We start from the raw sequence: 57,671 nt of genomic DNA, 5'->3' as shown, positions 1-57,671 counted from the left end.
CTCGCATTCGCCGTGGACGTGGGCATTGCCGGAGACACGCCGGGTGTGACGGAGAAGGAAGCGCAGGGGAAAATGGGCAAAGGCCCGCAAATCGTTCTGTATGATGCGACGCACGTAGGACATAAAGGGCTGCGGGATTTTGTTGTGGGTGTGGCAGATGAGTTGCAGATCCCATACCAATACGATGCGATTCCGGGCGGCGGTACGGATGCGGGTGCCATCCATGTCACGATGCATGGGGTGCCGTCCATTTCCATCGGGATTGCCACGCGCTATATCCACTCCCATGCGGCAATGCTGCATCGCGATGATTATGAAAACGCGGTAAAGCTGATTGTGGAAGTCATCAAACGTCTGGATACGCAGACTGTTCATAATCTGACATTTGATTAAGAAAAACAGCTGAAGGATGTCTCCTTCAGCTGTTTTTCTTGTGTTTCCGCATATTTCCTTGCATCTTCCCCAAACAAAACAGTTGCACTTTTTGCCCAGCCGCAATATCATATTGTCTTGTAATTCATGTTATAAATATTTTATATACGTTAATCTTTGAGGGGGGATAACGAAATACGTTTTGTCAGATTTTGAAGCATACTAAAAAGAAAAGTAAAGAAAAGAAAGGACGAGTCAAATGAACTCAGTACGCAGACTATTTTTTGTCAACATCATCACGCTTCTCATCTTAGTGGGCGGCGGCTTTCTCGGCTATTACTACTACAATCAATCCGAGAACTATTTAAAAACGGATAATGCCAAAATTGACGGAAAAGCAATTCCGATTGCTTCGCCTGTATCCGGCAAGCTGGTGCAATGGACTGCCGCCAATGGCAAGAATTACAATACCGGCGATAAAGTCGGGGAAGTGCAAACACAAACAGCAACAGGCCAGCTGGTTACTGCTGATGTAACAGTGCCTGCCAACTCTACAGTGGTACAATCCAGCGCGACTGAAAATACATTTGTCGCTGCAGGCTCTCCGCTTGCCTATGCCTTTGACATGGGCAACCTGTACGTAACAGCCAATATTAAAGAGACAGATATCGACGAAGTACAGAAAAATCAGGAAGTAGACGTGTATGTTGATGCATATCCGGACACAACACTGACAGGCCATGTGGAGCAAATCGGCATGACAACTGCCAATACCTTCTCACTGCTGCCATCCGGCAATGCAACAGCCAACTATACAAAGGTAACACAAGTTGTTCCTGTGAGAATTTCTTTGGACCACAACAAGTCAGTCAACATCGTGCCGGGCATGAACGTAACAGTCCGCATTCATAAGTAAGGGGGGAGGGGCATGTCCTCAACAATCATTGCAGTCTATGCGCTCTTTTGCGTGCTTGTGTTTGCAGCTGTGAACCTGATGCTGCGCCGCCGCAAGCCGGACGCTTTGCTGCAGGAGAACGGGCAGACGGAACCGGCTGCTCCGGCTTTGCCGCAAGAGCGCATGGAGCAGGAGCCGGTGACCGCGGCAGCTATTGCAGCGGATCCGGAGCCGCCGGTGCAAGAGGAGCAGGTCGCCATTCCGACACCTGAGCGGGCAGCCAAGCAGCCCGCTGCCGCTCCTCCGGCTTTCAGTGTGCGTGCCGTACTGACAGTATTGATTCTTGGCATGTTTGTTTCCATCCTGAATCAGACCGTCATCAACGTCGCCCTGCCGACACTCATTAACGAATTTAACGTATCCACTGCCACTGCACAGTGGCTTTCCACCGGCTTTATGCTGGTGAACGGCATTCTGGTGCCAATCAGCGCCTATCTGATTCAAACCTTTACGTACCGCAAGCTGTTCCTGGCAGCCATGGCCTTTTTCACAGTCGGTTCTGTGATTTGCGCCATCGCGGCCAATTTCCCGATTATGATGACAGGTCGGGTGGTGCAGGCCGTCGGCGCCGGCATTCTGATGCCGGCCGGCATGAACATTTTCATGACCTTGTTCCCGCCGGAAAAACGCGGCTCTGCCATGGGGATGCTCGGGATTGCCATGATTTTGGCCCCGGCAATCGGACCGACCATTGCTGGCTGGCTCGTACAGAACTACACATGGAACATTATGTTTTACGCGATGTTTGCAATTGGAGCCATTATATTCGGACTTGCGCTGCGCTTCTTTACACTGGCCCAGCCGTTGTCCAAGCCAAAATTTGATCTGCCTGGCGCCATGTTGTCGTCCATCGGTCTTGGCAGCCTCTTGTATGCCTTCAGTGAAGCCGGCAACAAAGGCTGGGACAGCACCGAAGTGGATGTAACAATGGCCATCGGGATTATCGGCTTGATTGCTTTCATCTGGTGGGAGCTGACAGCGGAAACGAAGCTGCTGGATTTGACCATCTTTAAGATTCCGGCGTTTTCCTTTACCTTGTTCATCAACCTGATTATTACGATGGCTTTGTTCGGAGGGATGCTGCTGCTGCCGGTATATCTGCAGTCCATTCGCGGATTCACCCCAATTGACTCCGGACTGCTGCTTCTGCCGGGCTCGCTGATCATGGGCCTCATGGGGCCGATTGCCGGCAAGCTGTTTGACAAGTATGGCATCAGGCCGCTCGCTGTCTTTGGCCTGATTCTCATGACATATGGAACGTATGAATTTACGCAGCTGTCCATGGATACATCCTATACGACTATTCTCGGCATTTACGTTCTTCGTTCCTTCGGTATGGCGTTTATCATGATGCCGATTATGACAGCCGGCATGAATGCTTTGCCGATGAATAAAATTTCACACGGCACAGCTTCCCAGAACACGCTGCGTTCCGTGGCAGGGGCAATTGGAACGGCGATTCTTGTTACCATCATGACAAGACAGACGACGTTCCATACGGCAGACTATGCAAATGCCTTGACAACCACAGATCCAATTACCGCAGGCCAATTTGGCCATTTGGCACAGGTAACCACGGCCCTGGCAGGCGGCTCTGCCCAGACCGGCAACGCCCTTGGCGTCATGTCATTGTATGGCCAGGTTTCCAAGCTGTCCGCCATCAACGGCATCAATGATGCCTTCTGGGTTGCGACAGTGCTGTCAGGCATTGCATTGGTGCTGTCCTTCTTCCTGCATCCGGGCAACCGCGTGCAGCGTCCAAGCAAGAAAGCATAAAAAGGCAGGTGCGTTTGCACCCGCCTTTTTTATTGTGTATCCGCATGATGCCGAAAAATAAAAAAGCGCCGGACCTGGCGCTTTTTTGCTTACTTCAGTCCGCCCTCAAGCGTCTGCAGAATATGCTGCTGCTCGGTTGTGCCCGCATTTTGCCAGAGAACCTCAAATAAGACACCCAGCCCCGGCAGCATTTTTTCCTCACCGCTTTGGATGGCATCCATAATGGTTGCGCGCAGCTGATCCTGTGAATTGCCGCTTACATTTGCAATGACAGCGTTCCGTAAATTAAAATTCATATGTACACCTCCATGAAAATAAAAAACCGTACTGCCATTATTGTGCGTGAACGCTACGGAAATATACGAGAGCGAGGAAGATATATGAAGAGAATTGATTCGCCGCAAAACGCGCGCGCGAAGCAGTGGAAGAAGCTGCTGACGAAGAAGGAACGGGACAAGAGCGGTTTATTTCTGGTTGAGGGCTTTCATCTGGTGGAGGAAGCCCTGAAGGCGGATGTCGTGCGCGAGCTGATCATCAGCGAAAGCGTTGAAGTGCCGCACGGCTGGGACACAAGAAATGCTGAGCTGTATCTTGTGTCAGAAGCATTGGCAAAGGGGCTGAGCGATACAGAAGCGCCGCAGGGCATCTTCGCTGTTTGCGGGAAGCCGGAGGCGGATATACTGGTACAGGATGGACGGTTCCTGCTGCTCGACGGAGTGCAGGATCCCGGCAACCTTGGCACGATGATCCGCACAGCGGATGCCGCGGGGCTGACAGCCGTTATTCTGGGCGAGGGCACAGTGGACCTCTATAACAGCAAGGTGCTCCGTTCCACACAAGGCTCGCTGTTTCATCTGCCTGTAATCAAAGGCCGGCTTGAGGATTGGGTACATAAGCTGCGCGACAATGGGGTGGCGGTGTACGGGACAGCCCTGGAGGGGGCGGTTCCATTTACGGAAGCACCCGCAGGCGGAAGCTTTGCGCTAATCATGGGCAATGAAGGAAGCGGTGTGCGCCCGGAGCTGCTCGGAGAGTGTGACCGCAGCCTGTATATTCCCATCCACGGGGCGGCTGAATCCTTGAATGTGGCCGTCGCGGCAGGAATTTTGACATATTATTTGCGGGGTTAGGTTGCCAATTCGCAAGAAAGTTCCTATAATAAGTAAAAGTGAAAGATGAAAAGCGTTGATGGAGAAGAGTAGCTTATGAAGCAGCATACAGGGAGAGGGTGCCGTGACTGGAAGCACCTTTATGATGGCTGTAAGTGAATTCACCTCCGGAGCTGCCGCCGGGACCATTTGAAGGAATGTAAAGGCGCGCCGGCGAACAGCCGTTATTTGCACAAAGCGGGCAGGCATGCGTCTGCCAACTAGGGTGGTACCGCGAGACACAAAGCTCGTCCCTTTTTGGGATGGGCTTTTTATTATGGAGAAGTAAGGATGGTTTGGGGGAGAGTGTCCAGCTCCCGCGGTCCGCTTTTCCAACTACATAGGAGGGTTTTTCATGGAAGCACGTTTACAAGAGCTGCAGCAGGAAGCACTTGCGAAGATTGAAGCCGCAAGCGAACTGAAGGAGCTGAATGACGTCCGCGTGGCGTATTTGGGCAAAAAAGGACCGATTACAGAGGTATTGCGCGGCATGGGGCAATTGTCCGCGGAAGAGCGTCCGCGCATGGGCGCGCTTGTGAATGAAGTGCGCGAAGCGATTCAGAGCCGTCTGGAGGAAAAGGTGGCGCAGCTGGAGCAGGCAGTCATTGAACAAAAATTGGCCGCTGAGACAATTGATGTAACATTGCCTGGCCGTCCGGTGCAAACAGGCTCGCATCATCCGCTGACAGCCGTGATTGAAGAAATTGAAGACTTGTTCATCGGCATGGGCTATGAGATTGCCGAGGGTCCGGAAGTCGAGAAGGACTACTACAACTTTGAAGCGCTGAATCTGCCAAAGGGCCATCCGGCGCGCGATATGCAGGATTCCTTCTATATTACAGACGAAGTGCTGCTGCGTACGCACACCTCTCCGGTACAGGCACGAACAATGGAAAAGCAGGGCGGCAAAGGCCCAATCAAGATCATTTGCCCGGGCAAAGTGTACCGCCGCGATGATGACGATGCGACGCATTCCCATCAGTTCATGCAAATTGAGGGTCTTGTGATTGATAAAAACATCCGTATGAGCGACCTGAAAGGCACGCTGCAGACGTTTGCGAAGAAGATGTTCGGTGACGAGCGCGAAATCCGCCTGCGCCCAAGCTTCTTCCCATTCACAGAACCGTCTGTTGAGATGGACATCTCCTGCATGATGTGCCACGGCAAAGGCTGCGGCACGTGCAAGGGCACTGGCTGGATTGAGATTTTGGGTGCCGGCATGGTGCATCCGAATGTACTGCGCATGGCTGGCTACGACCCGGCAGAGTACCAGGGCTTCGCATTTGGTATGGGTCCGGAACGGATTGCCATGCTGAAATACGGTGTGGATGATATCCGCCATTTCTATACAAACGACGTACGCTTCTTACAGCAGTTCAAACGAGCGTAACAGGGAGGGAAAATCATGTTCGTATCTTATAAATGGTTACAGGAATATGTGGAGTTGGACGGCATCAGCCCGGAAAAGCTGGCTGATCTCATCACCAAAGCCGGGATTGAAGTGGAAAGCGTACAGCCGCTGAATCAGGGTGTTACCAACGTTGTGGTTGGCTATGTGATGGAGCGTGAAAAGCATCCGGAGGCTGACAAGCTGAGCAAGTGCCTGGTGGACGTGGGCGAAGACGAGCCGGTACAAATCATCTGCGGCGCGAAAAACGTGGCACAGGGGCAGAAGGTCGCGGTTGCCAAGGTTGGCGCGAAGCTTCCGGGCGGTTTGAAAATTAAGAAGGCAAAGCTGCGCGGCGAAGTATCCCAAGGGATGATTTGCTCCCTGCAGGAGCTTGGCATTGAAGGCAAGCTCGTGCCAAAGGAATACGCTGAAGGCATTTTCGTGTTCCCTGGCGATACAGAGGTAGGCGCGGACGCGCTGGAGCAGTTGAATCTGGATGACGCCATTCTGGAGCTTGGCCTGACGCCAAACCGCGCAGACTGCTTAAATATGCTGGGCGTTGCCTACGAGGTAGCTGCAATTCTCGGCCGTGACGTGAAGCTGCCGGCAGGCGACCTGCATGAAACGAATGAGAAAGCGGCTGACTACATCAAGGTGGCAGTGGAGGCGAAGGAGCAAAACCCGCTGTACATTGCCAAAGTCGTCAAGAACGTAAAAATCGGCACATCCCCGCTTTGGATGCAGACGCGCCTGATGGCAGCCGGCGTCCGTCCGATCAACAATGTGGTTGATATTACAAACTACATTCTGATGGAATACGGCCAGCCGCTGCACGCGTTCGATTACGACAAGCTCGGCTCCAAAGAGATTCTTGTCCGTCTGGCACAGGAAGGCGAAGAGATTGAAACATTGGACGGCAATAAGCGTACGCTGAAGGCAGATCACCTTGTCGTCACAAACGGATCACAGCCGGTGGCAGTTGCCGGTGTGATGGGCGGTGCGAACTCTGAGGTGGATGAGAACACAGTGAACGTCCTCATTGAGTCTGCTTACTTCACAGGCGCAGCCATCCGCAAGGCCTCCAAAGACCTTGGCCTGCGCAGCGAAGCAAGCACGCGTTATGAAAAGGGCATCGATCCGGCCCGCACCTTTGAAGCAGCTCAGCGTGCGGCAGCGCTGATGGCCAAGTATGCCGGTGGTGAAGTGCTGGAAGGCGTGGTGGAAGCTGACCACTTGAACCTGAAAGAGCAGCAGGTTTCTGTTTCCGTTGAAAAAATCAATGGTGTGCTGGGCACCGCCATTACAGCTCCTGAAGTGGCTGCTATTTTCACTAACCTGAAGTTCCCGTTTGGCGAAGCGGAAGGCACATTCCAGGTGAGTGTACCGACACGCCGCCCGGACATCACCATTCCGGAGGATCTGGTGGAGGAAGTGGGCCGCCTGTATGGCTATGACCATATCCCGGCTACGCTGCCGGTGGCGGAAACAACGCGCGGCAAGCTGTCCGCCCGTCAGATGAAGCGCCGCACTGTGCGCCGTTACCTGGAAGGTGCGGGCTTGTATGAAGCCATCACGTATTCCCTGACTAGCGCGGAGAAAGCAAAGCAATATGCCGTGAAGGAAACGGCACAGGAGCCCATCCGCCTGGCGCTGCCGATGAGCGAAGAGCGCAGCCAGCTGCGTCTGAGCCTCGTTCCGCACTTGCTTGAAGCTGTATCCTATAATAACGCCCGCAAAATCGACAACGTGGCGCTGTACGAGGTAGGCTCTGTGTTCCTGCCGACAGAAGCCAGCGAACTGCCGAAGGAAGAGCAGCATCTCGCAGGTGTCCTGACAGGCTTGTTCCTGAATCATCCATGGCAGGGCGAGAAGAAGGCCGTAGACTTCTACGTGGCGAAGGGCATCCTCGAGGGCCTGTTTGACACGCTTGGCGTGGCAGACCGCATTGCGTATAAGGCTGGCAAGCGCGATGGCATGCATCCGGGCCGCACGGCGAGCATCCTGCTCGAAGGCGAAGAAATCGGCTTTATCGGGCAGGTGCACCCGGAAGTACAAAAGCAAATGGACCTGAAGGAAACCTATGTATTCGAGCTGTCCCTGGCGGCTGTATTTGGCACAGACGTGCCGGAAGTGAAGTACACAAGCATTCCTCGCTTCCCGTCCATGACACGCGATATGGCGATTGTTGTGGCACAGGATGTGCTCGCAGGCGATGTGCGCAGCACAATCGTTGCGGCCGGCGGACCATTGCTGAAGGATGTGGCGCTGTTTGACCTGTATCAGGGCGACAAGATGGAGGCAGGCAAGAAGTCTCTGGCATTCTCCCTGCGCTATTTCGATCCGGAGCGCACGCTTACAGATGAAGAAGTGACTGAAGCGCACAACCGCGTGCTGCAGGCAGTGGCTGAGCAGTTTGGAGCGGAATTGCGTAAATAATAGAAGAAAGGCAGGAAGTGAGGCACTTCCTGCTTTTTCTATTTTCTGTATGACTGTACAAAATGAGACAAAACGGGACAGTTGTCCCATTTTGTCTCATTTTTTTATCTGGGCAAAGCTGTTTTGCCTGCTGCTTCAATCTTTTTTAAGTTGGCACGGTACTTGCAATAACTAGGGTGAGGACAAAAAAGATAGGGGGCTGAAAAGGATGGAGACGACGCAAAGCAAGGAAACGTTGCTGACACAGGAGAAGGCTCGTTGGATGTATCAAAAGATGCTGGAAATCCGCAAGTTTGAGGACAAGGTGCATGAGAAGTTTGCGCAGGGCATTCTGCCGGGCTTCGTGCATCTCTATGCCGGCGAGGAAGCGGTGGCTGTCGGGGTATGCGCGCATTTAACGGATGAGGACAGCATCACAAGCACACATCGCGGACATGGCCATTGTATCGCCAAGGGCTGTGATTTGAATGGCATGATGGCGGAGATCTACGGCAAGGCGACCGGTCTGTGCAAAGGAAAAGGCGGCTCCATGCATATTGCCGACCTCGATAAAGGAATGCTTGGCGCAAACGGCATTGTTGGCGGCGGTTTTCCGCTTGCATGCGGTGCAGCGCTGACAGCCAAGTACAAAAAGACAAACAATGTAAGCGTTTGCTTCTTTGGGGATGGGGCAAGCAACCACGGCACATTTCATGAGGGCATCAATCTGGCTGCCATTTGGAAGCTGCCGGTCGTATTCATTGCGGAAAACAATGGCTATGCGGAATCCACGCCGTTTGAATATGCATCCGGCTGTAAAACGATTGCGGACCGGGCCATCGGCTATGGCATACCGGGCATCCGTATAGACGGCAAGGACGTGCTGGCTGTGTACCAGGCGGCAGAGGAAGCCGTGCAAAGAGCGCGCCGCGGCGAAGGGCCGACGCTGATTGAGTGCATCACCTATCGCAACTACGGCCACTTTGAGGGAGATGCCCAGAAGTATAAAACAGAACAAGAGAAGAAAGAGCATACGAATGAAAGAGATGCAATCGCTCTGTTCAGAAGCCATTTGCTGTCTCAGCAGCTGCTGGCGGAGCAGGAGGTTATCGGACTCGAGAACGCTGTGGAGCAAGCGGTGGAGCAGGCAGTGAAGTTCAGTGAAGACAGCCCGTATCCGGATGCGGACGATCTGCTGTCAGACGTGTACGTATCGTATTAATGGCTACATGCCCTTCCTCGTCCAGAGGAAGGGAGCTGTTCCTATATTCTAAAAAAGGGGGAGAACGGGATGACAAGAAAGCTAAGCATGTCTGCTGCGATCAATGAGGCGATGAAGCTTGCGATGAGAAAGGATGAGAACGTCATTTTGCTCGGGGAGGACGTCGCGGGCGGCGCGCAGGTCGACCACCTGCAGGACGATGAGGCATGGGGCGGCGTACTCGGGGTGACAAAGGGGCTCGTACAGGAATTCGGACGCGAGCGGATTTTGGATACGCCGATTGCCGAAGCCGGCTATATGGGAGCTGCGATGGCGGCAGCCTCAACAGGGCTGCGTCCGATTGCCGAGCTCATGTTCAACGATTTCATTGGCAGCTGCTTGGATGAGGTGCTCAATCAAGGAGCGAAATTCCGCTACATGTTCGGCGGAAAGGCGCAGGTGCCGATTACCATCCGTACGATGCATGGTGCGGGCTTCCGGGCGGCGGCACAGCACTCACAAAGCTTATATGCGCTGTTCACAAGCATTCCGGGGCTGAAGGTTGTCGTGCCGTCTACACCGTACGATGCGAAGGGGCTGCTGCTGGCTGCCATTGAAGATAATGACCCGGTTGTGTTCTTCGAGGATAAGACGCTGTACAACATGGTGGGAGAAGTGCCGGAAGGATATTATACGATTCCTCTGGGCAAAGCAGAAGTGAAGCGGGCCGGCTCTGATTTAACAGTTGTAGCAATCGGCAAGCAGGTTCACACTGCCTTGGCAGCGGCCGCACAGCTTGCAGCCAAGGGCATTGAGCTGGAGGTCATTGACCCGCGCAGCCTGTCCCCGCTAGATGAAGATACCATTTTGGCATCCGTGGAGAAAACAGGCCGTCTCATTGTTGTGGACGAAGCCAATCCGCGCTGCAGCATCGCAACGGATATCGCGGCATTGGTTGCCGATAAGGGCTTTGACACACTGGATGCGCCAATCAAACGCATCACTGCGCCGCATACGCCGGTTCCATTCTCTCCTTCGCTTGAGGACCTGTATCTGCCTACACCGGAAAAGGTTGTGGAGGCGGTATCCGAGCTGCTGGGCGACACAACGCTGCTGAACGTATAAGTTGCAAAAAGGGGGAGAACGGGATGGCTGTAGAAATGGTAATGCCGAAGCTGGGGATGGCCATGAAGGAAGGCACAGTCTCCATCTGGCATAAGCAGGCTGGCGACACTGTCACAAAGGGTGAACCGGTTGCCAGCATTAATTCCGAAAAAATTGAAATGGAGCTGGAGGCGCCGGCAGACGGCGTCCTGTTGGATATTATCGTATCGGAGGGGCAGGGCGTCCCTCCTGGTACGGTCATTTGTTATATCGGCCAGGCGGGCGAGCAAGTGGCCGCTCCGAAGCAGAAGCAGCCGGCAGCGGCAGAGGCCGCTGCTGCGGTTGCGGAAGTGCAGCGGGAGCAGGAAGCGCCTGCACCGCTATCTGTAAGACAGAAGGCGAAAATCTCGCCGGTGGCCCGTAAAATGGCGGAGGAGGCCAACCTCGACATTAGTAAAATTACCGGCACAGGGCCGGGCGGGCGGATTACGAAAGAGGATGTGCAAAAGGCAATGGAGGAAGCGGCTGCACCGGCAGCGGCACAGCCTGCGGCGGAGGAGGTGCGGCGCACCCCTGTCACCGGCATGCGCCAGGTGATTGCCCGGCGGATGCAGGAAAGCCTGCAGACGAGCGCGCAGCTGACCCTTACGACAAAAGCCGATGTGACCGATTTACTGGCGCTGCAGCGGCAAATTGCCGAACCTGCACAAGCGCATCGTGATGCAAAGCTGACCGTAACCGATTTTATCGCCCGTGCCGTTGTTCTCTCGCTGCAGCAGCATAAAGAGATGAACAGCGCCTATATCAATCAGGAGATTCACGTGTTCGACTCCGTCCATCTTGGCGTGGCTGTCGCGCTGGAAAAAGGCCTGGTTGTGCCGGTGATCCGCAATGCCCAGGACAGCACGCTGGTGGATCTATCGAAGCAGATGAAGGAAGCAGCGCTCCGGGCGCGGCAAGGACAGCTTGGGACGGATGAAATGACGGGCTCCACGTTCACCATCAGCAACCTCGGGGCCTATGATGTGGAGCATTTCACGCCAATTTTGAATGCGCCGGAAACGGGCATCCTCGGTGTCGGCTCCGCGTACGACGCGCCTGTCTATAAGGGAGAGGAGCTGCAGCGGAGAACGCTGCTGCCGCTGAGCTTGACATTTGATCACCGCGTATTGGACGGGGCGCCGGCTGCGGCATTTTTACGCACGGTAAAGCTGCATCTGGAAACCCCGGTTCTCATGCTGCTGTAAAAAGGAAGGTGGAGCATATGGCCGCTATAGCCGTAATTGGCGGCGGCCCTGCCGGTTATGTGGCGGCAATTACTGCCGCCGGGCAGGGTCATCGCGTAATGTTGATTGACAATGGCCCGCTTGGAGGAACCTGCCTGAATGAGGGCTGTATTCCGACAAAGTCTTTGCTTGAGAGCGCGGAAATGTATGACCGCGTGAACCATGCGGCTGAGTTTGGCATTACACTGCCGCCCGGTCAGGTCCAAATTGACTGGCAGCAGGTGCAGCAGCGGAAGCGCAAGGTTGTGCAGACGCTTGTGAACGGTGTGAATTACTTGATGAAGAAAAATAGAATTGAAGTCATAGCGGGAAGGGCCTCGTTTCGGACAAGCCGCCTTTTGGCCGTACATAGCAGCAATGGAGAGCAGTTGATTGAAGCTGACCGCTTTATCATTGCGGCGGGATCCGAGCCGATTGCTCTTCCGTTTGCCCCGTTTGACGGGGAGTGGATCCTTCACAGCGGGCAGGCTATGTCGCTTTCTGCCATCCCGGAATCCCTGCTGATTATTGGCGGCGGCGTCATTGGCTGCGAGTTTGCCAGCATCTACAGCCGGATGGGCACGAAGGTGACGATGGTGGAAATGGCTGAGCATATTTTGCCTGGTGAGGATGCGGATATCGCTGCTGTGCTGCAGGGAGAATTGGAGCAGGCCGGGGTAGCCACCTATACATCTGCTGCACTGCAAGACTTAGAGCGTGGACAGAAAAAGGCAGTCATTCAAACCAAGCAGGGCGTACAGGAGGTATATAGCGAGCACGTGCTTGTGTCGGTTGGCAGAAAGCCGAGATTGGAAGATTTGAATCTTCCGGCTGCAGGTGTGAACAGTTCTCCAAAGGGCATTCTCGTCAATGGGCACATGCAGACAAGCATCCCGCACATTTACGCCTGTGGGGATGTCATTGGCGGCGTGCAGCTGGCGCATGTCGCATTTCATGAAGGAACAGTGGCCGCGCTGAACGCCTGCGGACAGGAGGCGGAAGTCAATTACCGGGCGGTTCCCCGCTGTGTGTACACATCCCCGGAAATTGCCGGTGTCGGCTTGACGGAAAAACAGGCGCGGGATACCTATGGTGAAATTCGTGTCGGCGAGTTTCCGTTCGCCGCCAATGGCAAGGCTCTCATCCTCAATCAGCCGATTGGCAAGGTAAAGGTCATCATTGAGCCGCATCATCAGGAGATTCTTGGCGTCAGCATTGTCGGCCCGCACGCGACAGAACTGATCGGGCAGGGCTCGGTCATGCTGCAGGCGGAACTGACCGTTGACAGCATGCAGGATTTCATTGCGGCGCACCCGACCTTATCGGAAGCGATTCAGGAGGCGCTGCTGAGTGCAATCGGGCATGCCGTGCATGTCTAGTGAAAGGGGGAGAATATCATGAAAGCAGCATTATGGCATAACACAAGAGATATTCGAGTGGAGGAGATTGCAGAGCCGGCAGTCGGCAGGGATCAGGTGAAAATTCAGGTTGCATATTGCGGCATTTGCGGCTCTGACCTGCATGAGTATGTTGCCGGCCCGATTTTTATTCCCGTCGGGGAGCCGCATCCGATTTCGCAGGATCAGGCACCAATTGTCATGGGACATGAGTATGCCGGTCAAGTCGTAGCTGTAGGGGAGAATGTAGCGAATGTCCGGGTCGGCGACCGGGTATGTGTAGAGCCGATCTATAGCTGCGGCACATGTGCCGCCTGCCGGAAAGGGCATTACAATGTGTGTGAGCACCTCGGTTTTGTTGGGCTGTCCGGCGGATATGGCGGGTTTGCGGAGTACAGCGTCGTGCCTGAGAAAATGGTGCACAAGATTCCGGACCATATGACATGGGAACAGGCGGCCCTTGTAGAGCCTGCGGCAGTGGCAGTGCACGCTGTCCGGCAAAGTGAGCTTCGCATTGGGGATTCCGTCGCCGTCTTTGGCACTGGCCCGATTGGACTCTTGGTCATTCAAGCGGCAAAGGCAGCGGGAGCAAGCAAGATTATCGCTGTCGAAGTATCTCCCGAACGCCGCGAATTTGCCCTGCAGGCAGGGGCGGATCTTGCCATTCATCCGTTGGAAACGGATGCTGTGCAGGCAATCAGGGAGGAAACAAACGGACTTGGCGCTGATGTGGCATTCGAGGTGGCCGGAATTGAAGCTACCATTAACGCCGCCATTGAGGTCACCCGTTCGGAAGGAAACGTGGTAAACATCAGCATTTGGGAAAAGACAGCGAACATTCCGCTGAACCAATTCATTTTGACAGAGAGAAGAATGACAAGCATTATTGCCTACCGCAATATTTTCCCGCAGGTCATTCAGTTGATTGCCAACGGACAGATACAGGCAACACAGCTTGTAACAAAGCATATTGAGCTTGATGACATTGTGTCAGAAGGCTTTGAGGCACTGACACAGAGCAAGAGCCAGATTAAGATTCTTGTAAAGCCAAATCCTTGATGGAAAGACCTCGTGCATAATCTTTCGGCACGAGGTCTTTCTGTGCAGGAATTTACATATAAAGTAAGAATTGTAACTATAGGCGCTTATCCAATACATGGGTGTTTCTGTTTCCGCTCTTGTCATATCCAGTTGACTCCAGCGCTTGAAATGATGGTAAGGAGCTGATGGGATGATTGAAACAGTCAATTATTTTGACACGTGGAAGCGTTTTGTTACGGAAGGAATTCTTGACGCGTCCCGCTTGAGCAAACGAATACTGGAGTCGTGGTACCGCTGCAAAAACCAGGATGTGAATCCGAATCTGCACAAGGCGACACATATCGTATCGGATGAGGTGTTGGCTGCCAAACAGGCAGAAAGCGCATTGTTCCTGGAAGCTGCCTCCCCCCACCTGCATCGGATGCAGGGCATGATTGAGGAGCAGGGGATGATGGCGTTGCTGGTTGATCCGGATGGCTATGTGCTGTCGCTTACGGGAGACCGGCGTGTGCTGCAGGATGCCGGAAAAATTAATTTTACAAAAGGAGTACGCTGGACAGAGGAGGAGGTTGGGACAAACGCCATTGGCACAGCGCTGCAAGTCGGGGAAGCCGTGATGATAAGCGGAACGGAGCACTATTCAGTTGCATCACACAGCTGGAGCTGCTCAGCCGCCCCTATTCATCATGATGACGGCAGATTACTGGGAGTCATTGATGTATCATGTCCGCTCGAACGCACACATCCCTTTATGCTCGGCATGACTGCCTCTGTTGCCTGTGCCATTGAGCGCGAACTGCGTATAAGGGTACGTGAGCAGGAGCTGGAGCTGATTCGGCAAGGCATGGAGCTGTTATATGGAAAACAGCCTGTAGTCATATGCAACATAGAGCAAACCATTGTGGCGGCAAGCAAGTCGGTCAATTCACGAATACGTGACTGCATCGGTATAAAGGTCCGTGACCTGGTGCAGTATGGATTCGTTGTGCAAGCCGAAGCTCCGGTCTACTCCCCGCAGCATCAACAAATCGGCATATCCCTCTTTCTGGCTGAAGCACCCTCTATTAGAACAAATGTTTATATGCCCGCTGTATCCCCTGCAAAGATTTGCTTTCCCGGGGAAACAGGCGTAAGCGGGGCGTTCCAGCGTGTACTTCATGATATACAGCGTGTTGCTCCCGCGGATGCGAGTGTCCACATATCCGGGGAAACAGGCACAGGAAAAGAGGTTGTCGCCCGGGCGATTCATGATAACAGTCTATGTAAGGACGGTCCATTTGTGGCGATTAACTGCGGCGCCATCCCGAAGGAGCTGATGGAAAGCGAGCTGTTCGGCTATGTAGAAGGAGCCTTTACCGGCGCGAAGCGCAAGGGGTACAAAGGAAAGCTGGAGCAGGCAAACGGCGGCACGCTGTTCCTCGATGAAATCGGTGAAGTGCCGCCGGCCATGCAGGTGGCGCTGCTGCGGGTGCTGCAGGAGCGCCAGGTAGTTCCGCTTGGGGGAACAAAAGAAATTCCGCTCCACATCAGAATTATCACCGCAACGCATCGTAATCTTACGGAACTTGTGAGGGCAGGCACCTTCCGGCAGGACTTGTATTATCGCCTTCACGTATATCCGCTGCATGTCCCTGCCTTGCGGGAGCGGCGCGAGGACATCCCATATCTTGTGCATCACTTTTGCAAAATGCAAGGGTGGGAAGTGGTCTGGCCAGATGTATATATGGAGCGTTTCATGCAGCATGATTGGCCGGGGAATATACGCGAGCTGTTCAATGTGCTGGAACGCATACATATCATAGCGCCGGATGCGGCTGCCGTGGCGGCCGGAGAAGAGGATATCCTGCGCTTGCTGGAGGAGCATACGGCAGGCGCTTGTTCTCAGCAGAAGTGGGATTCAGCAGCGCAAGCCTTGAACCCGCGGGAGCAAATACAGCGGGATATGATACTGGAAGCGCTGCAGAAGGCAAAGGGAAATGTGTCCATGGCAGCGAAGCTGTTGGATATTCCGCGCAGCACGTTTTACCGCCGGCTGCAAAAGCTGGGGTTATAGATGAGGCGGCCCGCCTGTCAGAGGAGGGCTGCTTTTTTTCCGGATGTGCCCGGGAACATAAACCAGCATGTGAGGGCGTCCAGTTGCCGCAATTAGTATACAATGAAAATAGAGAGTGCTGTCCCGAATACATGGACCGGGTCATAAATTTCACGTACCTAATTACAGCCAATTTTAAGTTCCCAGTAACCAAAGTAACTAGTTTACATGTATTTCCAATATAATTCTTTTTGGTTTCCCCTGACAAAAATAAAGAAGGGTGCGACGCATCCTTCTTTATTGTGGGGCAGCCAGCCAATCCGGCCGCAATATGCTCATGATCAGCCGGTCGTATCGTCTGCCGTTGCGATATACAGCCTCCCGCATGCAGCCCTCCTGACGAAACCCGGCTTTCTCGTATGCGCGGATGGCTCCTTTGTTATAGGAAATCACATCGAGTCCGACGCGATGCAGGTTCAATTCGTGGAAAGCGAAGCGCAAAATAAGCTGGAGCGCCTCCGAACCGTAGCCTTTGCCCCGGTTCTCCGCCTCGCCAATGCCGATCGCAAGCATGCCGGTCTGGTTGTTCCATTCTATGCTGTGGATGACAGCAAATCCAATGAATCTATCATCCTCAATTGTGCGCAGATGGAAGTGGGCACTGCCTGAGCTTCGGCGCGCATCCTCCTGCAGCTGCATTTTGGATTTGGGAAGGGCGATATCCGTGTCTACGTTGCGCAGATATTCCGCATCCTCCTGCCAACGCGACATGATTTCCAAATCGTCTTCTCTGGGGGCAGCCAGCTTCACGGATGTGCCCGCAAAAAGGTGGTAGAAAGAATTCATTTAGAATGCTCCATTCGAATTAATAATTTCAATTACTGTATAGATAGTACGATTTTGAAAAAAGAAACAAGGAACTGCCATTCTATTTCCAATTGGAGAGCCGGGCAAGCAAAAACTCCCGATCTTCAGGAAAAGAAAGAGGGAAATTCTGCAGTTCAGCCGCAGACTTCCAGGCAATCTCGTAAATCAAATTGTCCGGATCCTGTATCACCATGCATCCGCCAATCAGTTCTACTGTAAAATAATCCACATGGGCATGCCACTCTCCATATACCCCTTGCTTTTCTCTTATCTTTTCGACAACGGCTACGGTATATCCTGTTTCTTCCTGCACCTCGCGAATGCAGCATTCTTCAGGTGTTTCTCCAGGTTCAATGCCGCCGGAGGGAACCGTCCAAAGCGGCGTTTCCCCCGGGGCTCCTTGCCGTACCATAAGCAGCTTCCCTTCCTGTATACAGACTGCGGCCGCCCCTTTCCAATGCTTTCTCATTTTAAGTACCGCTTTGCCTTATCTGTATTTGCAAAGTGCAGCTTGGCAAATTCCTTCAAGCTTGCTTCCCCGTGCATCCGAATCAGCTTGGCTGCAGCCTGGTCAACCTGGGATCCGGCGCCCTTTGGCAGCGTAAAACCTGCTTTCCTGCTGAGCTCTTCAAATTTTTGCACAAACGCATAGCGCGCCAGGATGGAAGCCGCGGCCACGGCAAGATGAACACTCTCACCTTTGATGGAGAAGTAGACATTCTCCCGGTGTACTGCTTTTTGTTTGCCCAGGTACTTATAATACGTGTCAGGCTGGACAAACTGGTCAATAAGAATTCCTTCGGGCTTTTTCGGATGTATTTTTTCAAGCACGTTGCCAATGGCTTTATTATGGAGAAGGGCTTTCAGTTCTCCTTGATTTTTTCCGCCTTGCTGCAGCTCATTGTATTTCTCGTTCGACAGCGACAGCAGGCTGTATGTGACAATTGGCAGGAGCTGCTTGGCGATTGCGGAAATTTGCTCGTCCGCCAACCCTTTTGAGTCGCGCACCCCGAGTTCGCGCAAGAGCGGGATTTGTTCCTTTTCCACATAAGCGGCCACGACTGTGATAGGACCGAAGAAATCACCGGTTCCTACTTCGTCGGAGCCAATAATGGACATGGAGCTGATGCCGGCCGGCGGCTCATATCCGGTCGTTTTCTTGGGCTTGGCAGCTGCAGATGGGGCGCTGCCCCAGCGGGAAGCCTCGCCGGCAGCTCCGGTCCCCTGAAACATCACCTTGCCGGATTTATAGGCTGTGATGGTACAGCCGGCCGTTTTCGCGGTGAACACCCCGCCCTGCGGCACCTTTGGGGTAGAATTGCTGTGGTAATAGTGCTTCATCTCCTCCAGCACAGAAGGAGTGACAGTAAGAACGACTTGATTAGACAAAGACATTGCTCCTTTTTCCTTTATTTACAATTTCATCATACCGGAATTCCGTTTCTGTTTCCATCTATGTCGACTTCATGGTAAGATAAAAGTTAGGATTCCGAACTGTTGATTGGAGGATAGCGAGTTGTCACAGCATAATGAAAAGCGAACTCGAATTACTGTAGACATATACGGGCAGCAATATTCCATCGTGGGAGACGAGAATACGACTCATATTCGCATGGTCGCTGCAATCGTGGATGATAAAATGCGCGAGATATACGCGAAGAATCCTTCTCTCGACATCAACCGTCTGGCCGTATTGACTGCAGTAAACGTCGTACACGATTACATAAAGCTGAAAGAAGAAAACGAGCGGCTGAAGGAAAAACTAAAGACAAAGGAATGAGCGGATCATGATCGATATTGTTATACTGGTCCTGCTGGCGGCAGGATTTTTTATCGGCTTGAAACGGGGGCTCATTTTACAGGTGATGCGCTTGGCAGGCTATGTCATTGCATACCTGGTCGCGTATTTGTATTACGAGGAGGCTGCGCCCGTGCTGCACCGGATGATTCCCTATCCGCTGGGTGGCATGCAGACGCCCGAGTGGCTGAAAGCAGAACATGTAGAGGAAGCCTTTTACCGGGTGCTTGCCTTCATCCTGCTGTTTCTGGCAGCTAAGTTCGCATGGTCGTTGCTCGGGCATTTGTTGAACACAGTGGCGCAAATTCCGGTATTGAAGCAAATAAATTCGCTGGGCGGCGGTGTTCTCGGTTTGGTTGAGGTGTATATTGTCCTGTTTGTGCTCATTATCATCGGCAGTCTCATACCGGTGCAAAATGTACAAGCCACTCTGCAGCAATCATCCTTATGCAAGGTCATTGTGGACGATACGCCCATTTTATCTGCCAAAGTAAAAGAACTGTGGACGCAGCACAACGGGGTCTAGTCTTCAGGTTTGACTTCTCTTCATGCAAGAGAAGTCTTTTTTCTAGTTCCGAAACGGAGGGATGAACATGCAGGTTCATAAGAAACAAGTCATTAAGCTGTTGGAGACAATCGCTTTATATATGGAGCTGAAGGGGGAGAACCCATTTAAGATTTCCGCCTTCCGCAAAGCGGCTGCGGCGCTGGAGACAGACGACCGCAGCTTATCTGAGATTGAGGACTTCACAAAGCTGGGCGGCATTGGCAAGGGAACCGCTGCCGTCATTCTTGAATACATCGAGACGGGGGAGTCCACGGTGCTGCAGGAGCTCTCCAAAGAAATTCCGGAGACACTGATTCCGCTCCTGAAGCTGCCGGGGCTCGGCGGCAAGAAGCTGGCAAAGCTGTACAAGGAGCTGGGTGTGACCGGCATGGAGAGCCTGAAGCAGGCTTGCGAGGAGCATAGAGTGCAGGCGCTGGCCGGCTTTGGCAAGAAAACCGAGGAGAAAATTCTGGAGGCCATTGCCCAGGTTGGAACAAGACCGGAGCGGCTGCCGATCGCGGATGTCATCCCTATTGCCGAGGAAATAGAGCAAATGCTGTCGGAGGTTCCCGAGGCAGAACGCTTTTCGCGGGCCGGAAGTCTGCGCCGCGTGCGGGAAACGGTAAAGGACTTGGACTTTATTATCGCCACAACCGACCCAGCGGCCGTCCGGGAGCATCTGCTGCAGCTGCCGCGCATTGCGGAGGTGATTGCCAGCGGCGACACCAAGGTGTCTCTGCGTCTCCAATATGAGTACGATATTTCAGTCGATTTCCGTCTTGTGCAGCCTCACGAATTCATTACCACCCTGCACCACTTTACCGGCTCGAAGGACCACAATGTCCGCATGCGCCAGATTGCCAAAGCGCGCAACGAGCGAATCAGCGAGTACGGAGTGGAGAATTTGGAGACAGGGGAAATCAAGACCTTTGAGTCGGAGGAGGCCTTTTTCGCACACTTCGGCCTGCCGTTTATTCCGCCGGAGGTCCGTGAGGACGGCAAGGAAATTGACCTTATTGAAAAATATCCGAATCTGATCCAATACAGCGATATCAAAGGGGATATCCACATGCATACCACCTGGAGCGACGGCAGCTTTTCGCTTGAAGAAATGGTGCAGGCTGCAATCGCCAGAGGATATGCTTATATCGCCATTACAGACCATTCTCAATACTTGAAGGTGGCGAACGGTCTTACGAAGGAACGCCTCCTGCAGCAGGGTGCTGAAATTGAGAAGCTGCGGGCAAAATATCCGCAAATCACCATTTTGCGCGGCATTGAAATGGACATTTTACCGGATGCCACGTTGGATTTTGCCGATGACACCCTGCAGCAGCTGGATTTCGTCATCGGCGCCATCCACTCCAGCTTTTCGCAGGACCGTGAAACAATCATGAAGCGTCTGCGCGCCGCATTGGAAAACAAGCAAGTGCATATGATTGCGCATCCGACCGGCCGCCTCATCGGCAGACGGAGCGGGTATGATGTGGATGCAGAGATGTTGATTCAGCTGGCAAAGGAAACAGACACGGTTTTGGAGCTGAATGCGAATCCGAATCGTCTCGACTTAAGTGCTGAATTGCTGAGAAAAGCGCAGGATGCGGGCGTGAAAATTGCCATTAATACAGATGCCCATACAATCGATATGCTGGAGCATATGGAGATTGGCGTTGCAGCCGCCAAGAAAGGCTGGATTCAGAAAGAGAATGTCATCAACACATGGGAGATTGGCCAGCTGCTGGATTATCTCCGACGTCATAAGTAGTAACGGGAGGAACGAAAGTGCTAGAAAGAACATTGCGTGTATTAGAGTACGATAAGGTGAAGGAACAGTTGATGGAGCATGTGGCTTCCTCACTGGGACGAGATAGAGTGCGGCAGCTGATGCCAAGTACAGATTATGAAGAAGTCGTGCGTCTGCAGGATACGACAGATGAAGCGGCCACCGTCATCCGCCTGCGCGGCAATGTGCCGCTTGGCGGCGTATTTGACATCCGCCCGAGCGTGAAGCGCTCGAAAATCGGCAGTGTCCTCAGCCCGCATGAGCTGCTGGATATTTCCACGACCCTGTACGCAAGCCGGCAGATCAAACGGTTTTTGGAGGACCTCGCGGAAAATGGGCCGGAGCTGCCGATTCTCCTGTCCTATGTGGAACGGATTATGGAGCTGAACCGGCTGGAGCGCAGCATCAACAATTGTATTGGCGATGGCGGCGAAGTGCTTGACGGCGCAAGCGACAAGCTGCGGACCATCCGCACCCAAATCCGTACGGCTGAGTCCCGTATCCGTGAAAAGCTGGAGGGCATGGTGCGCTCCTCCAATGCGTCCAAAATGCTGTCGGATGCGATCATTACCATCCGGAATGACCGGTATGTCATTCCGGTGAAGCAGGAGTACCGCAACGTATATGGCGGGATTGTTCATGACCAGTCCGCTTCCGGCCAGACACTGTTCATCGAGCCGCAGGTGGTTGTCGATCTGAACAATACACTGCAGGAGGCCCGTGCGCGTGAGAAGCAGGAAATCGAGCGGATTCTGCAGATGCTGTCCGGAGAAGTGGCAGAGGATGCGGATGTCATTTTGGAAAATGTGGAAGTATTGGCGGAGCTGGACTTCATCTTCGCAAAAGCCCATTATGGAAAACGCATCAAAGGAACAAAGCCAGCGCTGAACAATGAACGCTTTATGCGGCTGCTGAAGGCGCGCCATCCGCTCATTGACCCGCAGGTCGTTGTACCCAATGATATCGTGCTTGGCGGCGACTTTACAACCATTGTCATCACAGGCCCGAATACAGGGGGGAAAACCGTCACCCTGAAAACGATTGGAATCTGTGTGTTGATGGCCCAGTCCGGCCTGCAGCTGCCGGTACAGGACGGTTCAGAGATTGGTGTATTCGCCAGCGTATTCGCCGATATCGGGGATGAGCAATCCATTGAGCAAAGCTTGAGTACCTTCTCCTCACACATGGTGAACATTGTGGATATCCTCGAGAAGGCAGATTTTGAGAGTCTGGTGCTCTTTGACGAGCTGGGCGCCGGCACGGACCCGCAGGAGGGGGCGGCCCTGGCCATCTCCATTTTGGATGAAGTCTATCATCGCGGCGCGCGTGTCGTGGCAACCACGCACTATCCTGAGCTGAAGGCATACGGCTACAACCGGGAAAAGGTGATTAACGCAAGTGTGGAATTTGATGTGGATACGCTGAGCCCGACGTACCGCCTGCTGCTTGGTGTGCCGGGCCGAAGCAACGCCTTTGAAATCTCCAAGCGCCTTGGTCTGTCCGAGCGTGTCATTACCCGGGCGCGCGGCCATGTGAGCACAGAAACAAACACCGTGGAAAATATGATTGCCAAGCTTGAAGAGAGCAAGCGGAACGCAGAGCAGGAGTGGGAGGAAGCGCAGGACCTGCGCAAAACGGCTGAAAAGCTGCATAAGGACCTGCAGCGGCAAATTCTTGAGTTCAACGAGCAGCGCGATGAAATGCTCCTGAAGGCACAGCTGGAAGCGGAGAAGAAGGTGGAAGAATCGAAGAAGGAAGCGGAAAGCATTATCCGCGAGTTGCGCCACCTGCGCAAGGAACAGCTGGCCAACGTGAAGGAGCATGAATTAATTGAAGCCCGGGCGCGCCTGGAAGGAACTGCGCCGAAGCTTGTGAACAAGCAGAAGGAGCAGCCGAAGGCGAAGCAGCAGCGTACGCTGAAGCCTGGTGATGAGGTGAAGGTGCTGACATTCGGACAGAAGGGGCAGCTTCTTGAAAAATCGGGCGACAATGAGTGGCATGTACAAATCGGCATTTTAAAAATGAAGGTAAAAGAGGAAAATATGGAATACCTCAGCAGCCCGAAGCAAACAGAGAAGAAAGCATTGGCTGCGGTAAAAGGCAAGGACTATCAGGTGAAGCTGGAGCTTGACCTGCGCGGGGAACGGTATGAGGATGCGATGCTTCGCGTGGAAAAGTACATTGATGATGCTTTGCTTGCAGGATATCCCCGCATCTCCATCATCCACGGCAAAGGAACCGGAGCACTGCGCCAAGGCGTGCAGGAATACTTGAAAAAGCACCGCCATGTGAAGAGCTACCGCTATGGTGATATGGGAGAAGGCGGTTTAGGCGTAACTGTGGTAGAATTGAAGTAAGACAAAGCAAAAGGGGAATACACATATGTTTATGGAGAAGCTGGCAAAGGTGCTCTTTGGTGTGTGCGGGGGATTTCTTCTGTTTGGCATGGTATATTGGATGTTTTTCACAAAATAAAGCTGCGCTTGTACAAAAGCCGTTGGTCTATTTCAGATCAGCGGCTTTTTTTAATGACTTCTTATCCCTCCTGAGAAGAAGCATACGCTGCTTCTTTTTTCTTCAGGGATCTATTTCTTTGTATTTCTTATCTATTCTCTTATTCATTAAAGAAATCATTTCTCTTATTTGAAACATTGGAAAAAGGAAGTCTGTACAGAAGCCCGCCACAGCAGGGATTTCGGGCGTTTTCAGACACAGGAGTCCCGCTGCTGTCCACAGGCTGTTCTGTACATACTCACATTCCTTTTTACAGCTTTGCACGGATTTTCCCCATACAAACAGCTTTTTTGCCTCTAGTATTTGTTTTTCCTCTTCATTCATTTGATTTTTTTCCTGAGAAGGATTCTCAATTTCATGAAAGCGGCATCTGAAGCTATATGTACTGAGAAACTTGCGGAAGAAGAAAGAAAAAAAGTAGAGAACATAAAAAAAGGCATAGGAAAACAGGGCATCCTCAAGCGGAAATTTCTGCCTGATGATACCCGGAGGCAATTTTTCGAAGATAGGCTGACAAATTGTCTTCCAACTGGCGGATCATGGTATGGAATGTCTTCACGTCTCCATGCAGGGACAGCTGCAAGTCATGCTGAACAGACTGCAGTGTTTTCTCCATAATGCGCACGCCAAACTCGTGTGTCAGCGAGTAGATCGCTTCCTTTGGCATCTGGAATCTGCCGAATGGGCGGAAGAAGCCTTCGAAACGGGCAAAGAGATGCTCCGCCTGCAGCTTTTCCGCCAGCTTTTGCTTCTTGCTGTCGTGGGTGCCAAACAGCTGGAAGGAAAGGATAAAGCCATCGCGCACTTTTTCCAGAATCGATGGCTTCGGCTGCTTGTCCTCCACAAACGTGCGGATGCAGTCATCCTTTTCAAATACATCCACCTGAAAAATGGAGCGCAGCTGATCTGCCATCTTGCGGATGGCAGATCGATATCCGATGTAGCGCGGCAAAATGCCTTTTACTTCGCTGTAGGACAGCAGTGCTTCTGTCTCCTGTTTTACATTTACATCCTTTTCATATGTAAGCAGTGCCCGCAGGGCCAGACGAAGCACGTTCACGTGATCCACCTTGAACAGCAAATACAGCACTTCATCGGCGATGGAGGTATAGCCGGCTTTAGAGGTATAGGAAGCCAGTTCTGCTTCTGACAAGCTTTCCCGGGCTGCAGACTCATCTGCTGTCTGATCATCCTTTTTGTGCAAATCCAGAAAATCCGGCAGATAGTTGCAAAGCGTTACCTGGATATACTCACCCCAAAGACGGTCCCAAGTGAGAATGCCCTTTGCTTCCAGCAGGCGGTTGTTATTTTGGACCGTGCGCACAGAGCAGTTCATGAGCAGGGCAAGCTGTTGCTCAGAAACCAGCGCAATAGTGCCGTTGCTGTTGCATTTTGCCATGTATGCCAACATCTGCTTCATGAGAGAAGCAGTCCATTTGATCTGTACAAAGGCATCGGATAAGCCGAATGCATGCTTTTCATAATAGTAGCCATCTTCACGCTTTGTCTGGCGGTTTAAGCCGCTCATGACAGCCAATAGCTTGTTGGCAATGAGTGTATGCCGCTTGATGCTCATTTGCTGCTCCATGCTGTACGCTCCTTTCGACATAAGTATCCTGTCTCAGTATAGTCAGTGTCGAAATGCCTGTAAAATGACATTCCAACACGGAGAAATGGCGCATTTTTTCCTAAAAGCCTTATGCAGCAAGGGTTTAGAGCCTGCAGCAATTTTGCACGGAGAAATGGAGCAAAAATAAACCGGCAAAATTGGCAGCAAGGAAAAAGCCTTGTCACAATAAGGTTTTTGCAAAAAAGTATTTCACTTACCGCTCCATGTAAAAATGAACGGATAAAGTTATATGGGGAAACTGATAGTTTTTTTAGGGAAGAGTGACAGTTTTGCACGGCGAAATGACGCAAAAAATGAGGTGGAGGGGCAAAATGAGGAGAAATCGGCACTTGTGCACGGCAGAGTGGCGCAAAAGTGGAAAAATAGCAGCTTTTTTGTCACGAAAAATTCACAAATAATCTTGTATTATTTTAAGATTTTCTTGCTCCAAACTGTAAATCAGCAGGATGGCACGGCAAAGTGGCGCAAAAATGCATATGTGCACGGCAGAATGGCGCAAAAAAACATATTCACACGGAGAAATGGCGCAAAAAAAGATGCCCCGAAGGACATCATTCAATATGTTTATAGGATGCAAGCGGCATATATTCATAGTCGCCGGCCAGCAGGTTGCGTACTTCCTCCTCATCAATGGGAATGAACGTGATCTGAAAGACCTGTCCCACGCGGCGGTAGGACTGTACAACGATGTTTTGCTTCACCAGTTCATCCAATGCCTCTTCAATCTCCTGCAGGTTCTCCTGCTTTCTCCGTTTTCGGAAACGGATTTTTGTCGAGAAGTAGAGATAGTCCCGGGAGACTGTGTAGGGTGATTTGGTTTCATAGCAAATCAGCCGTTCCTTCTGCATCACAAACAGCAGGTGATAAGAGGAATCCAAGCTCAGCTTCTCCACCTTGTTCCGGTACATGCGGATGGTCTGGCGCTGCAAATAGTCCCGGTAGATGACTTCGTTCACATGAATTTCGGCGACGCGCGTGCCGTTCGGGTTTGTTGTGACCTCGACAAAGTCAAAAATGCCGTAGGAGGTGCGCTTGCTGCCTTCTGTTTTGGTCATGCTGTAATGCTTCATTTTGACAATGCGTTCTTCCACCGTTTTATAGTTGCGCGCGCTGTCTGTCTTATAGAGGTTCTTCACCACATCGCCAATCTTAATGTTAATGATTTTCTGGGTGGCAAACAATTCATCGCGCTTGCTCATGACCTCCAGAAAAATCTTATAATCCAAACGGTCGAGGTCACTGACCTTGTTGCCGTTTCCTTCCGCATATTCCTTTTCGACAAGCAGCTCGTAGTTTGCGCCTTCTCCGGCATTGTAGCTGCTGAGGAAATACTCCTTGCCTTCCCGCTTCAGAAGCGGATCTGCCAGCGTCACTTTGCCTCTCGTGTTCGCAAAGAACGGATTTTCCACCGTTGAGAAGGGGCTCTCAATGATGATGTCCTCCGGCGATTGCAGAGTGGTGTCTGTCAGCACAGTTCCAATGATCAGGGTGATATCAATTTGGACTGCCTTTTCAATCTGTGTTTTTGTTTTTTGCTGCAGGTATAAGTACTCACTTAAATAGGCGGACTCATCATTGCTCCAGCCGGTCAGGAACTGAATGCGCTTGTAGATGACCTCCTCTGGCGACAGAGCGCCGTCAAACTGCTGCCGAAACAGCTCCGCTCCGTTTCTCTCAAAGTAGGACCGGAGCAGCAGATACTCCCCGAGCAGCTCTTTGCCCTTTTTCTTATTCTTCGCCTCGTAATCCTTCACCGCATTTTGCAGCCAGCGCCGCTTCGTCCGGTTAAAGGAGTCCTTTTTCAGCAGACGAAGAATCTCCTTCACATCATGATCCTGATAATGCAGCGCATAGAGCGAGAGAATGATGCTTTCTAAATCCTTCTTTATAAATTTCTCATAGACTGAGAGAATATGTGACTTTGAAATCCGGTCAATCACTTCCCGGACCAGCAAGGATTGCTTTACCATAACCGTGCCTCCTTTTCCCCATTTCCTGATTGTATCAACTTCGTTCTGCAGATTCAACATAACAAAACAGCCTGTTTTTACCTGTGGATTATGGTATGATGTAGCAAAAGTAAACGGAGGGGAACCGATGAGCCAGTTATTTACGGAAGAAAAGCTTCCATACATATGCACACCGCTGACGGGTGCAACCACAGAGGAATTGCTCGCAGAGGTGCAGGCAGTGCTGCCGAAGAAGCCGGACCTCTTGGAGTGGCGCGCCGACTTTTTTTTGAATATTGAAAATAAGGAGGCGGTACTGGAAACATCGAGGCAATTGCGGCATGCAAGCGGAGAGATTCCAATTTTGTTCACCATCCGTTCCGTGAAGGAAGGCGGCGAGCATATTCCGCTCGATGAGTCCGGCAAGGTGGAGCTGCTGGGTGAAATGTGCAAGAGCGATTTTGTCCAAATGGTTGATTATGAGGTGTGCAATGAACCGGAGCTTGTCCGGCAGGTGCGGGACTGTTCCGCCAAGCACGGCAAGAAGTTAATTCTGTCCTACCATAACTTTAAGCGGACTCCACATAAAATGGAGATCTGCAAGTACCTGCTGCAGGCGGAGCTGTACGGGGCAGATGCGGCCAAGGCGGCTGTGATGCCGGAGAATCAAGAAGATGTATTCACCCTGCTGGAGGCAACGCGGGAGATGCAGAAGACGATGGGGATTCCTGTCATCACCATTTCCATGGGAGGATTGGGCGCGGTGAGCCGTTTGTTCGGCTGGATGTATGGTTCAGTACTGACCTTTGCAGTCGGCGAGCACAGTTCTGCGCCCGGGCAAATCCCCATTGAAGAGCTGCGCCAGGCCATTCAAACCGTAAAGCAGTACAGCAGCCTTTAAATGGGACAGCTGCAGAACCGGTATCCGGTTCTGCAGCATACAGAAACGTATACACTTTATAAACATCCAAAAAACGAAATAAGTGTCAAAAATAGTACAATTTCACAGACTTTCTCCTCATTTCATGCATAGGGTTGGATAAATTCTCATTTAGTGTATTTACAAGCGGTCCTAAGTTTGCTATTATAGAAGAAAGAATTTTCTGTCAATTATAAGTATGCCAATAGGAGTCGTATATACAGATAATATGTATCAGGAGGGAAACAAAAGAGAAGAGGGGATTAACGTGAGGATGACTGTGAAAATGAGGCCCTTGAATGGATCACTGGCCATGCCATTTCACTATCAGTACGCTTTACAAGGATTGCTGTACCGTTCATTGCGTGAAGAGAATTTTGCACATTTCTTGCATGACACCGGGTACTACAAGGGGAAGCGCAAGTTTAAGCTGTTTACCTTCAGCCGCCTCATGGGGACGCATACGATCCGCCGGGAGCTGAAGAGAATCGAATTCAAGAACATTATCACTTGGCGGATCGGGAGCGTGCTTGAGGATGTCATCCAGCAGCTGCAGGAGCGGTTCATGCAGGATCGTTTGATTCAAATTAATGGTTTTCCGCTCATCATTGAAAGTCTTGAGCTTGAGGAACCGCGATTCAATCAAAGTAAGCATGTGATTCAGATGCTGTCACCCATCACAGTGTATAGTACCTACGAGGAACAGGAGAAGAAGAAAACAAACTACTTTGCACCCACAGATCCAGCCTTTCCGCTGCTTGTTTCCAGCAACTTTTCCAATAAATATGAAGCTTACCACGGGTATGCGCCGCGGGATGAATTTATCATCCGGCCGCTGCAGGTGAACGATTCGCACAAGGTGGTCACGAAGTTTAAAAATCATATCATTACAGGGTGGCTTGGCAAATACGAGCTGGAATCCTCGCCGGAGCAAATCGCCTTCGCCCATAATGCCGGAATCGGCAGCCGCAATTCGCAAGGCTTTGGTATGTTTGAGATTGTGTAATACTATACAGATATAGATGTGAACGATACCATACATAAGAGGTCAGACCACTTGCCGGGTCTGGCCTCTTTGCATGCACTGCAAGATCCATCGGCAGCTGCAAAAGCCAGGAGGTTAACGGCGCCTGTACTTATTTCCTGTATCAGTTTTTTTATAAAGAGATTCGTAATATAATAAAAATAGGGATAAAATGCCATTTCCTTAGAGGCATTTCCACTTATGAAGGGGGGAACCTTCAATGGAACGTCCGTGGCTGCAGCATTATCCGCCCGAGATTCCGCACCATATTGACTATGACCCTCAGCCGCTCCACTTTTATCTGCAACAAACAGCCTTCGAATATCCGCATAAGAATGCCATTCATTTTTTAGGGAAGAACATTACATTTCACGAAGTATATGTGCAGTCGAAAACTTTTGCCAACTATTTAAAATCGCTTGGCGTGGAAAAGGGAGACCGTGTGGCTATTATGCTGCCCAACTGTCCGCAAGCCGTAATTGGATACTACGGTGTATTGCTGGCCGGCGGTATTGTGGTGCAGACGAATCCGCTGTATACGGAACGGGAACTGGAGTATCAAATGAAGGATTCAGAAGCCAAAGTCATTCTCTGCCTGGACCTTGTATACCCAAAAGTCTCTGCTGTATTCACCCGCACATCACTGCAGCATGTGATTGCGACAGGCCTTGCCGACTTCCTGCCGTTTCCGAAAAACCTTCTCTACCCATTTGTGCAAAAAAAGCAAATGGGCATGGTGGTGCAAATTCAGGAAGGCGCCAATGTGCATACATGGAAAACAGCCATGCGCGCTTCGGACGAGGACATATCGGTTCCGTGCAGTCCGGAAGAGGACTTGGCGCTGCTGCAGTATACAGGGGGCACAACCGGCTTTCCAAAGGGTGTGATGCTGACGCACCGCAACCTGGTGGCCAATACCACGATGGCAATTCATTGGCTCTATAATTGTGAACAGGGAAACGAGGTGGTGCTTGGCGTGCTGCCGTTCTTCCACGTTTATGGGATGAGCGCCGTCATGAATATTTCCGTTATGCAAGCCTATGAGATGATTCTGTTGCCGAAATTTGACTTGGACAGTATGCTGAAAGCGATTAAGAAACACCGTGTCACACTGTTTCCGGGAGCGCCGACGATGTACATCGGACTGCTGAACCATCCAAAGCTTGCAAAGTATGATTTGTCATCTGTAAGCGCCTGCATCAGCGGATCCGCCCCGCTGCCGGTGGAGGTCCAGGAGGAATTTGAAAGCATTACAGGCGGCAAGCTTGTTGAAGGATATGGGCTTACAGAATCCTCCCCCATCACCCACAGCAATTTTCTTTGGTCGAAACGCATCAGCGGCAGCATCGGTGTGCCATGGCCGGATACAGATGCCCGCATAGTATCCTTGGAAACGGGAGAGGAATTGCCGTCCGGGGAAATCGGGGAAATCATTGTCAAAGGCCCGCAGGTGATGCGCGGCTACTGGAAGCGCCCCGAAGAGACAGAAGCGGTCCTGAAAGATGGCTGGCTCTATACGGGCGACATGGGGTATATGGATGAGGACGGCTTCTTTTATGTAGTGGACCGGAAGAAGGATATGATTGTTGCCAGCGGCTTCAACGTCTATCCGCGGGAAGTGGAAGAGGTGCTGTATGAGTACGAAAAGGTGAAGGAAGCCGTTGTGGCAGGCATACCTGACCCGTATCGCGGAGAAACTGTAAAGGCATACATCGTCCTGAAGGATGGCGAGTCCTGCACACCTGAAGAACTGGATGCGTTCGCCCGAAAATACTTGTCTGCCTATAAAGTGCCAAAGGTATACGAGTTCAGGCAGGAGCTCCCGAAATCCGTAGTCGGGAAAATTTTGCGCCGGGTGCTGATTGAGGAAGAGAAGCAAAAGCAAAAGCAGGACGATGAGACGGGCTGAGGCCCTTCTTTTTTTATGCGGGCAATTGACAATATTTCAGATTATTTGTAATATAAAGTCATGAATGAATAGTCATTCATTCTGGAAGTGAAAGGACAGACAGGAAATGAAAAAGAATAAACCAAAGTATAATCAAATCCTTGATGCAGCAGTGGTTGTGATTGCGGAAAATGGCTATCACCAGGCGCAGGTATCCAAGATTGCCAAGCAGGCAGGTGTTGCTGACGGCACCATTTACTTATATTTCAAAAATAAAGAAGATATCCTCATCTCCTTATTCCAGGAAAAAATGGGAGAATTCATTGAAAAAATCCGGATGAAAACAGCAGGAATTGGAAGTGCTGCAGAGAAGTTATTTATGTTGGTGGAAACGCACTTCTCATTGCTGGCGGAACACCATCATTTGGCCATTGTTACGCAGGTGGAGCTTCGCCAATCCAACAAGGAGCTTCGCTTGAAGATTAACGAGGTGCTGAAGGATTATACGAAGCTGATTGATGAGATTATCCAGCTGGGAGTGGAGCAAGGGGAATTCCGCAGCGGCTTGAATATGCGGGTTACCCGGCAAATGATTTTCGGAACGTTGGATGAAATGGTGACGAATTGGGTGATGGGCGACCATAAGTATGATTTGGCCGCACTTGCGAAACCGGTCCACGAGCTGTTTGTAAACGCTTGCGGACAAAAATAAGGGGGAGGATGTACATATGAATTTCCTGTCAGTTGCAGTGGAGGAATATGTAGCGGTGGTGAAGGTAAATCATCCGCCGGCAAACGCCATGTCATCAAAGGTATTTGCGGAATTGTCCGCAGTGCTGGATGAGCTGGAGAAAAACGGCCATGTGCGCGCAGTTGTTGTGCATGGGGAAGGCCGTTTCTTCTCAGCGGGCGCCGACATCAAGGAATTTACGGGCATTGAAGAAGCGCATGCGGCAGCGGAACTGGCGCAGCGGGGACAAATTGTTTTCGAGCGGCTGGAGAAGTTTCCAAAGCCGGTTATCGCGGCCATTCATGGCGCAGCCCTCGGCGGCGGCTTGGAGTTCGCGATGTCCTGCCATATGCGCCTGGTAACAGAGAATGCCAAGCTTGGCCTGCCTGAATTGAATCTGGGCTTGATCCCCGGCTTTGCCGGCACGCAGCGCCTGGCACGGTATGTGGGCTTTGCCAAGGCCTGCGAGCTGATGCTGACGGCTGAGCCGATTACAGGTGTGCAAGCAGTGCAGGCCGGATTGGCAAATGCCGCTTATGCAGATGAAGCAGCGCTTTTGGAAGCGGCCATGACGCTGGCTAAGAAGGCAGCGGCAAAGAGTCCGTCCTCTGTACGGGCTGTCATGGAGCTCCTGCAGACGGTGAAAACATCCCAGTACTATGAGGGTGTCCAGCGCGAGGCACAGCTGTTTGGCGAAGTATTCACAACGGAAGATGGCAAAGAAGGCGTCGCAGCCTTTTTGGAGAAGCGCAAGCCATCCTTCAGCGGCAAGTAAACTGCCAATCTCTTTTTTAAGTATACTTGTCTGAATAATAGGAACTCACTCAATGTTTTTATATATCCGGGAGGGAATGCAGACATGAATATCTATGTACTCATGAAGCGTACATTCGACACAGAAGAGAAAATTGTCATTAAAAACGGCGCCATTTATGACGGAGAAGCAGAGTTTATTATCAATCCGTACGATGAATATGCCATTGAAGAAGCAATCCAAGTCCGCGATGCAAAGGGCGGCGAGGTGACGGTTGTGACAGTCGGCGGCGAGGATGCCGAGAAGGAGCTGCGCACAGCATTGGCAATGGGCGCTGACAAAGCCGCCCTCATCAATATTGAAGATGATGTGGAAAACCGTGACCAGTACACAACTGCGAAGGTGCTGTCCGAGTTTTTAAAGGATAAACATGCAGACCTGATTCTGGCCGGCAACGTGGCAATTGACGGCGCATCCGGACAAGTGGGCCCGCGCGTGGCGGAAGCGCTCGGCATCCCGTATGTGACGACCATTACGAAGCTGGAAATCGACGGCACAACCGTGCGCATCGAGCGCGATGTGGAAGGCGACACAGAGGTTGTGGAGACAACGCTGCCGCTGTTGGTGACGGCGCAGCAGGGCTTGAACGAGCCGCGTTATCCGTCTCTGCCGGGCATCATGAAGGCGAAGAAGAAGCCATTGGCGGAAGTGGAGCTGGATGATCTGGATTTGGAAGAAGAAGATGTGGAAGCAAAAACAAAAACAATTGAAATTTATTTGCCTCCTAAAAAGGACGCCGGCAAGGTGCTGCAGGGCGAACTGCAGGATCAGGTGAAGGAGCTTGTGTCTCTGCTGCATACAGAAGCAAAGGTCATTTAATACAAATAACGGAAACAGCACATAACGGAGGGGAAGCATATGGCTCGTAAAGTATTGGTATTGGGTGAAGTGCGTGACGGATCTTTGAGAAATGTCTCCTTTGAGGCAGTGGCGGCAGCAAAAACCATCGCCGAGGGCGGCGAGGTCGTCGGCCTGTTGATCGGCAGCAGTGTATCCGCCTTGGCAAATGAATTGATTGCCTACGGTGCAGACCGCGTAGTGACGGTGGAAGATGAGAAGCTGGCAGTCTATACATCTGACGGCTATGCGCAGGCGGTGTTGGCTGTTGTGGGCGAGGAGCAGCCGGAGGGCCTTGTATTCGGCCATACAGCGCTTGGCAAGGACCTGGCGCCGAAGCTGGCAGCCAAGCTGAATGCCGGCCTGGTGTCTGACGCAACAGCGTTGGAGGCAGTCGGCGGCAACATCGTGTTCACACGCCCAATCTATTCCGGCAAGGCATTTGAGAAGAAAATTGTAACAGACGGCATTCTGTTTGCGACGATCCGTCCCAATAACATTCTGCCGCTGGAGAAGGATGCAGCCCGCACAGGGGAAGTGAAGGCTGTGTCGGTTCCCATTACAGACTTGCGCACGATCATTAAAGACGTCGTACGCAAAACAGCAGCCGGTGTGGACCTGTCTGAAGCAAAGGTCATCATTGCCGGCGGCCGCGGCGTAAAGAGCGAGGAAGGCTTCAAGCCGCTGCAGGAGCTGGCTGATGTGCTCGGCGGCGCAGTTGGCGCATCCCGCGGCGCTTGTGATGCGGAATATTGCGATTACTCCCTGCAGATCGGCCAAACGGGCAAGGTTGTAACACCTGACCTGTACATCGCCTGCGGCATCTCCGGCGCGATTCAGCACTTGGCCGGCATGTCCAACTCCAAGGTGATTGTGGCCATCAACAAGGATCCGGAAGCAAACATCTTTAAGGTGGCAGACTACGGAATCGTCGGCGATTTGTTTGAAGTTGTGCCGCTTTTGACAGAAGAGTTCAAGAAGCTGAAGGTGCATTCCTAATGCAAGCGAGCTGCCCCGGCATTTCCCCGGGGCAGCTTTTTTCGTAAGATTATACAATCTATGCCCTTATAAAAAAGGAGGGTTTTGACTTTCAATCCCCCTCTACACCAAGTATAAACCCATTTCCCCCCGGGGACACTAACACATGGTGCATATTAGTCGCAACCGTTTGCGGATAATGGTATACTCATTTGTAGATTACATAAGGAGGAATCACGATGGCAATTGTAAACGCAACTGACCAAACATTCTCACAAGAAACAAGCTCCGGCGTTGTTCTTGTTGACTTCTGGGCACCTTGGTGCGGCCCTTGCAAAATGATCGCCCCTGTATTGGAGGAGCTTGCTGCAGAATACGGCGACAAGGTGAAAATCGTCAAGGTTGATGTGGACGAAAACCAAGAAACAGCAGCGAAATTCGAAGTAATGAGCATTCCTTCCCTGTTTGTCCTGAAGGAAGGCCAAGTAGTGGAGAAAACTTTGGGCTTCCGTCCTAAGGAAGCGCTGGAAGAACTGCTGACTCCTCACCTGTAAAAACGACAAGCGGGCCGGAATATTCCGGCCCGCTTTTTATATGGGGCGGGTATGACTATTTTTTACAGGACAAAAGAAGGCGTCCTGATGATACAATATAGAGTACAAATTCTATTCCGGCCAACATCATTTTATTTGAGCGAAAGCAGCAGGGGGGAGAAGCATGCACGAGCATCTGCGCGAGAAACTCGCCATTTTGCCCGATCAGCCGGGCTGTTATTTAATGAAGGACAAGCACGGGACAATCATCTATGTCGGCAAAGCGAAGGTGCTGAAAAATCGCGTTCGCTCGTACTTCACCGGTACACACGATGGAAAAACGTACCGCCTTGTAAACGAAATTGCCGATTTTGAATATATTGTCACATCTTCCAATTTGGAGGCTCTGATTCTGGAGCTGAACCTGATTAAGAAGCACGACCCGAAATATAATATTGCGTTGAAGGATGATAAAACATATCCGTTTCTTAAAATTACAAACGAACCGCAGCCGCGTCTTGTGATTACCCGGACGGTGAAAAAGGATAAGGCCAAATATTTCGGGCCGTATCCGAATTCTCAAGCGGCCCACGAGACGAAGAAGCTGCTGGACCGGATGTATCCGCTCCGCAAGTGTACGACCATTCCGGATAAGGTGTGCCTGTACTATCACATGGGACAGTGCCTGGCGCCGTGCGTGAAGGACGTTACCGAGGAGCAAAACCGCGAAATTACAGAGCAGATTGTCCGCTTTCTAAACGGGGGACATAAGGAAATCCGCACCGAGCTTGAAGCAAAGATGTATGAGGCATCCGAGAAGATGGAATTTGAGCGGGCCAAGGAGCTGCGTGACCAAATTGCCCATATGGATGCCATCATGGAAAAGCAAAAAATGATTATGAGCGATATGATTGACCGGGATATTTTCGGATATGCAGTCGATAAGGGCTGGATGTGCGTGCAAGTCTTTTTTGTGCGGCAGGGGAAGCTGATTGAACGCGATGTTTCCATGTTCCCAATCTATGACGAGCCTGAAGAAGAATTCCTCACCTTTATCGGCCAATTTTACGGGCAGCCGGATCACTTCAAGCCAAAGGAGATTGTATTGCCAAGCGCGATCGACCAAGATATTGTGGAGAAGTTCCTTGGCGTGGAGACGAGCCAGCCGAAAAAGGGAAAGCGGAAGGAGCTCGTGGATTTGGCATGCAAGAATGCCGGCATTGCCCTGCAGGAAAAGTTTTATCTCATTGAACGGGACGAAGAGCGCACTGTGAAGGCTGTCGAGAATTTGGGCGCGCAGCTCGGCATTCCGATGCCACACCGCATTGAGGCCTTCGACAACTCCAATATCCAAGGGACAAATCCTGTATCCGCCATGATTGTATTTGTGGACGGCAAGCCGGAGAAGAAGGAGTACCGCAAGTATAAGATTAAAACGGTGCAAGGGCCGGATGACTATGAATCCATGCGGGAGGTTGTCCGCCGCCGTTATGCGCGCGTGCTGCGCGAAGGGCTGCCGCTTCCTGACTTGATTATCATCGACGGAGGCAAAGGGCAGGTCAGCGCCGCTATGGATGTATTGGAGAATGAGCTGGGGCTGTCAGTCCCGGTGGCCGGGCTGACAAAGGACGAGAAGCATCGGACCTCCCATCTGATTATGGGGGATTCCATGGAGCCTGTGATGCTGGAACGGAACAGCCAGGAGTTTTACCTCCTGCAGCGCATTCAGGATGAGGTGCACCGCTTCGCGATCACGTTTCACCGGCAGCTGCATGGCAAATCGGCAATCCAGTCCGTGCTCGATGAGATTCCGGGAGTGGGAGAGAAGCGCAAGAAGCAGCTGCTGAAGCATTTCGGCTCTGTGAAGAAGCTGAAGGAAGCAACTGTAGAGGAGATCGCCGCTGCAGGTGTTCCCAAAAACGTGGCAGAGACAATCTATCAGCACTTTGAGCAAAAGACATTGTAGATTACAGTGTCTTTTGCTATAATTTTCAATAAATTCAGGTGAATATTTTATGGAAGTATTGTATATTCATCCGCCTGTCCGGAAGGAGTTGATGCAAAACCGAGAAAGCGGCATCCGGTGATTGAGCAGTCGCTCGGCAAAGAAAGGTATGCCAAGAAAAAAGAAGCCTGTTCAGGCTTCTGTTATGTCCTTGCTGTCCCACTTCATGGTAAATACGACTTTGTCAGCGCGTCTTTTTTGCTCCTCGTATGTTTCAGTCAATGCACCGCGCAGCTGCTGTACTTGCTGGGCAAGAAACCCGGCTTCCAGCTGGTATGTATGATTTCTTTTATCGCGATAACGTTCTGTAATGAGAGGACCCGATAATTGCAGCTCCATTTCGTGCTTGTTCTCGGATACGACAAGGAGATGGCCCCAGCCTGCATGCTCAAAGAAGGAAATGATTTCTTCCATAGAGGTCAGCGGATACCGGCGCGCCAGGCTTTTTCCGGCCCAGTAGAGGATCCGGTCCAGTTCCTTGCCCATGAGATCAGGCAGCACTTCATCACGGAGGAGCTCGTAGGCAAAGCCATTCATTTGAATTGTTTGCAATTGGTCCATGTTCAATTTCTTGCTCACAACATTTTCCCCTCTTTCTCATTCTGACGTTATTATATAACATTTCAATAAAAGAAACACATCTATTTACTGCCAGTTCGACAAAAGCCGCATTTTCTTCTTTCGGTAAGTCAATGAATTTTTTGCAAATTTTCTCGGTAGATTATGTATCCGTTTTCTTGACGCTTTCAGGAAAATAGGAGTAAAATGAACTTGTCATAAATTATGCTGTAATATTTTGAATTGTTTTTTCTCTTCATTTCACAGCAATAGTAGTATGATATTACTATTGTAGTATAGTCTTAATTTATGATAACGTATGAAGCAAGCTACACATTTGAGGGGGGTAATGGGGAATGAAAGGCCGCGAATATGCACTGCGAAAATGGCACTCGTTGTTAGGGGTTATTCCTGTAGGCATTTTCTTGACGCAGCATCTGGTGGTCAACCACTTTGCAACAGGGGGAGCAGCGGCGTTCAATAAAGCTGCTCATTTTATGGAACTTCTTCCGTTCCGCTACTTTTTAGAAATTTTCATCATCTTCCTGCCGTTATTGTACCACGCGGTGTATGGCATCTATATTGCATTTACAGCGAAGAACAATGTAGGCTCCTACACCTTCTTCCGCAACTGGATGTTCACGCTGCAGCGCTTCACTGGCGTATTCCTTGTGATTTTTATTGCATGGCATGTGCAGGAGACGCGGATTCAGGCAGCTTTGGGCCAAGAGGTTAATTACCAGATGATGCAGGATATCTTATCAAATCCAGCTATGTTTGTTTTCTATATGGTTGGTGTGCTGTCTGCTGTGTTCCACTTTGCGAACGGCTTATGGTCCTTCTTCATCAGCTGGGGCATCACGGTTTCACCTCGTTCACAGCGTGTATCCACATATGTAACAATGGCAATTTTCTTCGCATTATCTATTGTGGGGGTTCGCGCACTGTTCGCATTCATTGATCCTCAGCTAGCAAATATGTAAGGGGTGGAGAGCATGAAAGGGAAACTTATTGTAGTCGGCGGCGGCTTGGCCGGCTTGATGGCGACAATTAAGGCAGCAGAAGCGGGAGTTAAGGTCGACTTGTTCTCACTTGTTCCGGTTAAGCGTTCACACTCTGTTTGTGCGCAGGGCGGCATCAACGGCGCCGTAAACACAAAGGGTGAAGGCGATTCTCCTTGGGAACACTTTGATGATACTGCGTATGGCGGTGACTTCCTGGCAGACCAGCCGCCAATCAAGGCGATGTGTGAGGCTGCACCGGGCATCATTCACTTGATGGACCGCATGGGCGTTATGTTCAACCGTACAGATGAAGGCTTGCTGGATTTCCGCCGTTTCGGAGGCACAAAGCATCATCGTACAGCATTTGCCGGTGCAACAACAGGACAGCAGCTTCTGTATGCATTGGATGAGCAGGTGCGCCGCCATGAGGTGGCGGGTCTTGTAACAAAGTTTGAAGGCTGGGAGTTCCTGCGCGCCATTGTCGATGATGAAGGCGTATGCCGCGGCATTGTTGCACAGAACCTGACTTCCATGGAAATCAAAAGCTTCGCGGCTGATGCGGTTATCATGGCAACAGGCGGCCCTGGCATCATCTTTGGCAAGTCCACAAACTCCATCATTAACACAGGTACAGCTGCGGCTGCTGTGTATAAGCAGGGGGCGATTTACGCAAACGGCGAGTTTATCCAGATTCACCCGACAGCAATCCCGGGCGATGACAAGCTGCGCTTGATGAGTGAATCTGCGCGCGGTGAAGGCGGCCGCGTTTGGACCTATAAGGATGGAAAGCCTTGGTACTTCCTTGAGGAGAAATATCCGGCATACGGAAACCTGGTGCCTCGTGATATCGCGACTCGCGAAATCTTCCATGTGTGCGTTGACATGAAGCTTGGCATCAACGGCGAGAACATGGTGTACCTGGATCTGTCCCATAAGGATCCAAAGGAGCTGGATATCAAGCTCGGCGGTATCATCGAGATCTATGAAAAGTTCATGGGCGATGACCCTCGTAAAGTGCCAATGAAAATCTTCCCGGCAGTGCATTACTCTATGGGCGGCCTGTGGGTAGATTATGATCAAATGACAAACATTCCTGGCCTGTTCGCAGCCGGCGAGTGCGATTACTCCATGCACGGCGCAAACCGCCTCGGCGCGAACTCTCTGCTGTCTGCAATCTATGGCGGCATGGTGGCGGGGCCGAAGGCAATCGAGTATATGAAGGGCTTGGAGAAGTCTGCTGATGCTGTATCCGCTTCTGTGTTTGAGAACAGCGAGCTGGCAGAAATCGAGCGCTTCAATAACATTCTGTCCCTTGACGGCACAGAAAATGCGTATGTGCTGCATAAGGAGCTTGGCGAGTGGATGACTGACAATGTGACAGTTGTACGCTACGATAAGAAGCTTCTGGATACAGATGACAAGATTCAAGAGCTGATGGAGCGCTACAAGCGCATTAACATCAATGATACAGCGAAGTGGAGCAACCAGGGTGCATCCTTCACACGCCAGCTTGAAAATATGCTTGATTTGGCGCGTGTGATCACGCTTGGCGCTTACCACCGCAAGGAAAGCCGCGGCGCGCATTATAAGCCGGAATATCCAAACCGTGACGATGCAAACTTCATGAAGCATACGATGGCAGAGTTCGATGCAGCAGCAAGAGCACCGCGTTTCCATTACAAAGACGTAGACGTTTCTCTCATTTCGCCGCGTAAGCGCGACTATACAACAGACAAGAAGAAAAAGCCTGCTGTTGAAGAGAAGAAGGGGGATAAGCAGCATGTCTAATAAAACCGTCCGCCTCATTGTAACACGTCAGGATGGACCGGATGCTCAGGCCTATGAACAGGAGTTTGAAATTCCGTATCGTCCGAATATGAACGTAATTTCCGCTCTGATGGAAATCCGCCGCAACCCGGTGGATGCCAAAGGCAATAAAACAACGCCGATTTCCTGGGACATGAACTGTCTTGAGGAAGTGTGCGGTGCCTGCTCCATGGTGATCAACGGTAAGCCGCGCCAGTCTTGTACGGCACTGATTGACCAGCTGGAGCAGCCGGTCCGTCTGCAGCCAATGCGGACTTTCCCGGTTGTCCGCGACCTGCAAATTGACCGCAGCCGCATGTTTAATGCGCTGAAGCGCGTCAAGGCATGGGTTCCGATTGACGGCACCTATGATTTGGGTCCTGGACCGCGTATGCCGGAAAAGAAACGCCAGTGGGCATATGAGCTGTCTAAATGCATGACGTGCGGTGTTTGCCTGGAGGCTTGCCCGAACGTAAACAGCAAGTCCAGCTTCATCGGCCCGGCGCCGCTGTCACAGGCACGTCTGTTCAACTCCCATCCGACAGGTGAAATGCATAAAGCAGAGCGCCTGCGTGCGATTATGGGTGATGGAGGGCTGGCAAACTGCGGCAACTCCCAGAACTGTGTGCAGTCCTGCCCGAAAGGCATTCCGCTCACTACATCCATTGCTGCGCTGAACCGTGACACAACGATTCAGGCATTCAAGGATTTCTTCGGCAGTGAAAATAATTACTAAAAACCTATCGCCTCTTCGTACGAAGGGGCGATTTTTATGGTTTGTACATATTTCATATAGTGAAGGAGATTGCTGATGCGACAAATTGCCTATATTGAAAATGCGGCAGAATGGGAGAATGGGTTTCGGTTTTATATGACGACTAAGGTGCGTTTTTCTGAAACAGATATGTTTGGGCACTTGAATAATAAGGTGCCATTCACATATTTTGAGGAGGCGCGGATTGAGTTTTTTAAAGAGCTGGGACTGATGCAGAAATGGACGGAAAAGGCCTGTGAAGCCATGATTGTAGTGGCGAATTTGCAGTGTGATTACTTGCGGCAGGTATATTTTGATGAGAAGCTGCGGGTGTACGTAAAGGTGCAGAGTGTCGGAAATTCGTCTGTGGATATGCATTACATGATAAAAAATGAGCAGAATCAGGTATGTATTACCGGACGCAGCACCATGGTACAGGCTTCTAAGAAAACAGGCAAGGGCATCGCCTGGCTGCAGGAGCAAAAAGAGGGGCTGCTTCGCTTATAGGATGGAAAAGCTCTGCATGGAAATGCAGAGCTTTGTTCATGAGGTTTTCTCCTCTTGCTTGGCGGATGGGGCCATCCACTCCTGCAGCTCCATTTTTTGTGCGTAGGAGCTTGCTTCAATGTGAAAGCGCGGGCGCCGTTTTGCTTCCTTATACATTTTTCCGACGTACTCGCCAATGAGTCCGATTCCCATCAACTGCGCTCCTCCGAGCATCCAAATGGAGAGCATAAGCGAGGTCCAGCCCGGCACGGTCGAACCAATGAACTGCTGGAGCACAGAGTAGCCGCCAAGCAGCAGGCTGCACAGACAAATACAAAAGCCGAGCAGGGTCACCAGCCGAATAGGCGTAACGCTGAAGGATGTGATGCCGTCAAAGGCAAAGGACAGCATCTTCCGCAACGGGTATTTGGATTCACCTGCCAGGCGTTCCTTCCGTTCATATGGGACGATGGCAGAACGGAAGCCAAGCAGAGGAATAATGCCGCGCAGAAAAAGATTCCGTTCCTCATAGCAGCTCAAGGCTTGCAGGGCGCGCCTGCTCAGCAAACGGTAGTCCGCATGATTATGGACAACATCCGCCCCCATTTGCCGCAGGAAGCGATAAAAGCAGATGGCGGTTGTCCGTTTGAAGAAGGTATCCCGCTTTCGGCTGCTGCGGACACCATACACCACATCACAGCCTTCTTTGTATTTCAGCAGGAATTCCCTCATAACAGAAATGTCGTCCTGCAGGTCAGCATCAATGGAAATGGTACAGTCGGAGCAGGCCTTTGCTTCAAGCAGCCCCGCAAGAAGAGCGGATTGATGGCCGACATTGCGGGCCAGCTTCAGGCCTGCCACAAAGGGAACGGAAGCGCTGTGCTCCTGAATGATGTCCCAAGTCCGGTCTGTGCTGCCATCATCGACGAACAGCAGCTTGCTTTTGGGATGAACGAGTCCTTCGTGAATCAGCTTCGTTAAATGAATGGACAGCTGCAGCATTGTGTCCTGCAAGACATCCTCCTCGTTAAAGCATGGTACAACAACGGTTAAAATGGGTTCGCTCATGGTGTCACTCCTTGTTGCTTGACTTCGTAGAGATAAATGCGCCATGCAGCATCCCGGTGTTCAAAGGTACGGCGAAGCACCAGGTGATTTTCGGCAGCGTTCATGATCGGCACAGCAGAAAAGATATATTGTCCGCCCAAGCGCGCAAAAGCTGCTGTATCAAGATGCAGGCGCTCAATTCTGCGCTTGGAGGTCCGGCGGATTTCATATCGCTTGCCAAGTTCATCCGCAAAGAGATAACAGCGTCCGCCCCAGGTGTCAAAATATTGCTTCAGCTCTCTGTTTTTTGCGAGCTCGGCGGCAATGACACGGCGAAAGGCATGCTTGTAGGACAGCGGATAAAAATTATTGTATGTATCCAGTGTGTAAAAGCCGTTATACTGGGCAACAGCAGGATGAAGCCCGATGCTGGCTACACGATACTGCGGCTTTGGTTTGCCGATAAAGCGTTCCACTTCCTGCAGCAACGGCGCCGCATAAAATTCGCGGAAGGAGGGTGCGTGTACGTAGCGGTAGTACACCTCTTCATTCCGGAAGCACAGAATCAGCAGCTGCAGGGCCAACGCCCCCATGGCGACCCGCCGCCATGCGCCGCCGCGTTGGTACAGAAGATGAAGCGACAGCGCAAGCAATACATAGATGACCATAGGGCGCAGGAAATGAAATCGGGCAAAATTGAAAGTGTTCAGCAAAGCAACATGTGCTTTAATCGGCTGCCAGCCCCGGTAAAACCAAAACGCATACCAAACGGATAGACAGGCATTCAGCAGCATCAGCCACAGAAAGAGCCGCTTCTCCCGGCCAGGCCCCATCCTCTGCGCCAGAAGCAGCACAAGGAGCTGAAGAGGCAGCAAAATATACATGTGTATAGTCATCACATGTGTATGGCCGATGGCAAAGTTTTTCACAGCCAACCGCAGTGTCTGAAGCAAGGAAAGGCGGGAGTGCTGAAATTCATGCCGGCTTGTCGGCGCCTCCGGAAACAATAGCGAGTGCACAAAGCGGTAATCAATGGCCAGGTAGAGAAAGGTCATGAGAACAATGGCACTCAAGAAAGAAAGGTTCCAGCGCCGGTGCCGCAGCACGTCCCAAACCCACAGCCCTCCCATTGCAGCGAGAAAGAAAAAGAAGCCGAGCACAAAGCTTGAGTACAGCGGGAGAAGCAGAAGAGCAAGCCAATGCTTCCAGGAAGCGGAGTGCCGGCGTATATGCAGGAATGCCCATAGCGCAAGCGGATGGCCCATCGTGCTCAGCATGCCGGAGGGCCAAAAGGGTGTAAGGGAGAAGGCCAAGGCGGTACCGGCTATGATCCAAGGAGCAGTTCTGGATTTGATGATATGGTCACGCAGAAGAACGTACATCCCCCAGAAGGCGACAAAGCGTACAACGGTCTGGCTGATGGCATAGGCAACCATCGTTGGAAATAGGAGATGGAGCCAGATCAGCAGACTGAATTCTGTCCCATAGGCATTCCGTGGCAACCCATTGATGCTTTGCGGAATGACGGCGTGCACACTGCCAAAGGCTTGTCCGCTTTCCTTCAACACCTTGTACCAGGCTAAATTGGAATCTAAGTTATCGTGGACCCGAATGTGGGCATTCTCGCCTAATACATATAATGGAAGTAAAAAAAGCAGGATGAGCAAGCCGGCAAGCATGAGATAGAGCTGCTCTTGTTTTTTTTCCTTCATTGGTAAATAAGACCACCTCATTCAAAATCTGTTACCTATAGCATGAGCAGGTTGGAAGAAAACATACAAAAAAGCAGAACAATTACTGTTCTGCCTTTGCATACATAACTTCTTCGAGTGTCAGTTTATTGTTATACAGATACGTGGCATACGGATTGCCGACATAGCGAATATGCCAAGGCTCATATTGATATCCTGTAATGCCGGTCTTGCCTTTCTGGTAACGGACAATGAAGCCGTATTCATGAGCGTGCGCGGCTACCCATTTCCCCTCGGGTGTCTCGGCAAAGCACAAATCAAGCTGAAATTTCGCGGACCTTGCCGTAATATCCACAGCTAGACCAGTTTGATGCTCACTTGCTCCCGGTGGGGCGCTGAACTGTTCTGCCTTGTCTTTCCCGTATTCGTTAATGTACGTATTGAACAGCGATTGCTGGTGGTTATAAGACCGATAGCCGGAGACGGCCAGCAGCTCAAATCCGTCCTGCTTTGCCGCTGCGAACATTTTCTCCAGAGACGCTGCTGTTTCCGGGCGCATCAAGGCTTGATCTGCTTTCTTTTTGCCGAAGGAAAACTCCACATTCGGCCGTATGAGCGTTTTCGGCGTGTAATCAGCAGACAGCGTACGCTGTTTGTTGACCAAAACAAGCAGTGATTCCGGATTTGTAATAACGGGAGATGAAACAACAGGAAATGCAGGCGCAGCCTCTTCCGGATGCTTGTGGCCTGTGCTGTCCTGCTGTCCTGCTATTGCAGCGGCCTTTACAGGGTGCTCCGATGATAGGTTATTTTTATAATAAAGAAACGATGCTGTCAAAGTCATTGTGATAGAGCATAGTGCAATGAGGAACAAACGCTTTTTCATAAATATATAGGTGTCATTCCTTTCAATAGAGAGGTGAAAATGCTGGCAATCTATTAAATTATAATGTGCTTGCATGTAAAAAGAAAGAGAATTTTGTCATTTCAAAGGAGGCAGCGTCGAATGTGTGCCCTTCATAAGGAATGTTATGGAAGACACAAAATATATATATTGTTTTTCATAATAAATAGATATAATAGTTTTATAAGTGGAGAATATACAAAGGAGATTCCTATATCCACATCAGGATATTACACAAAGGATAGGCGGGAGGAGACAGAGTATGGATTTTGCAACACTGGCCGGTGTGATTCTCGCGGTCGTTGCTGTTGTTGTCGGTATGATTTTTAAAGGAGCAAGCCTTTCCGCACTGGCGAATCCGGCTGCTACTTTGATTATCTTTGCTGGTACGGCTGGAGCGGTCAGCATCGCCATGCCAGGCAGCCAGCTCAAACGGCTGCCGAAGCTGTTCAAGGTGATTTTCATGAACAGCGGCAAGGGCTTAGATTATAAAGAGATTATGGAACTGTTCGTCTTATGGGCGGGGGAGAGCCGCAAGCACGGCATCTTGTCCCTTGAAGAAAAGGTGAAAGAGGTTGATGACCCATTCATCCAGCGCGGCATGCGCTACGTAATTGATGGAATGGGCGCCGAGGATTTGCGGGCTATTATGGAAGCCGAACTGGAAGGGATTGAAGAGCGCCACGGCAAGGGGGCACAAATTTTCGTGCAGGCCGGCACATACGCCCCTACACTGGGGGTTCTTGGTGCCGTTATCGGTCTGGTAGCAGCTCTGGGTGATTTGTCCAATATGGAAAAGCTGGGCCATGCGATTTCCGGGGCATTTATCGCCACTGTATTTGGTATCTTCAGCGGTTATGTGCTGTGGCATCCCTTTGCCAATAAGCTGAAGCAGAAATCGGCAGCGGAGCTTGAGAAGAAGCGCTTGATTCTGGAGTGTATGCTTATGCTGCAGGCCGGCGTATATCCATTCTTGATTAAAAACCGCATCCTGGGCGCGCTGTCTGAAACAGAACGCAAGAAGATTGAAGAGGCGGGAGCGAAGGGAAATGAGTAAAAAGAAAAAGCATGATGAGCATATAGATGAATCTTGGCTGATTCCGTACGCTGACATGCTGACGCTGCTCTTGGCGCTCTTTATTGTATTATTCGCAATGAGCAGCGTGGATGCCGCCAAGTTTAAGCAAATGGCAGTTGCCTTCAACCAAGAGTTGAAGGGCGGCACCGGCACCAAGGAATTCTTAAGCGAGGATAAGCCAAAGACAGATGAAAATCTGAAAGATAAGCAGCCAAGCCAGACACAAAGTGATGCAGAAAAGCAGGCGGCTGAACAGAAGAAAAAGGAGCTGGAGGAGCTGAAAAAGCTGCAGGGGCAGGTGGAGCAATACATTAAGGACAGCAAGCTGTCTGTGTCTCTGCAAACGAAGCTGACGGACCGCGGATTGCTGATTACGATTATGGATAATGCGCTGTTTGACTCGGGAAAGGCTGATGTGAAGCCGAATGCCGTCCAACTCGCCAACCAGATTGCCCAGCTCTTAAAAGCGGCATCCCCGCGTGAGATTATGATTTCCGGACATACAGATAATGTACCGATTTCCAATTCAAAATATGGCTCTAACTGGGATTTGAGTACAGAGCGCGCGATTAACTTCATGAAGGTGCTTTTGGGGAACAAGGATTTGAACCCTGCCAAATTCAGTGCAGTCGGCTACGGGGAGTACCGTCCTGCTGCTGATAATGCCACAGATGCAGGGCGTGCCAAAAACCGACGTGTCGAAGTGCTGATTCTGCCGCTGGTAAATATGAATTAGAAGCAAACAGCCCTGCCGGAGCGGCAGGGCTGTTTGCTTTTGCGTATGGACCTTACTGCATGCGGTTCATGCCGCCCATGGCCGGCTTGCCTGAAGACGGTGCATAGCTGTTCATCATCATTTGCATATCCTGCTGGGCAAACTGCGGCACTGGATAGTAGCCGTTCTTGTTTTGCCATAGGAACATCTCATATGCCATTTCAATGCAGTTCGGGATGCTGTTGGCAACCGCGTGCCGCATGACAGGGTTTGTAATTTCCAGACAGATGCGGGATTTTTCCACTGCAGACGCCTTCAGTCCCACAAGGAGATGGGCAGAAATATGCTGGTCTGTTATGTCATTTACAGTCTGCAATGGCTTTCTTGTCGGCATTTGCTGCATCCCATACTGCACCTGAACCGGCAAAGAGCTCTGGTAGCGCATAGGCTGCGGCGCCTGGTTCATTGTAAAGGCGGTTACAAGTCCATCATATTCCTGCAGGGCGAATTGATATTGGCGGTCCACAATCTCCCGAAGCTCCGGATCCTGAATATACTCGCGCTGCATCAACATTTGGTCAATTAATGTGATGGAATCCGTCAGCAGCTCAGAGACGTCAATCGTTTCATGTCCCCCGTGGTTCATGTTCATCGGCAGCGTGCCTGCGTGCAGGTTGTGTACTTGTTGTTGCATGGCCATCCCTCCGCTGTGTTGTGTTTGCTGCTTGCGCAACAACTCTAGTATGACTGCTTTTACCGCTGCGCTTACCGGGAAAAATCTAACTGCAGAGGGAACAAAAAAACAAGCCTGCCGGAGGGCGGGCTTGCTGTTTGGGCTTATTTTTGTTTACAGAGAACTATATACACAGCCGCCCGCTCCGCCTCTTTGTTCTCCAGCCGGATCCGTTCATTTCCATCCAAATGGAGGAATTGATCCGGCCCGGCTGTATGCTCGCTGCCATCAATGGTTAAGGCCACTGTACCGGCTGTAACGTGCAGGAATACATCATGTCCCGGATGGGAGTGCTCGGCGACAACGCCATCTTTGTCCAAGCGTACGAGAACAGCGGTTGCCTGCCCGGTCCGGAACAGAGGGACTTTTATGACTTTGTCCACTAATGGGAATTGTGTCAGTTGTTTTTGTTCCATGGCAGTTCCTCCTTAGGCCCCATGAACACCCAGGGCAATCTTTGCGTAGCGGGACATGCGTTCCTTTGTCCAAGGCGGGCTCCAAACTACCTCCACCCGCACATCCTGAATATCGGGAATGTGCTCACGCAATGTTGACTGAATATCAGAAATGATTTGTCCTGCCAACGGGCAGCCGATGGAAGTCATGGTCATGCGAATATGGACTGTGTGACCATCCTCCAGTGATACTTCATACACAAGACCGAGGTTTACAATGTCGATTCCGATTTCGGGGTCAACGACCTCTTCAAGTGCCTCATATATTCTGTCTCTCATTTCCTGTTCCATGTGAATCACCTCATTCAGCAAATGTATCTCCACTTCTTATTGTAGCGTGTTCCTGAAACTTTGCTGTGATTGCACGCACTCTCTTGCCCAAAATACTGGTTATCCATATTCTTGTGGACAGGACCGTTCAACCCAGTGCTATAATACATTACAGTGGGGCGTATATAGCAGGGCTTGGGTAACCATACCAAAACAAATAATTTTGGATTAAACAACCAAAATAACAACAAGCAGTATAAAATTGGCTAAAATTGAGGAAATAGAGCTTTTAGTAAGGAGCAATCAGGATGAATCGTAGAATTAGAGAGATAAGGAAGAGACATGGGGACACACTGAAAAGCCTGGCTAAAAAGATCAATTACGACTATAGCAATCTTTCAAAAATCGAACGGGGCATTTATAATCCTTCCCTTGCGCTGCTGCAAAAAATTGCGGATGTATACGCTATCAGTATCCATGAGTTTATTGAAACAGACAAGGAACAGGACTATGGTGCGGAAGATACACAATTTGTGCAGGAACTGAACCTGGATTCGCAGCGTTTAACCCAACAGTACAAATTCTTATTGGATGGACAGCCCATTACACAAGAGGAACTGGAATTTATGACTGACATTGTCCGCAAGCTCCGCAAAACATTGGAGAAGAAGTAAAGAATACGTCTTTTATTTCAATTCCTTCCAGTGGAACTGTATGTCCGCAGGAGCTGAACTTGGATCAGTTCAGTGCGTGATGGTACAGTACTGCAGGCTTGTCCAGGCAGCAGGGCTGAACCCGCAGGCAAGAACCCAATTCCATTTTCTTGAAGAGGAAAACCAGTTTTTCGTGCTGCTGTCCGCACCTTGTTGCGGGACAGACAAAGCAGCAGTTATACACTTCGCTTCTTCTTGCCCCTTTATACTTGCAGGAGGAAAAGACCCGCGCATATCCACTCGTAAATAAGCGGTGCAATGCTTCTTATTGCATCCCTTCCTTATATTATATAGGAAACAAAGTGAATTTTTAAGTGTTTAGTTTAATTTTTTCCCAATTCAGTATAAAAAAACCATATCATTCTTTAGGCGCGGGAAGGTTGTCCGTAATTTGATCCTCTCCATTTCTCCTCTCTCCATAACACGCTGCAACTCAAAAAAATGCCCTATACATATAGAAACATGAGGATTTCCGTATTCCCGTGTTCGTTAAAACGTTTGAAGCGGAATACACCGCTGCCTGTTTGCGATACAATAAGACAGAGAGGCAGGAAGCATCGCGGCTGCTTGTGTCCTGTTATGTTATGCGGCACAATACTGGCCAGCTCCCTGCAGAAACTGCTTGTTTGAAGGAGCGGAGAGACATGAATATACATACATCAGATTTGGAGCAAGAGCAGCAGCGGGTTAGAGATACCGCTGAAAAAATTCATAAGCAAGCTGCGCTGCTGACAGAGCAGCTCGGCGGTGTAAAGGCAGAGGCTGTACAGCTGCGCAAGAACTTTTGGGAGGATGTAACAGTCAACTTCTCCAATACGGATGAAGCTACTGAGACGATGGCCAGCATCAAGCAGCAGGCAGAGCTGTTGTCTGAACGGGAACGGAGCCATCGGCACGCACAGCTGCAGCTGAAGACACTAAAGCGGCTGGAGCAATCTCCTTATTTTGGGCGTATTGATTTTCAGGAGGAAGGAGACAGCTCGCCGGAGCAAATCTATCTGGGCATCGGCTCCTTCTATGATGAGGAGACGCAGCAGTTTCTTGTGTATGATTGGCGGGCGCCCATTTCCAGTCTGTATTATGACTATGGTGTCGGCCCGGCGAGGTATGAAGCGCCAGGCGGAATGATCACGGGAGACATGCTGCTGAAGCGGCAGTTTGTCATCCGTTTTGGCAGGATTCGCAGCATGTTCGATACGGGAATCACAATTGGGGATGAGCTTCTGCAGGAGGTGCTTGGGGAGCATGCTGACACGCAAATGCGCAGTATTGTAGCCACAATCCAGCGGGAGCAAAATCAGATTATACGCAATGAGAAGGGAAAGCTTCTGGTTGTGCAGGGGGCGGCGGGGAGCGGGAAAACGTCAGCTGCGCTGCAGCGTGTTGCTTACTTGTTATACCGCTACCGGCACGTATTGCGGGCGGACCAAATTCTGCTGTTTTCCCCCAATCCCCTGTTTAACAGCTACATTTCCACCGTCCTGCCGGAGCTTGGGGAAGAGAATATGCAGCAAACCACGCTTCAGGAGTATCTGGAGCATGAACTGGGTGACGTGCTCCGCCTGGAGGATCCATTTGTGCAGCTGGAATATGTGCTGACAGAAGCAGAAGCTCCCGGGTATGAGGCAAGGCTGGAAGGCATCCGCTATAAGGCCGGCTTTGCTTTCATGGAGCAGCTGGAGCGGTATGCAAAGAGACTGCTGCAGGGAGGGATGCTGTTTCGGGATATTCTGTTCCGGGGGCGGGTGATGATTTCAACTGAGCAAATCAGTGCCAAGTTTTATGAAATGGATCCATCCTGGCGTATCCCCAACCGGCTGCAGCATGTGGCTCGTTGGCTGCTGGAGGAGCTGAAGCAGCGGGAACGGCGGGAGCGGCGTAAGGCCTGGGTAGAGGAAGAAGTGCAGCTGCTGGACCAGGAGGCATATGTCAAGGTGCATCAGCATCTGCAAAAGAAAAAGCGGTATTCAGACAAAACCTTTGACGACTTTGGAAGGGAAGAAAAGCTGCTGGGAGCCTATGTGGTGCGGAATGCTTTCCGGCCGGTACGGGCTGCGGTAAAGCAGTTTGAGTTTATTGATGTGCCAGGCATGTATGCGCAGCTGTTTGCTGATCCAGCGTTTGCGCTGGAGCTTGGGGAATTGCCCGGGCAATGGCCGGACATTTGCCGCCAGACGCTGGCGAACCTGAAGCAAGGGGAACTGCTTTATGAGGATGCAACGCCCTATCTGTATTTTCAGGAGCTGGTGGAAGGCTTTCAGCGCAATATGGATATCCGCCATGTATTCATCGATGAGGCGCAGGACTATTCCCCGTTTCAGGCTGCGTTCTTGAAGAAGCTGTTTCCGAATGCCAAACTGACGGTCCTCGGTGATTTTAATCAGGCCATTCATGCACATGCGGCACGAGCGGAAGGATCAGCCTTTGAAGGGCTGTATGAAGCGGAGCAGACCGAGCGGATTGTGCTCACGCGGAGCTACCGGTCGACCCGGCCCATCATTGAGTTTACAAGCCAGTTGATTTCCGGCGGGAGTGAAATCGAACCCTTTCAGCGCGCGGGGAGAAAACCAGTCATCATGGAAGCGGAGGCGGCGAAGGAGGAATCTATAATTCGGCTTGTGGAGCAGCTCCGGCAGGACGACTATGAAACCATTGCCATCATCTGTAAGACGGCCCGGACGAGCCGGATCGCACATGCGGCAATTGGCGGGCAGCTGGGCGCGCGGCTGATCCACAAGGAAACGGTCTCCTTTGAGCGCGGCATTGCCATTATTCCCGCTTATCTGGCCAAGGGAGTAGAATTTGATGCGGTCATTATTTATGATGGCAATGATTATGGGCAGGAAAGAGAGCGCAAACTGTTTTACACAGCCTGTACAAGAGCCATGCACGAGCTGTATGTATATGCCCGGATTGACACACATCCGTTTCTGAAGCACGCGGCAGCCGATACATACGTAAAGGGCTGAAGCGGCAAAGGATACGAACTGCGGCGGCGTATGATATGATGGGGCAAACAGGACTCATTGGGAATGGGGGAAAGAATATGGAATTGCAAACGAAAATCAAGAAGCGCCGCCTTGGCAGTTCAGATCTATACGTATCAGCACTGGGTCTTGGCTGTTGGCAATTCAGCAAGGGAAGCGGACTTGTCGGCCGTTTCTGGCCCGTGCTTGACGAGAATGACGTCCGGGACATTGTACGAAAGAGCCTGGAGGGCGGCATAAATTGGTTTGATACAGCTGAGGTGTACGGAAAGGGAAAGTCTGAGGAGGCCTTGGCAAATGCGCTGCATGCACTTGGAAACCAAGCGGATTCCGCACTCATCGCGACCAAATGGTGGCCCTTGTTCCGGACTGCCAACTCATTGACAGGCACAATTGAGGAGCGGCTGCGGGCTTTGCAGGGAAGGGAAATTGATTTGTACCAAATTCATCAGCCATTCTCCTTTTCGGGGGTCCGTGCTCAAATGCATGCAATGGCAGAGCTGCTCCAAAGCCGGAAAATCCGCCATGCCGGAGTCAGCAACTTCAACGCCGCTAAAATGCGTGAGGCGCACGCTGCGCTGGGGGAGCATGGTTTCCCCCTTGTATCCAACCAGGTCAAATACAGTTTGTTGGACCGCCGGATTGAAGAAAACGGCATCCTGGATGCGGCCAAGGAGCTTGGCATTACCATCATTGCCTACTCGCCGCTTGAACAGGGCATTCTGTCTGGAAAGTTCCACCAAAATCCGGAGCTGATCCGCAATATAACCGGGCCGCGCAAATACATGCCTCAATTTAAATCCGCCGGCCTGGAAAAAACACGTCCGCTCATTGACCTGTTGGCCCGCTTGGCGGATGAATATGGCGTGACCTCCAGCCAGATTGCCTTGAACTGGACCATTCAATTCCATGGAGATACCGTTTTGGCGATTCCGGGCGCCTCCAAGGTGCGCCATGCGGAAGAGAACATCGGAGCGCTGCAGTTTGAGCTGTCGCCGGCGCATCTTCGACAGATTGATGAAGTGTCGCGCGAAGTAAACGCAAGATAGGGCGGCGAAGAAAACGGTATTCCGCTGCAGAAGTGTCTGCTATAATACGAAAGTGCATAAAGGATAAAATTCTAACAGAAAGAAACAGGTGAAGCAAAGTGAAAAAATGGGTATCATTCCTGAGCCTTCTCTTCCTTCTTTTTGCGGCAGCCGGCTGCGGCGCCAAGGATGAGACGAAGACAGAGAAGCAGGGAGCAACAGGAAAAACAATCACGCTCGGAGTGATTCCGGCAGAAGCGAAGATCAGCCAGGCTGCGAAGGACAAGCTGGCGGCAGCATTGTCTGAAAAGCTGGGCAGCAAGGTAGAGGTAAAGGATTATCCGGATTATAACGGTGTGGTGGAAGCGCTGAACTACAGCAAGCTGGATATTGCCTTTCTGGGGCCATTTACATATGTAAAGGCGCATCATAAGAGCGGTGCGGAGGCTGTGGTGGCAAAGACCGCCAAAGGAAAGCCGTACTATTATTCCTATATCATCGTGCCGAAGGATTCGGCCTATAACAGCATCGAGGACCTGGAGAAGAACGCCGGCAGCATCCGTTTTGCGTTCGGCGATCCAAACTCCACTTCCGGCTCGCTGATTCCAAGCATTAATCTGAAGAAGCGCGGCTTGTTTGAGGATAAGGACCACTCCAAGTTCAAGAGCGTCACCTACACAGGCTCCCATGATGTAACAGCAAAGGCTGTGGCAGCCAAGCAGGTGGATGCGGGCGCGATTGACAGCGCGTATTTTGAAAAGCTGATTGAAACAAACGTAATTAAGAAGGATGATTATAAGATCATCTGGCAGTCCGAGCAGCTGTTCCAGTATCCGTTTGCAGTGCGGAAGGGCTTCCCTGAGAATCTGCGTGCAAAGCTTCAGGATGCCTTCCTCGGCATCAAGGATAAGGAGATTTTGGATGCGTTCGCGGCAGACGGCTTTGTGAAAGCGTCTGATAAGGATTATGAGGTTATTAAAGAAGCAGCCGAAAAGGCTGGCAAGCTCGAGTAGGAAGGGAAACGGAAATGAAACCACCCTTCCGTTCTATGCGGCGCATCCTTGTATGCGCCGTTTTGCTCATGGCACTTGGCTGGAGCTGGTCAGGAACCGGCTTTAATCTGCTGCAGCTTCTTGATATCGGAAACACATTTCAGTTTGTTCAGAAGGATTGGCTGCCGCCCGACTGGAGCGTACTGCCGCTGGCGCTGAAGGATTTAGTGGTGACCGTGCAGATTGCCTTCCTGGGGACGACATTGGCGCTTCTGGCGGCAGGTCCGCTCAGCTTTCTGGCGGCCCGCAATACAAACCGCACACGCACTTCCTATCACATTGTGCGTGTGCTTCTCAGCTTTTTGCGTTCTGTTCCGGAGATTGTCTGGGGCCTGCTGCTTGTGGTAACACTTGGATTGGGTCCGTTCCCCGGTGTGGCGGCCATTATGCTGCATAACATCGGTGTACTCGGCAAGCTGTTGTCCGAACTGCTGGAGGCAGCTGATGAAGGGCCGCCGGAAGCAGTGGCTTCCACAGGCGCTCCCCATATTCTGGTGCTGCTGTATGGCTATGTGCCGCAAGTATTGCCAAACATTCTGTCGCAATACTTTTACCGCTTTGAGGTCGGCATCCGCACGTCGCTGGTGCTGGGCTTTATCGGTGCGGGCGGCATCGGGAACCGGCTGTTCATCGATTTCAAGACTTTCTCGTATTCAGCGGTGGCAGCCGAGGTGCTTTTAATTATGGCATTGGTCATTGTCGTGGACTATGCCGGTTCATTATTGCGGGGTAAGGTGATCTAACATGCTGGAATTGCGGCATATGCATAAACAATATACAAAAACCGGCCAAGCTGTGCTGCGGGACATCGATCTCACCATCCGGCAGGGAGAGTTTGTCGCTGTCCTCGGCTCGAGCGGCGCGGGAAAGTCCACCCTCATCCGCTGCATCAATCAGCTTGTTCTGCCCTCATCAGGCGAAGTTCTTTGGGAAGGAAAGCATGTACAGGCAAAAAGCCGGGCTGACATGCGGCGGCACCGCCAACAAATCGGAATGATTTTCCAGGGCTTTCATTTGCTTGAGCGGGCCGATGTTCTGACAAATGTTCTGGTGGGGCGCTTTGGCGATATGAGTGTGCTGCGGGCCATAGCCGGCCGCTTCCAAAGGGAGGAAATCAACGCGGCTGAGCAGGTGCTGCAGCGCGTGGGCATGCTGGAGTTCCGGCATGCGCGTGTGCGGGATTTAAGCGGCGGCCAGAAGCAGCGGGTTGCCATTGCGCGGGCGTTGGTGCAGCGGCCGAAGCTGATTCTGGGCGATGAGCCTGTTTCGAATCTGGATCCGGTGACAGCAGAAGGGATTATGAAGCTGCTGCAGGAGTTATGCCGGGAGCAGGGCATTACGATGCTGTTGAATCTGCACAGCGTAGAATTGGCAAAGGCATTTGCCTCCAGAATTATCGGCCTGGCACATGGAAGAATTGTATTTGATGGCGGGCCGGCCGAACTGGATGCGGCAGTGCTGCAAAGCATTTATAGTGCCCGTTAGGGGTAAGCCTGCAGTCAGCGAGGATATCTTCGAGGCTTCGCAATGCCGAACACCGCATTCAATTGTCCGCGGATCATCTGATCCCGGACACTGCGGTCGGTCATTTCCTTCTCCTTTTCCTTCCTCAGCAGTTCCTGCCGGATTTCAAAGGTTTGCACGCCATCCTCCATTTGATTGATAATGTCCATCAACCGCTCCACGTCCTGAAAGGAATACTTACGGGTTCCTTTTTTTGTCCGTTCTGGAAAAACAAGCTTTCTCTCCTCATAATAACGAATTTGCCGCTCTGACAAACCGGTAATCTCGCTGACAGCTCCAATAGAAATCACCTTTTTTGTTTTATAAGATTCATCCTGCAAGCGGGGTCCTCTCCTTTCTTCCTGTCTCTTCTTCTACTATATGCGCGGATGCTATTGCAAGCGACCTTCTTGTTAGATTTTCTGACAAATAATTCGAGTTCCTGCAAAAAACAGTGTTACATTTTCTTACGAAAAGTGCGACACATCTCCTTTGTTCTCATACACTGAAAGCAGGCTAAGGAAGCTGGAGGGATGAGAAATGAGGAGTGAAGAGCAATCTGTAAAGCTGGCGCGTAAAATTGTAGAACTGGACCTGCTGCGGGATGAGCTGTTGGAAGAGCTGATTTGTCTCGCTGGCAATCGGGCGTTTGAATTGCTGCGGGTTGTCCAAAACAGTTAAGGGGGGACAGCGCATGGGCTTGCTCCGAAAAGCGGTCGAAGAGCGGAAGCGGCATTATATTCAAAAGCTGCTGGCGGCAGGTTTGTACCAGACGGATGTTCATTTGTATGAGATGACCTTAACGGAGTTGGAACAGATTTATTACGTATGCTGCGGGGACAACACAGGCGGATAAGATGGCGGGGAGCGCTTTGGTGCGTCTCTCTTTTTTGGTTTTTATGTTGGTTTCCCTATGAAAAACCGTTGTTTTTCATGCACCTGCTGCCCTCTCCGCTCATACAATGCTATGACTAAATGGATACCTATCCCATATTGACTCCGGCATAGGCGAGGAGGGTCACAGCAATTGAAGGAAAAAGACTTTGTATCGAAACCATTACTTACAAAGCGCGAACGCGAGGTGTTCGAGCTGCTCGTACAAGATAAGACAACGAAGGAAATTGCAGGGGAACTGTTTATCAGCGAGAAAACAGTGCGAAATCATATTTCCAATGCCATGCAGAAGTTGGGAGTAAAGGGGCGCTCCCAAGCTGTTGTAGAGCTTCTCCGTATGGGAGAACTCGAGCTGTAATATATGGCCGGCTTTCTTCCTGACATGATAAGGAGGCCGGTTCCCCTTACATATCTTCTTGCTTTTTCAGCGAAAAAGGCGGAAAATAGACAATGGTTTTTAGAGGGTAACGAACCTCGGGGATGCCGGCCGGCTTCGGCTCATCCTTCATATCACATGCCAACATATAGAGCAAATGGGGCGATGGTTTGAACAGAGCAATTGGTGTTATTGATTCGGGCGTCGGCGGCTTGACGGTTGCGAGAGAAATGATGCGGCAGCTGCCGAAGGAGCGGATTATTTATTTAGGAGATACAGCAAGATGTCCGTATGGTCCCCGTCCGCGGGAGGAAGTACGGCAGTTCACTTGGGAGATGACCAACTATTTGCTGGCGCAGGATATAAAAATGCTGGTAATTGCTTGCAATACAGCCACTTCCGTGGTGCTGGAGGAAATGCAGGAGGAGCTTGGCATTCCGGTGATCGGGGTGATTCATCCGGGAGCGCGCACCGCGATTAAAATGACGGACAATCATCGTGTCGGCGTAATCGGCACAATTGGGACGATTGAGAGCAAGGCATATGAGTATGCTTTAAAATCCATCAATAGCGATGTGCAGGTGGAAAGCCTTGCTTGCCCGCCCTTTGTGCCGCTTGTGGAGAATGGGGAGTTTGAGGACCAACGGGCTTACGAGGTGGTGAAGCAAACGCTGGCGCCGCTGCAGCATACACAGATCGACACGC

The 57,671-nt window shown here is 51.2% G+C and carries 56 protein-coding genes and 1 other annotated feature (2 of these 57 running past the window's edge); of the genes, 41 read left to right on the top strand and 15 right to left on the bottom strand.

Translation table 11 applies throughout. The features are described from left to right. The 3 genes from NK662_RS02485 to NK662_RS02475 form a co-directional block, all read left to right on the top strand. Positions 1-393, top strand: the 3' end of a protein-coding gene (locus tag NK662_RS02485) for a M42 family metallopeptidase (protein ID WP_254757006.1). Its footprint begins 693 nt before the window's first position; only the last 393 of its 1,086 coding nucleotides appear in the window; its start codon lies off the left edge, out of view; it ends in the stop codon at positions 391-393. Between the two features lie 238 nt (positions 394-631). Continuing rightward, positions 632-1,288: an HlyD family secretion protein gene (locus NK662_RS02480; RefSeq protein ID WP_254757004.1), complete on the top strand. Its 657-nt coding sequence runs from the start codon at positions 632-634 to the stop codon at positions 1,286-1,288. 12 nt (positions 1,289-1,300) lie between these two features. Beyond that, on the top strand, positions 1,301-3,103 hold the full coding sequence (locus NK662_RS02475) for a DHA2 family efflux MFS transporter permease subunit (RefSeq protein WP_254757002.1): 1,803 nt from the start codon (positions 1,301-1,303) through the stop codon (positions 3,101-3,103). A gap of 89 nt (positions 3,104-3,192) precedes the next feature. Here the strand turns inward: NK662_RS02475 and sspI are convergent, their stop codons facing one another. Next, positions 3,193-3,399, bottom strand: coding sequence for a small acid-soluble spore protein SspI (sspI, locus tag NK662_RS02470; protein ID WP_254757000.1), 207 nt, complete (start codon positions 3,397-3,399; stop codon positions 3,193-3,195). A gap of 84 nt (positions 3,400-3,483) precedes the next feature. On the opposite strand from sspI, the gene NK662_RS02465 reads away from it, so the two are divergent. The 9 genes from NK662_RS02465 (at position 3,484) to NK662_RS02425 (ending at position 16,117) form a co-directional block, all read left to right on the top strand. Next, on the top strand, positions 3,484-4,233 hold the full coding sequence (locus NK662_RS02465; RefSeq protein WP_254756998.1) for a TrmH family RNA methyltransferase: 750 nt from the start codon (positions 3,484-3,486) through the stop codon (positions 4,231-4,233). 46 nt (positions 4,234-4,279) lie between these two features. After that, positions 4,280-4,510: a binding site (T-box leader), on the top strand. 96 nt (positions 4,511-4,606) lie between these two features. Continuing rightward, positions 4,607-5,641, top strand: coding sequence for a phenylalanine--tRNA ligase subunit alpha (gene pheS, locus NK662_RS02460; protein ID WP_254756996.1), 1,035 nt, complete (start codon positions 4,607-4,609; stop codon positions 5,639-5,641). Between the two features lie 15 nt (positions 5,642-5,656). After that, on the top strand, positions 5,657-8,077 hold the full coding sequence (pheT, locus tag NK662_RS02455) for a phenylalanine--tRNA ligase subunit beta (RefSeq protein ID WP_254756994.1): 2,421 nt from the start codon (positions 5,657-5,659) through the stop codon (positions 8,075-8,077). A gap of 208 nt (positions 8,078-8,285) precedes the next feature. Then, positions 8,286-9,278 carry a thiamine pyrophosphate-dependent dehydrogenase E1 component subunit alpha gene (locus NK662_RS02450; RefSeq protein WP_254756992.1) on the top strand — a complete coding sequence of 331 codons (993 nt, stop codon included), beginning with the start codon at positions 8,286-8,288 and terminating at the stop codon, positions 9,276-9,278. Between the two features lie 69 nt (positions 9,279-9,347). Then, the gene (locus tag NK662_RS02445; protein ID WP_254756990.1) at positions 9,348-10,382 is read left to right on the top strand and encodes an alpha-ketoacid dehydrogenase subunit beta; all 1,035 of its coding nucleotides are present in this window, start codon (positions 9,348-9,350) and stop codon (positions 10,380-10,382) included. A gap of 23 nt (positions 10,383-10,405) precedes the next feature. Further along, entirely contained in the window at positions 10,406-11,608 is a 1,203-nt protein-coding gene (locus tag NK662_RS02440) for a dihydrolipoamide acetyltransferase family protein (protein WP_254756988.1), read from the top strand. Positions 11,609-11,625: 17 nt separating this feature from the next. Beyond that, positions 11,626-13,005 carry a dihydrolipoyl dehydrogenase gene (lpdA, locus tag NK662_RS02435; RefSeq protein WP_254756986.1) on the top strand — a complete coding sequence of 460 codons (1,380 nt, stop codon included), beginning with the start codon at positions 11,626-11,628 and terminating at the stop codon, positions 13,003-13,005. Positions 13,006-13,023: 18 nt separating this feature from the next. Beyond that, entirely contained in the window at positions 13,024-14,082 is a 1,059-nt protein-coding gene (locus NK662_RS02430; RefSeq protein ID WP_254756984.1) for a 2,3-butanediol dehydrogenase, read from the top strand. Positions 14,083-14,254: 172 nt separating this feature from the next. Continuing rightward, positions 14,255-16,117: a sigma-54-dependent Fis family transcriptional regulator gene (locus NK662_RS02425; RefSeq protein WP_254756982.1), complete on the top strand. Its 1,863-nt coding sequence runs from the start codon at positions 14,255-14,257 to the stop codon at positions 16,115-16,117. 276 nt (positions 16,118-16,393) lie between these two features. Here NK662_RS02425 and NK662_RS02420 read toward each other — a convergent pair whose 3' ends face one another. The 3 genes from NK662_RS02420 to rnhC all read right to left on the bottom strand — a co-directional run bounded on the left by NK662_RS02420 (position 16,394) and on the right by rnhC (position 18,352). Continuing rightward, entirely contained in the window at positions 16,394-16,942 is a 549-nt protein-coding gene (locus tag NK662_RS02420; protein WP_254756980.1) for a GNAT family N-acetyltransferase, read from the bottom strand. A gap of 82 nt (positions 16,943-17,024) precedes the next feature. Further along, complete coding sequence (locus tag NK662_RS02415) at positions 17,025-17,432, bottom strand: NUDIX hydrolase (protein ID WP_254756978.1); 408 nt, start codon at positions 17,430-17,432, stop codon at positions 17,025-17,027. Further along, on the bottom strand, positions 17,429-18,352 hold the full coding sequence (gene rnhC / locus NK662_RS02410) for a ribonuclease HIII (RefSeq protein ID WP_254756976.1): 924 nt from the start codon (positions 18,350-18,352) through the stop codon (positions 17,429-17,431). The genes NK662_RS02415 and rnhC overlap by 4 nt, the downstream gene beginning before the upstream one ends. A gap of 127 nt (positions 18,353-18,479) precedes the next feature. On the opposite strand from rnhC, the gene zapA reads away from it, so the two are divergent. From zapA to NK662_RS02390, 4 genes are all read left to right on the top strand, one after another. Further along, positions 18,480-18,743, top strand: a complete 264-nt coding sequence (gene zapA, locus NK662_RS02405; RefSeq protein ID WP_438503583.1) for a cell division protein ZapA — start codon at positions 18,480-18,482, stop codon at positions 18,741-18,743. A gap of 7 nt (positions 18,744-18,750) precedes the next feature. Then, positions 18,751-19,287 (top strand): CvpA family protein, encoded by a 537-nt coding sequence (locus tag NK662_RS02400; protein WP_254756972.1) that lies wholly within the window; start codon positions 18,751-18,753, stop codon positions 19,285-19,287. Positions 19,288-19,354: 67 nt separating this feature from the next. Beyond that, positions 19,355-21,073, top strand: coding sequence for a DNA polymerase/3'-5' exonuclease PolX (polX, locus tag NK662_RS02395; RefSeq protein ID WP_254756970.1), 1,719 nt, complete (start codon positions 19,355-19,357; stop codon positions 21,071-21,073). A 17-nt stretch (positions 21,074-21,090) separates the two neighbouring features. Further along, the gene (locus NK662_RS02390; protein ID WP_254756968.1) at positions 21,091-23,448 is read left to right on the top strand and encodes an endonuclease MutS2; all 2,358 of its coding nucleotides are present in this window, start codon (positions 21,091-21,093) and stop codon (positions 23,446-23,448) included. Positions 23,449-23,668: 220 nt separating this feature from the next. Here NK662_RS02390 and NK662_RS02385 read toward each other — a convergent pair whose 3' ends face one another. The 3 genes from NK662_RS02385 to NK662_RS02375 all read right to left on the bottom strand — a co-directional run bounded on the left by NK662_RS02385 (position 23,669) and on the right by NK662_RS02375 (position 27,205). Then, positions 23,669-23,929 carry a hypothetical protein gene (locus NK662_RS02385; RefSeq protein WP_254756966.1) on the bottom strand — a complete coding sequence of 87 codons (261 nt, stop codon included), beginning with the start codon at positions 23,927-23,929 and terminating at the stop codon, positions 23,669-23,671. A gap of 133 nt (positions 23,930-24,062) precedes the next feature. Next, the gene (locus NK662_RS02380; protein WP_254756964.1) at positions 24,063-25,193 is read right to left on the bottom strand and encodes a hypothetical protein; all 1,131 of its coding nucleotides are present in this window, start codon (positions 25,191-25,193) and stop codon (positions 24,063-24,065) included. 593 nt (positions 25,194-25,786) lie between these two features. After that, positions 25,787-27,205, bottom strand: a complete 1,419-nt coding sequence (locus NK662_RS02375; protein WP_254756962.1) for a hypothetical protein — start codon at positions 27,203-27,205, stop codon at positions 25,787-25,789. Positions 27,206-27,332: 127 nt separating this feature from the next. Here NK662_RS02375 and aroD point away from each other — a divergent pair, with 127 nt between their 5' ends. The 9 genes from aroD (at position 27,333) to uvrC (ending at position 36,873) form a co-directional block, all read left to right on the top strand. Next, complete coding sequence (aroD, locus tag NK662_RS02370; RefSeq protein ID WP_254756960.1) at positions 27,333-28,085, top strand: type I 3-dehydroquinate dehydratase; 753 nt, start codon at positions 27,333-27,335, stop codon at positions 28,083-28,085. Between the two features lie 292 nt (positions 28,086-28,377). Beyond that, entirely contained in the window at positions 28,378-29,109 is a 732-nt protein-coding gene (gene cas6, locus NK662_RS02365) for a CRISPR-associated endoribonuclease Cas6 (RefSeq protein ID WP_254757435.1), read from the top strand. Between the two features lie 238 nt (positions 29,110-29,347). After that, on the top strand, positions 29,348-31,036 hold the full coding sequence (locus NK662_RS02360) for an AMP-binding protein (protein ID WP_254756958.1): 1,689 nt from the start codon (positions 29,348-29,350) through the stop codon (positions 31,034-31,036). 106 nt (positions 31,037-31,142) lie between these two features. Further along, positions 31,143-31,727, top strand: coding sequence for a fatty acid metabolism transcriptional regulator FadR (gene fadR, locus NK662_RS02355; protein WP_254756956.1), 585 nt, complete (start codon positions 31,143-31,145; stop codon positions 31,725-31,727). 16 nt (positions 31,728-31,743) lie between these two features. Continuing rightward, complete coding sequence (locus tag NK662_RS02350) at positions 31,744-32,520, top strand: enoyl-CoA hydratase (RefSeq protein WP_254756954.1); 777 nt, start codon at positions 31,744-31,746, stop codon at positions 32,518-32,520. Positions 32,521-32,604: 84 nt separating this feature from the next. Further along, on the top strand, positions 32,605-33,378 hold the full coding sequence (locus NK662_RS02345; protein WP_254756952.1) for an electron transfer flavoprotein subunit beta/FixA family protein: 774 nt from the start codon (positions 32,605-32,607) through the stop codon (positions 33,376-33,378). A 39-nt stretch (positions 33,379-33,417) separates the two neighbouring features. Then, positions 33,418-34,395, top strand: coding sequence for an electron transfer flavoprotein subunit alpha/FixB family protein (locus NK662_RS02340; RefSeq protein WP_254756950.1), 978 nt, complete (start codon positions 33,418-33,420; stop codon positions 34,393-34,395). A gap of 218 nt (positions 34,396-34,613) precedes the next feature. After that, positions 34,614-34,928 (top strand): thioredoxin, encoded by a 315-nt coding sequence (gene trxA / locus NK662_RS02335; protein WP_254756948.1) that lies wholly within the window; start codon positions 34,614-34,616, stop codon positions 34,926-34,928. Positions 34,929-35,091: 163 nt separating this feature from the next. Then, complete coding sequence (gene uvrC / locus NK662_RS02330) at positions 35,092-36,873, top strand: excinuclease ABC subunit UvrC (protein WP_254756946.1); 1,782 nt, start codon at positions 35,092-35,094, stop codon at positions 36,871-36,873. A 171-nt stretch (positions 36,874-37,044) separates the two neighbouring features. On the opposite strand, the gene NK662_RS02325 is transcribed toward uvrC, so the two are convergent. Continuing rightward, entirely contained in the window at positions 37,045-37,491 is a 447-nt protein-coding gene (locus NK662_RS02325; RefSeq protein ID WP_254756944.1) for a YslB family protein, read from the bottom strand. 335 nt (positions 37,492-37,826) lie between these two features. Between NK662_RS02325 and NK662_RS02320 the strand changes: the two genes are divergently transcribed. The 4 genes from NK662_RS02320 (at position 37,827) to NK662_RS02305 (ending at position 41,541) form a co-directional block, all read left to right on the top strand. Then, entirely contained in the window at positions 37,827-38,453 is a 627-nt protein-coding gene (locus NK662_RS02320; RefSeq protein WP_254756942.1) for a succinate dehydrogenase cytochrome b558 subunit, read from the top strand. Between the two features lie 12 nt (positions 38,454-38,465). Then, entirely contained in the window at positions 38,466-40,262 is a 1,797-nt protein-coding gene (gene sdhA, locus NK662_RS02315) for a succinate dehydrogenase flavoprotein subunit (protein ID WP_254756940.1), read from the top strand. Further along, the gene (gene sdhB, locus NK662_RS02310; protein WP_254756938.1) at positions 40,255-41,016 is read left to right on the top strand and encodes a succinate dehydrogenase iron-sulfur subunit; all 762 of its coding nucleotides are present in this window, start codon (positions 40,255-40,257) and stop codon (positions 41,014-41,016) included. Before sdhA ends, sdhB begins: the two co-directional genes overlap by 8 nt. 75 nt (positions 41,017-41,091) lie before the next feature. Further along, positions 41,092-41,541, top strand: coding sequence for an acyl-CoA thioesterase (locus tag NK662_RS02305; RefSeq protein WP_254756936.1), 450 nt, complete (start codon positions 41,092-41,094; stop codon positions 41,539-41,541). A gap of 36 nt (positions 41,542-41,577) precedes the next feature. Here the strand turns inward: NK662_RS02305 and NK662_RS02300 are convergent, their stop codons facing one another. The 3 genes from NK662_RS02300 to NK662_RS02290 form a co-directional block, all read right to left on the bottom strand. Next, positions 41,578-42,588 carry a glycosyltransferase family 2 protein gene (locus tag NK662_RS02300; protein ID WP_254756934.1) on the bottom strand — a complete coding sequence of 337 codons (1,011 nt, stop codon included), beginning with the start codon at positions 42,586-42,588 and terminating at the stop codon, positions 41,578-41,580. Further along, positions 42,585-44,279 carry a DUF6044 family protein gene (locus tag NK662_RS02295; protein ID WP_254756932.1) on the bottom strand — a complete coding sequence of 565 codons (1,695 nt, stop codon included), beginning with the start codon at positions 44,277-44,279 and terminating at the stop codon, positions 42,585-42,587. Before NK662_RS02295 ends, NK662_RS02300 begins: the two co-directional genes overlap by 4 nt. Before the next feature lie 82 nt (positions 44,280-44,361). Further along, positions 44,362-45,144: a M15 family metallopeptidase gene (locus NK662_RS02290; protein ID WP_254756930.1), complete on the bottom strand. Its 783-nt coding sequence runs from the start codon at positions 45,142-45,144 to the stop codon at positions 44,362-44,364. A gap of 280 nt (positions 45,145-45,424) precedes the next feature. Here NK662_RS02290 and motA point away from each other — a divergent pair, with 280 nt between their 5' ends. Together motA and motB are read left to right on the top strand one after the other, a co-directional pair. Further along, entirely contained in the window at positions 45,425-46,219 is a 795-nt protein-coding gene (motA, locus tag NK662_RS02285; RefSeq protein ID WP_254756928.1) for a flagellar motor stator protein MotA, read from the top strand. After that, the gene (gene motB / locus NK662_RS02280; RefSeq protein ID WP_254756926.1) at positions 46,212-46,976 is read left to right on the top strand and encodes a flagellar motor protein MotB; all 765 of its coding nucleotides are present in this window, start codon (positions 46,212-46,214) and stop codon (positions 46,974-46,976) included. The genes motA and motB overlap by 8 nt, the downstream gene beginning before the upstream one ends. Before the next feature lie 52 nt (positions 46,977-47,028). On the opposite strand, the gene NK662_RS02275 is transcribed toward motB, so the two are convergent. The 3 genes from NK662_RS02275 to NK662_RS02265 all read right to left on the bottom strand — a co-directional run bounded on the left by NK662_RS02275 (position 47,029) and on the right by NK662_RS02265 (position 48,434). Next, a complete protein-coding gene (locus tag NK662_RS02275; protein WP_254756924.1) occupies positions 47,029-47,649 on the bottom strand; it encodes a spore coat protein in 621 nt (206 codons plus the stop codon). A gap of 143 nt (positions 47,650-47,792) precedes the next feature. After that, the gene (locus tag NK662_RS02270; protein ID WP_254756922.1) at positions 47,793-48,104 is read right to left on the bottom strand and encodes a cupin domain-containing protein; all 312 of its coding nucleotides are present in this window, start codon (positions 48,102-48,104) and stop codon (positions 47,793-47,795) included. Between the two features lie 12 nt (positions 48,105-48,116). After that, positions 48,117-48,434: a metal-sulfur cluster assembly factor gene (locus tag NK662_RS02265; RefSeq protein ID WP_254756920.1), complete on the bottom strand. Its 318-nt coding sequence runs from the start codon at positions 48,432-48,434 to the stop codon at positions 48,117-48,119. Between the two features lie 287 nt (positions 48,435-48,721). Between NK662_RS02265 and NK662_RS02260 the strand changes: the two genes are divergently transcribed. The 6 genes from NK662_RS02260 to phnC all read left to right on the top strand — a co-directional run bounded on the left by NK662_RS02260 (position 48,722) and on the right by phnC (position 55,678). After that, complete coding sequence (locus NK662_RS02260; RefSeq protein WP_254756918.1) at positions 48,722-49,087, top strand: helix-turn-helix domain-containing protein; 366 nt, start codon at positions 48,722-48,724, stop codon at positions 49,085-49,087. 683 nt (positions 49,088-49,770) lie between these two features. Beyond that, entirely contained in the window at positions 49,771-52,095 is a 2,325-nt protein-coding gene (gene helD, locus NK662_RS02255) for an RNA polymerase recycling motor HelD (protein WP_254756916.1), read from the top strand. Positions 52,096-52,172: 77 nt separating this feature from the next. Beyond that, complete coding sequence (locus NK662_RS02250; protein ID WP_254756914.1) at positions 52,173-53,162, top strand: aldo/keto reductase; 990 nt, start codon at positions 52,173-52,175, stop codon at positions 53,160-53,162. A gap of 98 nt (positions 53,163-53,260) precedes the next feature. Further along, positions 53,261-54,154, top strand: a complete 894-nt coding sequence (phnD, locus tag NK662_RS02245; RefSeq protein WP_254756912.1) for a phosphate/phosphite/phosphonate ABC transporter substrate-binding protein — start codon at positions 53,261-53,263, stop codon at positions 54,152-54,154. Between the two features lie 14 nt (positions 54,155-54,168). After that, the gene (gene phnE, locus NK662_RS02240) at positions 54,169-54,936 is read left to right on the top strand and encodes a phosphonate ABC transporter, permease protein PhnE (RefSeq protein WP_254756910.1); all 768 of its coding nucleotides are present in this window, start codon (positions 54,169-54,171) and stop codon (positions 54,934-54,936) included. A 1-nt stretch (position 54,937) separates the two neighbouring features. Then, positions 54,938-55,678 (top strand): phosphonate ABC transporter ATP-binding protein, encoded by a 741-nt coding sequence (gene phnC / locus NK662_RS02235; RefSeq protein ID WP_254756908.1) that lies wholly within the window; start codon positions 54,938-54,940, stop codon positions 55,676-55,678. Between the two features lie 14 nt (positions 55,679-55,692). Here phnC and NK662_RS02230 read toward each other — a convergent pair whose 3' ends face one another. After that, entirely contained in the window at positions 55,693-56,037 is a 345-nt protein-coding gene (locus NK662_RS02230) for a MerR family transcriptional regulator (RefSeq protein WP_254756906.1), read from the bottom strand. A gap of 199 nt (positions 56,038-56,236) precedes the next feature. On the opposite strand from NK662_RS02230, the gene ykzB reads away from it, so the two are divergent. From ykzB to racE, 4 genes are all read left to right on the top strand, one after another. Then, entirely contained in the window at positions 56,237-56,377 is a 141-nt protein-coding gene (gene ykzB, locus NK662_RS02225; protein ID WP_254756904.1) for a protein YkzB, read from the top strand. Between the two features lie 13 nt (positions 56,378-56,390). Continuing rightward, entirely contained in the window at positions 56,391-56,552 is a 162-nt protein-coding gene (locus tag NK662_RS02220; RefSeq protein WP_254756902.1) for a Fur-regulated basic protein FbpA, read from the top strand. 171 nt (positions 56,553-56,723) lie between these two features. Then, on the top strand, positions 56,724-56,948 hold the full coding sequence (gene gerE / locus NK662_RS02215) for a spore germination transcription factor GerE (protein ID WP_254756899.1): 225 nt from the start codon (positions 56,724-56,726) through the stop codon (positions 56,946-56,948). A gap of 188 nt (positions 56,949-57,136) precedes the next feature. After that, positions 57,137-57,671: the 5' portion of a glutamate racemase gene (racE, locus tag NK662_RS02210; RefSeq protein WP_279663238.1), read on the top strand. 260 nt of this gene lie beyond the right edge of the window; only the first 535 of its 795 coding nucleotides appear in the window; its start codon is at positions 57,137-57,139; its stop codon lies off the right edge, out of view.

Source organism: Ectobacillus ponti, from assembly GCF_024294785.1.
GTDB lineage: Bacteria > Bacillota > Bacilli > Bacillales > Bacillaceae_G > Ectobacillus > Ectobacillus ponti.
This window is presented reverse-complemented; position numbering and strand designations above follow the sequence as displayed.

Excerpts from the sequence above, each read along its gene's own strand:
- NK662_RS02480 (WP_254757004.1), top strand. The coding sequence starts at position 632 with ATGAACTCAGTACGCAGACTATTTTTTGTCAACATCATCACGCTTCTC.
- NK662_RS02475 (WP_254757002.1), top strand. The coding sequence starts at position 1,301 with ATGTCCTCAACAATCATTGCAGTCTATGCGCTCTTTTGCGTGCTTGTG.
- sspI (WP_254757000.1), bottom strand. The coding sequence starts at position 3,399 with ATGAATTTTAATTTACGGAACGCTGTCATTGCAAATGTAAGCGGCAAT.
- NK662_RS02465 (WP_254756998.1), top strand. The coding sequence starts at position 3,484 with ATGAAGAGAATTGATTCGCCGCAAAACGCGCGCGCGAAGCAGTGGAAG.
- pheS (WP_254756996.1), top strand. The coding sequence starts at position 4,607 with ATGGAAGCACGTTTACAAGAGCTGCAGCAGGAAGCACTTGCGAAGATT.
- pheT (WP_254756994.1), top strand. The coding sequence starts at position 5,657 with ATGTTCGTATCTTATAAATGGTTACAGGAATATGTGGAGTTGGACGGC.
- NK662_RS02450 (WP_254756992.1), top strand. The coding sequence starts at position 8,286 with ATGGAGACGACGCAAAGCAAGGAAACGTTGCTGACACAGGAGAAGGCT.
- NK662_RS02445 (WP_254756990.1), top strand. The coding sequence starts at position 9,348 with ATGACAAGAAAGCTAAGCATGTCTGCTGCGATCAATGAGGCGATGAAG.
- NK662_RS02440 (WP_254756988.1), top strand. The coding sequence starts at position 10,406 with ATGGCTGTAGAAATGGTAATGCCGAAGCTGGGGATGGCCATGAAGGAA.
- lpdA (WP_254756986.1), top strand. The coding sequence starts at position 11,626 with ATGGCCGCTATAGCCGTAATTGGCGGCGGCCCTGCCGGTTATGTGGCG.
- NK662_RS02430 (WP_254756984.1), top strand. The coding sequence starts at position 13,024 with ATGAAAGCAGCATTATGGCATAACACAAGAGATATTCGAGTGGAGGAG.
- NK662_RS02425 (WP_254756982.1), top strand. The coding sequence starts at position 14,255 with ATGATTGAAACAGTCAATTATTTTGACACGTGGAAGCGTTTTGTTACG.
- NK662_RS02420 (WP_254756980.1), bottom strand. The coding sequence starts at position 16,942 with ATGAATTCTTTCTACCACCTTTTTGCGGGCACATCCGTGAAGCTGGCT.
- NK662_RS02415 (WP_254756978.1), bottom strand. The coding sequence starts at position 17,432 with ATGAGAAAGCATTGGAAAGGGGCGGCCGCAGTCTGTATACAGGAAGGG.
- NK662_RS02400 (WP_254756972.1), top strand. The coding sequence starts at position 18,751 with ATGATCGATATTGTTATACTGGTCCTGCTGGCGGCAGGATTTTTTATC.
- polX (WP_254756970.1), top strand. The coding sequence starts at position 19,355 with ATGCAGGTTCATAAGAAACAAGTCATTAAGCTGTTGGAGACAATCGCT.
- NK662_RS02385 (WP_254756966.1), bottom strand. The coding sequence starts at position 23,929 with ATGAATGAAGAGGAAAAACAAATACTAGAGGCAAAAAAGCTGTTTGTA.
- NK662_RS02380 (WP_254756964.1), bottom strand. The coding sequence starts at position 25,193 with ATGGAGCAGCAAATGAGCATCAAGCGGCATACACTCATTGCCAACAAG.
- NK662_RS02375 (WP_254756962.1), bottom strand. The coding sequence starts at position 27,205 with ATGGTAAAGCAATCCTTGCTGGTCCGGGAAGTGATTGACCGGATTTCA.
- aroD (WP_254756960.1), top strand. The coding sequence starts at position 27,333 with ATGAGCCAGTTATTTACGGAAGAAAAGCTTCCATACATATGCACACCG.
- cas6 (WP_254757435.1), top strand. The coding sequence starts at position 28,378 with ATGACTGTGAAAATGAGGCCCTTGAATGGATCACTGGCCATGCCATTT.
- NK662_RS02360 (WP_254756958.1), top strand. The coding sequence starts at position 29,348 with ATGGAACGTCCGTGGCTGCAGCATTATCCGCCCGAGATTCCGCACCAT.
- fadR (WP_254756956.1), top strand. The coding sequence starts at position 31,143 with ATGAAAAAGAATAAACCAAAGTATAATCAAATCCTTGATGCAGCAGTG.
- NK662_RS02350 (WP_254756954.1), top strand. The coding sequence starts at position 31,744 with ATGAATTTCCTGTCAGTTGCAGTGGAGGAATATGTAGCGGTGGTGAAG.
- NK662_RS02345 (WP_254756952.1), top strand. The coding sequence starts at position 32,605 with ATGAATATCTATGTACTCATGAAGCGTACATTCGACACAGAAGAGAAA.
- NK662_RS02340 (WP_254756950.1), top strand. The coding sequence starts at position 33,418 with ATGGCTCGTAAAGTATTGGTATTGGGTGAAGTGCGTGACGGATCTTTG.
- trxA (WP_254756948.1), top strand. The coding sequence starts at position 34,614 with ATGGCAATTGTAAACGCAACTGACCAAACATTCTCACAAGAAACAAGC.
- uvrC (WP_254756946.1), top strand. The coding sequence starts at position 35,092 with ATGCACGAGCATCTGCGCGAGAAACTCGCCATTTTGCCCGATCAGCCG.
- NK662_RS02320 (WP_254756942.1), top strand. The coding sequence starts at position 37,827 with ATGAAAGGCCGCGAATATGCACTGCGAAAATGGCACTCGTTGTTAGGG.
- sdhA (WP_254756940.1), top strand. The coding sequence starts at position 38,466 with ATGAAAGGGAAACTTATTGTAGTCGGCGGCGGCTTGGCCGGCTTGATG.
- sdhB (WP_254756938.1), top strand. The coding sequence starts at position 40,255 with ATGTCTAATAAAACCGTCCGCCTCATTGTAACACGTCAGGATGGACCG.
- NK662_RS02305 (WP_254756936.1), top strand. The coding sequence starts at position 41,092 with ATGCGACAAATTGCCTATATTGAAAATGCGGCAGAATGGGAGAATGGG.
- NK662_RS02300 (WP_254756934.1), bottom strand. The coding sequence starts at position 42,588 with ATGAGCGAACCCATTTTAACCGTTGTTGTACCATGCTTTAACGAGGAG.
- NK662_RS02295 (WP_254756932.1), bottom strand. The coding sequence starts at position 44,279 with ATGAAGGAAAAAAAACAAGAGCAGCTCTATCTCATGCTTGCCGGCTTG.
- NK662_RS02290 (WP_254756930.1), bottom strand. The coding sequence starts at position 45,144 with ATGAAAAAGCGTTTGTTCCTCATTGCACTATGCTCTATCACAATGACT.
- motA (WP_254756928.1), top strand. The coding sequence starts at position 45,425 with ATGGATTTTGCAACACTGGCCGGTGTGATTCTCGCGGTCGTTGCTGTT.
- motB (WP_254756926.1), top strand. The coding sequence starts at position 46,212 with ATGAGTAAAAAGAAAAAGCATGATGAGCATATAGATGAATCTTGGCTG.
- NK662_RS02275 (WP_254756924.1), bottom strand. The coding sequence starts at position 47,649 with ATGCAACAACAAGTACACAACCTGCACGCAGGCACGCTGCCGATGAAC.
- NK662_RS02270 (WP_254756922.1), bottom strand. The coding sequence starts at position 48,104 with ATGGAACAAAAACAACTGACACAATTCCCATTAGTGGACAAAGTCATA.
- NK662_RS02265 (WP_254756920.1), bottom strand. The coding sequence starts at position 48,434 with ATGGAACAGGAAATGAGAGACAGAATATATGAGGCACTTGAAGAGGTC.
- NK662_RS02260 (WP_254756918.1), top strand. The coding sequence starts at position 48,722 with ATGAATCGTAGAATTAGAGAGATAAGGAAGAGACATGGGGACACACTG.
- helD (WP_254756916.1), top strand. The coding sequence starts at position 49,771 with ATGAATATACATACATCAGATTTGGAGCAAGAGCAGCAGCGGGTTAGA.
- NK662_RS02250 (WP_254756914.1), top strand. The coding sequence starts at position 52,173 with ATGGAATTGCAAACGAAAATCAAGAAGCGCCGCCTTGGCAGTTCAGAT.
- phnE (WP_254756910.1), top strand. The coding sequence starts at position 54,169 with ATGAAACCACCCTTCCGTTCTATGCGGCGCATCCTTGTATGCGCCGTT.
- phnC (WP_254756908.1), top strand. The coding sequence starts at position 54,938 with ATGCTGGAATTGCGGCATATGCATAAACAATATACAAAAACCGGCCAA.
- ykzB (WP_254756904.1), top strand. The coding sequence starts at position 56,237 with ATGAGGAGTGAAGAGCAATCTGTAAAGCTGGCGCGTAAAATTGTAGAA.
- NK662_RS02220 (WP_254756902.1), top strand. The coding sequence starts at position 56,391 with ATGGGCTTGCTCCGAAAAGCGGTCGAAGAGCGGAAGCGGCATTATATT.